This is a genomic window from Thalassotalea castellviae, assembly GCF_031846185.1.
In the GTDB taxonomy this organism is placed as follows: Bacteria; Pseudomonadota; Gammaproteobacteria; order Enterobacterales; family Alteromonadaceae; genus Thalassotalea_H; species Thalassotalea_H castellviae.
Genome location: NZ_JAVRIF010000013.1, coordinates 1 through 57,671, shown reverse-complemented (window position 1 = coordinate 57,671; position 57,671 = coordinate 1). Strand labels below are relative to the sequence as shown.

The 57,671-nt window shown below is 36.1% G+C and carries 47 protein-coding genes, 1 pseudogene and 1 riboswitch (1 of these 49 running past the window's edge); of the genes and pseudogenes, 13 read left to right on the top strand and 35 right to left on the bottom strand.

The features are described 5' to 3' along the window. From RM573_RS16995 to RM573_RS16960, 8 genes are all read right to left on the bottom strand, one after another. On the bottom strand, positions 1-247 hold the start of the coding sequence (locus tag RM573_RS16995) for a DUF3087 family protein (RefSeq protein ID WP_311584870.1). Its footprint begins 299 nt before the window's first position; only the first 247 of its 546 coding nucleotides appear in the window; it begins with the start codon at positions 245-247; the stop codon falls past the left edge of the window. An 18-nt stretch (positions 248-265) separates the two neighbouring features. Next, positions 266-2,254: an exodeoxyribonuclease V subunit alpha gene (recD, locus tag RM573_RS16990; RefSeq protein ID WP_311584867.1), complete on the bottom strand. Its 1,989-nt coding sequence runs from the start codon at positions 2,252-2,254 to the stop codon at positions 266-268. After that, positions 2,241-5,864: an exodeoxyribonuclease V subunit beta gene (gene recB / locus RM573_RS16985; RefSeq protein ID WP_311584864.1), complete on the bottom strand. Its 3,624-nt coding sequence runs from the start codon at positions 5,862-5,864 to the stop codon at positions 2,241-2,243. The genes recD and recB overlap by 14 nt, the downstream gene beginning before the upstream one ends. Continuing rightward, a complete protein-coding gene (recC, locus tag RM573_RS16980) occupies positions 5,864-9,355 on the bottom strand; it encodes an exodeoxyribonuclease V subunit gamma (RefSeq protein ID WP_311584860.1) in 3,492 nt (1,163 codons plus the stop codon). Before recC ends, recB begins: the two co-directional genes overlap by 1 nt. Positions 9,356-9,479: 124 nt before the next feature. Then, entirely contained in the window at positions 9,480-9,806 is a 327-nt protein-coding gene (locus RM573_RS16975; protein WP_311584858.1) for a DUF4870 domain-containing protein, read from the bottom strand. Positions 9,807-10,126: 320 nt separating this feature from the next. After that, positions 10,127-12,199, bottom strand: a complete 2,073-nt coding sequence (locus tag RM573_RS16970) for a transglutaminase TgpA family protein (protein ID WP_311584855.1) — start codon at positions 12,197-12,199, stop codon at positions 10,127-10,129. Between the two features lie 56 nt (positions 12,200-12,255). After that, positions 12,256-13,245 carry a DUF58 domain-containing protein gene (locus tag RM573_RS16965; RefSeq protein WP_311584851.1) on the bottom strand — a complete coding sequence of 330 codons (990 nt, stop codon included), beginning with the start codon at positions 13,243-13,245 and terminating at the stop codon, positions 12,256-12,258. 32 nt (positions 13,246-13,277) lie between these two features. Then, positions 13,278-14,201, bottom strand: a complete 924-nt coding sequence (locus RM573_RS16960) for an AAA family ATPase (RefSeq protein WP_311584848.1) — start codon at positions 14,199-14,201, stop codon at positions 13,278-13,280. Positions 14,202-14,448: 247 nt separating this feature from the next. Between RM573_RS16960 and RM573_RS16955 the strand changes: the two genes are divergently transcribed. The 4 genes from RM573_RS16955 to uspE all read left to right on the top strand — a co-directional run bounded on the left by RM573_RS16955 (position 14,449) and on the right by uspE (position 18,119). Then, entirely contained in the window at positions 14,449-15,498 is a 1,050-nt protein-coding gene (locus tag RM573_RS16955) for a M14 family metallopeptidase (protein WP_311584846.1), read from the top strand. 72 nt (positions 15,499-15,570) lie between these two features. Continuing rightward, the gene (locus RM573_RS16950) at positions 15,571-16,236 is read left to right on the top strand and encodes a sulfite exporter TauE/SafE family protein (protein ID WP_311584843.1); all 666 of its coding nucleotides are present in this window, start codon (positions 15,571-15,573) and stop codon (positions 16,234-16,236) included. Positions 16,237-16,280: 44 nt separating this feature from the next. Next, positions 16,281-17,000, top strand: coding sequence for a fumarate/nitrate reduction transcriptional regulator Fnr (gene fnr / locus RM573_RS16945; RefSeq protein ID WP_311584839.1), 720 nt, complete (start codon positions 16,281-16,283; stop codon positions 16,998-17,000). Between the two features lie 189 nt (positions 17,001-17,189). Further along, positions 17,190-18,119: a universal stress protein UspE gene (uspE, locus tag RM573_RS16940; RefSeq protein ID WP_311584836.1), complete on the top strand. Its 930-nt coding sequence runs from the start codon at positions 17,190-17,192 to the stop codon at positions 18,117-18,119. 345 nt (positions 18,120-18,464) lie between these two features. Here the strand turns inward: uspE and RM573_RS16935 are convergent, their stop codons facing one another. Together RM573_RS16935 and pdsO are read right to left on the bottom strand one after the other, a co-directional pair. Further along, positions 18,465-19,265 carry a PEP-CTERM sorting domain-containing protein gene (locus RM573_RS16935; RefSeq protein WP_311584833.1) on the bottom strand — a complete coding sequence of 267 codons (801 nt, stop codon included), beginning with the start codon at positions 19,263-19,265 and terminating at the stop codon, positions 18,465-18,467. A gap of 420 nt (positions 19,266-19,685) precedes the next feature. Beyond that, positions 19,686-20,498, bottom strand: a complete 813-nt coding sequence (gene pdsO / locus RM573_RS16930; RefSeq protein WP_311584830.1) for a sortase-associated OmpA-like protein PdsO — start codon at positions 20,496-20,498, stop codon at positions 19,686-19,688. Between the two features lie 259 nt (positions 20,499-20,757). On the opposite strand from pdsO, the gene pdsR reads away from it, so the two are divergent. Both pdsR and pdsS read left to right on the top strand, forming a co-directional pair. After that, positions 20,758-21,489 carry a proteobacterial dedicated sortase system response regulator gene (gene pdsR / locus RM573_RS16925; protein ID WP_311584827.1) on the top strand — a complete coding sequence of 244 codons (732 nt, stop codon included), beginning with the start codon at positions 20,758-20,760 and terminating at the stop codon, positions 21,487-21,489. Then, on the top strand, positions 21,486-23,675 hold the full coding sequence (gene pdsS / locus RM573_RS16920; RefSeq protein ID WP_311584824.1) for a proteobacterial dedicated sortase system histidine kinase: 2,190 nt from the start codon (positions 21,486-21,488) through the stop codon (positions 23,673-23,675). The genes pdsR and pdsS overlap by 4 nt, the downstream gene beginning before the upstream one ends. A gap of 45 nt (positions 23,676-23,720) precedes the next feature. On the opposite strand, the gene queE is transcribed toward pdsS, so the two are convergent. After that, positions 23,721-24,395, bottom strand: a complete 675-nt coding sequence (queE, locus tag RM573_RS16915) for a 7-carboxy-7-deazaguanine synthase QueE (protein ID WP_311584821.1) — start codon at positions 24,393-24,395, stop codon at positions 23,721-23,723. An 86-nt stretch (positions 24,396-24,481) separates the two neighbouring features. On the opposite strand from queE, the gene queC reads away from it, so the two are divergent. Further along, on the top strand, positions 24,482-25,165 hold the full coding sequence (gene queC / locus RM573_RS16910; protein WP_311584818.1) for a 7-cyano-7-deazaguanine synthase QueC: 684 nt from the start codon (positions 24,482-24,484) through the stop codon (positions 25,163-25,165). Between the two features lie 85 nt (positions 25,166-25,250). On the opposite strand, the gene lysC is transcribed toward queC, so the two are convergent. Next, positions 25,251-26,621 (bottom strand): lysine-sensitive aspartokinase 3, encoded by a 1,371-nt coding sequence (gene lysC / locus RM573_RS16905; protein WP_311584815.1) that lies wholly within the window; start codon positions 26,619-26,621, stop codon positions 25,251-25,253. 101 nt (positions 26,622-26,722) lie between these two features. After that, positions 26,723-26,919, bottom strand: a riboswitch (Lysine riboswitch). Between the two features lie 394 nt (positions 26,920-27,313). Here lysC and RM573_RS16900 point away from each other — a divergent pair. After that, positions 27,314-27,931, top strand: coding sequence for an ElyC/SanA/YdcF family protein (locus tag RM573_RS16900; RefSeq protein WP_311584812.1), 618 nt, complete (start codon positions 27,314-27,316; stop codon positions 27,929-27,931). A 60-nt stretch (positions 27,932-27,991) separates the two neighbouring features. Here the strand turns inward: RM573_RS16900 and RM573_RS16895 are convergent, their stop codons facing one another. Together RM573_RS16895 and RM573_RS16890 are read right to left on the bottom strand one after the other, a co-directional pair. Next, a complete protein-coding gene (locus RM573_RS16895; protein ID WP_311584809.1) occupies positions 27,992-28,750 on the bottom strand; it encodes a Nif3-like dinuclear metal center hexameric protein in 759 nt (252 codons plus the stop codon). Positions 28,751-28,814: 64 nt separating this feature from the next. Continuing rightward, positions 28,815-29,585 (bottom strand): class I SAM-dependent methyltransferase, encoded by a 771-nt coding sequence (locus RM573_RS16890; RefSeq protein WP_311584806.1) that lies wholly within the window; start codon positions 29,583-29,585, stop codon positions 28,815-28,817. Between the two features lie 132 nt (positions 29,586-29,717). On the opposite strand from RM573_RS16890, the gene gloB reads away from it, so the two are divergent. Next, positions 29,718-30,527: a hydroxyacylglutathione hydrolase gene (gene gloB / locus RM573_RS16885; protein WP_311584802.1), complete on the top strand. Its 810-nt coding sequence runs from the start codon at positions 29,718-29,720 to the stop codon at positions 30,525-30,527. 111 nt (positions 30,528-30,638) lie between these two features. After that, the gene (locus RM573_RS16880; protein WP_311584799.1) at positions 30,639-32,291 is read left to right on the top strand and encodes a LysM peptidoglycan-binding domain-containing protein; all 1,653 of its coding nucleotides are present in this window, start codon (positions 30,639-30,641) and stop codon (positions 32,289-32,291) included. A 71-nt stretch (positions 32,292-32,362) separates the two neighbouring features. Here the strand turns inward: RM573_RS16880 and RM573_RS16875 are convergent, their stop codons facing one another. Beyond that, a complete protein-coding gene (locus RM573_RS16875) occupies positions 32,363-33,016 on the bottom strand; it encodes an HAD family hydrolase (protein WP_311584796.1) in 654 nt (217 codons plus the stop codon). 12 nt (positions 33,017-33,028) lie between these two features. Then, positions 33,029-33,985 (bottom strand): 23S rRNA pseudouridine(955/2504/2580) synthase RluC, encoded by a 957-nt coding sequence (gene rluC / locus RM573_RS16870; protein ID WP_311584908.1) that lies wholly within the window; start codon positions 33,983-33,985, stop codon positions 33,029-33,031. 595 nt (positions 33,986-34,580) lie between these two features. On the opposite strand from rluC, the gene rne reads away from it, so the two are divergent. Further along, positions 34,581-37,592 carry a ribonuclease E gene (gene rne / locus RM573_RS16865; protein ID WP_311584793.1) on the top strand — a complete coding sequence of 1,004 codons (3,012 nt, stop codon included), beginning with the start codon at positions 34,581-34,583 and terminating at the stop codon, positions 37,590-37,592. Positions 37,593-37,716: 124 nt separating this feature from the next. Here rne and RM573_RS16860 read toward each other — a convergent pair whose 3' ends face one another. The 5 genes from RM573_RS16860 to RM573_RS16840 form a co-directional block, all read right to left on the bottom strand. Beyond that, on the bottom strand, positions 37,717-38,919 hold the full coding sequence (locus RM573_RS16860) for a glycosyltransferase family 2 protein (RefSeq protein ID WP_311584791.1): 1,203 nt from the start codon (positions 38,917-38,919) through the stop codon (positions 37,717-37,719). 121 nt (positions 38,920-39,040) lie between these two features. After that, positions 39,041-39,613 carry a MiaE family protein gene (locus tag RM573_RS16855; protein WP_311584788.1) on the bottom strand — a complete coding sequence of 191 codons (573 nt, stop codon included), beginning with the start codon at positions 39,611-39,613 and terminating at the stop codon, positions 39,041-39,043. An 89-nt stretch (positions 39,614-39,702) separates the two neighbouring features. Further along, positions 39,703-43,437, bottom strand: coding sequence for a choice-of-anchor U domain-containing protein (locus RM573_RS16850; protein ID WP_311584785.1), 3,735 nt, complete (start codon positions 43,435-43,437; stop codon positions 39,703-39,705). 78 nt (positions 43,438-43,515) lie between these two features. After that, positions 43,516-44,097, bottom strand: coding sequence for a hypothetical protein (locus RM573_RS16845; protein WP_311584782.1), 582 nt, complete (start codon positions 44,095-44,097; stop codon positions 43,516-43,518). A gap of 133 nt (positions 44,098-44,230) precedes the next feature. Continuing rightward, positions 44,231-45,427: a pyroglutamyl-peptidase I gene (locus tag RM573_RS16840; protein ID WP_311584779.1), complete on the bottom strand. Its 1,197-nt coding sequence runs from the start codon at positions 45,425-45,427 to the stop codon at positions 44,231-44,233. Positions 45,428-45,877: 450 nt separating this feature from the next. Here RM573_RS16840 and asnB point away from each other — a divergent pair, with 450 nt between their 5' ends. Next, a complete protein-coding gene (gene asnB / locus RM573_RS16835) occupies positions 45,878-47,542 on the top strand; it encodes an asparagine synthase B (protein ID WP_311584776.1) in 1,665 nt (554 codons plus the stop codon). A 205-nt stretch (positions 47,543-47,747) separates the two neighbouring features. Next, a complete protein-coding gene (locus RM573_RS16830) occupies positions 47,748-48,524 on the top strand; it encodes a hypothetical protein (protein WP_311584773.1) in 777 nt (258 codons plus the stop codon). A gap of 61 nt (positions 48,525-48,585) precedes the next feature. Here the strand turns inward: RM573_RS16830 and RM573_RS16825 are convergent, their stop codons facing one another. The 14 genes and pseudogenes from RM573_RS16825 to RM573_RS16760 form a co-directional block, all read right to left on the bottom strand. Further along, entirely contained in the window at positions 48,586-49,335 is a 750-nt protein-coding gene (locus RM573_RS16825) for a hydratase (protein ID WP_311584770.1), read from the bottom strand. 48 nt (positions 49,336-49,383) lie between these two features. Next, complete coding sequence (locus RM573_RS16820; RefSeq protein ID WP_311584767.1) at positions 49,384-49,752, bottom strand: hypothetical protein; 369 nt, start codon at positions 49,750-49,752, stop codon at positions 49,384-49,386. Between the two features lie 161 nt (positions 49,753-49,913). Next, complete coding sequence (locus tag RM573_RS16815) at positions 49,914-50,288, bottom strand: hypothetical protein (protein ID WP_311584764.1); 375 nt, start codon at positions 50,286-50,288, stop codon at positions 49,914-49,916. A 139-nt stretch (positions 50,289-50,427) separates the two neighbouring features. Next, positions 50,428-50,799 carry a VOC family protein gene (locus RM573_RS16810; protein WP_311584762.1) on the bottom strand — a complete coding sequence of 124 codons (372 nt, stop codon included), beginning with the start codon at positions 50,797-50,799 and terminating at the stop codon, positions 50,428-50,430. Between the two features lie 259 nt (positions 50,800-51,058). Next, entirely contained in the window at positions 51,059-51,970 is a 912-nt protein-coding gene (locus tag RM573_RS16805; RefSeq protein WP_311584759.1) for a sensor domain-containing diguanylate cyclase, read from the bottom strand. 202 nt (positions 51,971-52,172) lie between these two features. Continuing rightward, positions 52,173-52,829, bottom strand: a complete 657-nt coding sequence (locus RM573_RS16800) for a hypothetical protein (protein ID WP_311584756.1) — start codon at positions 52,827-52,829, stop codon at positions 52,173-52,175. A 335-nt stretch (positions 52,830-53,164) separates the two neighbouring features. After that, complete coding sequence (locus RM573_RS16795) at positions 53,165-54,574, bottom strand: serine hydrolase (protein ID WP_311584753.1); 1,410 nt, start codon at positions 54,572-54,574, stop codon at positions 53,165-53,167. 120 nt (positions 54,575-54,694) lie between these two features. Next, a complete protein-coding gene (locus RM573_RS16790) occupies positions 54,695-55,153 on the bottom strand; it encodes a nuclear transport factor 2 family protein (protein WP_311584750.1) in 459 nt (152 codons plus the stop codon). Positions 55,154-55,272: 119 nt separating this feature from the next. Further along, a complete protein-coding gene (locus tag RM573_RS16785) occupies positions 55,273-55,566 on the bottom strand; it encodes a HigA family addiction module antitoxin (protein ID WP_311584747.1) in 294 nt (97 codons plus the stop codon). Next, a pseudogene (locus tag RM573_RS16780) lies at positions 55,566-55,844 on the bottom strand (type II toxin-antitoxin system RelE/ParE family toxin). The gene RM573_RS16785 and the pseudogene RM573_RS16780 overlap by 1 nt, the downstream one beginning before the upstream one ends. Before the next feature lie 150 nt (positions 55,845-55,994). Continuing rightward, positions 55,995-56,255 carry a Txe/YoeB family addiction module toxin gene (locus RM573_RS16775; protein WP_311584744.1) on the bottom strand — a complete coding sequence of 87 codons (261 nt, stop codon included), beginning with the start codon at positions 56,253-56,255 and terminating at the stop codon, positions 55,995-55,997. Next, positions 56,248-56,502 carry a type II toxin-antitoxin system Phd/YefM family antitoxin gene (locus tag RM573_RS16770; RefSeq protein WP_311584741.1) on the bottom strand — a complete coding sequence of 85 codons (255 nt, stop codon included), beginning with the start codon at positions 56,500-56,502 and terminating at the stop codon, positions 56,248-56,250. Before RM573_RS16770 ends, RM573_RS16775 begins: the two co-directional genes overlap by 8 nt. Positions 56,503-56,704: 202 nt before the next feature. After that, entirely contained in the window at positions 56,705-57,064 is a 360-nt protein-coding gene (locus RM573_RS16765; protein WP_311584738.1) for a hypothetical protein, read from the bottom strand. An 85-nt stretch (positions 57,065-57,149) separates the two neighbouring features. Beyond that, positions 57,150-57,671 (bottom strand): hypothetical protein (locus RM573_RS16760; RefSeq protein WP_311584735.1); only part of this gene is annotated, 522 nt, incomplete at its 5' end.

Here is a 57,671-nt window from a genome sequence, read left to right as displayed (position 1 = left end):
TTAAAAAATTAAGCAAGGCCGCACAACTTAATAAGGCTAAAATAACACCGGCTAAATTGTATTTAAAATTACTGGTAGCATTAGTCATACCTTCATTCATTTCAGGTTGTGACAAGATTTCCGTAAAAATTATTATTAAGGCAGCGCCATAAGCAACGGACAATATTGTTAAGGTAACGATAAAGCCAATAATAATTCGATTAAGTCGTTGTCTGTACGTGTTTTTATCTATCGATTCTAATTTCATTTTTATACTAATTTACCGTTAATTATTTACGTGAAGTTGAATACCGGAATAACGAGAAACTTGACTTTCAACACCTTGATACCAAACAGCTTTATTACTCTGTATGGTGATTTTAGCTTTCGCTCGTGTAATGCCAGTATATAAAAGTTCGCGGGTTAATAATTGATTATCTGTATTAGTGGGTAATAATAAAGCAACATGTTCAAATTCGCTGCCTTGAGTTTTGTGAATTGTCATGGCATAAACCGTCTCAAATTGAGGTAAACGACTAGGTAATATTTGTTTATATTGGCCATTTTGTTGTTCAAAATAAGCCATCAAGTGGCCTTTTTCGTTTTTCCATATCATGCCAATATCGCCATTGTACAAACCCAAGCTATAATCATTTTCATTGATCATAATGGGTTTAGCATGATAAAGGGTATTTTGGGGTTTAACGTAATGTCTCGTATTGCTACGACTCACAGACGAAAATGAAAATAATGACGGAAATAATGTTGACTCAATCAACAAGTTTATCGTTTCAACACCCGTATCACCTTGACGCGTGGCGGCTAAAAAACGAAATGTTGATAAAAGATGAAATGCTTGTTCAATTGATGTGGCTTGGCTTAAGGGGCGGTAGTATTGCTCTACCATGTCATTAAACCAGTTATCTTTTAATGTCGAAAAATTACATTCATCAACAAACATAAGCTGAGATTGACTGCCTTTTTTCGCTGCTTGTAACAATTGCCAACTTTGTTCACTATCACCAGAGATTACTAATTGAGCTAACACGCCGATACCACCTTTACCATCAAAACGTCGACTATGTGTTAAATAGGTTAAATGATCAGCTGGATACCTTTTACTTACCGGTAAATTTGCAATGCCGGTAACTTTTTCTAAGTATTGGCGATTACTTGCACTAAATTGCGCCTGTTTATTTGGTGTTAGATCGGATAAAACGCTACCAGCAGCAACCGATGGTAACTGTTGAGCATCACCTAATAAAATAACCTGACAGTGTTTGGGCAGTGCTCTAAAAATTCTCGCCATTAGTGGCAAATCGACCATAGAAACTTCATCGATTAATAGCACATCTATATTTAATAGATTGTCTTGGTGATGTCTAAAATTTGGGCTGTTGGGAATTACACCTAATAAACGGTGGATAGTTTTTGTTTCCGTTGGAATACTCGCTAAAACATGTTCGGGTAATAAAGCGCTGAAGCCAGCTTTTGCTTGATTAATAGATTCACTTAATCGTTGTGCCGCTTTTCCCGTTGGCGCGACCAGCGATATATTGAGCGATTGCGGTGTTTTTAAAAGTATTATCGCCGCTAATAATTTTGTTACCGTATAGGTTTTACCTGTACCTGGACCACCTGCAATGATTGAAAATGATTTATTTAAGGCATTCGCGACGGCAACTTTTTGCCAATCTATCTGATTGGCTGGCTCGTTATTTTCATCCGGAAAAAGTAAATCTAAACACGCGATTATATCGGTTGATTGTGGTAAATGCTCTTGATCAGATAATGATTGATGCTGAGCTAAAAAGGCAATAATTTGTTGTTCAAAAAGAAAATAACGGCGTAAGTAAAGGTTGTTATGATGAAAAACTATACCTTGTTCTTGTTGTTCACCTATGTTTAAACCTACCAGGAGTTCATTAAGGTAAGCAAGCTCAGGAAACTGGAAACCTTGATGACTCACGACACCTGTATTATCACAATGATAACCTAAACGTTGCTGTGCTATTTTATTTATAGGCAAGCAACTGTGCCCTTGTCTAAGGCTAACACTTAAAGCGAGCAATAAGTGAAATAACACATCACAACACTGCTTGTCCGTTTTATTCTCTACAGCAGTCTGAGTTTTAACCAATCGGTTGATCAGGAGTTCGGTAAATTGTTTGGCTAAAAAGTAATCTATGGCTTCAACATCATAAATTTGCTTTTGTAATTCGATAAAGCGGCAATAAGGAAGGTACACTGTTGTCTCGGGATTATTCATTTTCATGGAGTTGCTCGTTTTTTTCTAAAGACAAATCAGGTTTATTGACTAATGGCTCATGCGTTGATTGAACGCCGGCAAATAAGTTATCTAAACTTTCTAATTCCTGCGCTGAAATTTGACGGTAATAAACTCCGCAGTTTTTATGTTGTTCTTCATTAGTCATGCCTCGTAAATACAAATAATAAACACCACCAAAATCACGTTTCGGCTGGTAATCTGTCAGGGTGACACGTAAATAACGATGTAAGGCCAGCGAATAGATTAAATACTGTAAATCATAATGATGTTTGACAATATCATTTTGTAGAGCTTCATTTTGATAATCTAGGTAGTTATCCCCTAAGTAATTTGATTTGTAATCACCTAGATAATATTTGCCTTGGTGCTCAAAAATCAAATCGATAAAACCATGCATCATGCCTTTTAGCTGAGTAAAGTTTGGCAAATTTATCAAGGTGTTTTCTAAGACACCATACGGTGAAGTTTGGCGATGATTCTTTAAAATTTGCGCTAATTGTCTTGTTGATGATTGTTTTAATGGAAAATAAAACTCAACCTCTTTTAAACAATGATCATTAGAAACATCTGATAAAGTTAAACTTTCACTTAACGGCGTATGTAAGGTTTGTTGTAACCAAAAAGTCAGATCGTCTGTGGAAAAACCGGATGGTAAATCGCCATATTTAACCATTGGCCATTTGATACTTTTAGACCAATCAGGGTGTGAAAAAGATAAATGTTCAAAGATATCATGCAATAAATTACCCGTTTGAGCGCCTTTAGCTAAAGTAAATCTAAGTAAATCTTGATAAGGTGAGCTCTCTAACGGCTGATCAGTTGTTAAACTATCATTGTCTCTGTCGGGGAGTGAAACTCCTATATCTCGGATGTTACGACTTAACCCGGTAAATGAACTTAACCACCAATCTCGTTCGATTCGTCCTTTGAACTGACTGACTTGACCTAATGTATCAGAACTTTGTTTTGCTTGATAAACCAAAGTTTCAATATCAGTATCGACCAAAGTCAAACCAATACTTTGCGAAGGCTCTTGTGATAATGTTTTTAATGCTTGTGGAATATTGGTTTCTTTTTGCCATTTACAACATAAACCTAATGGCGAAAGATGACTATTTTCAAATGGTGTAGACAATACATAACAACGTTTCCCTGCGCGAGTGATCGCCACGTATAATAAACGAATGCTTTCTGCATAAGCTTCATCTGCCATCGATTTTTTAGCTTGGGCAGAGCCAGACAAACTGACAGATAAGTTGCCATTTTCGTCATGGGATTCAATCAATTGTACCGCTTGTTTCCCAAAGGTTAATGGGTTGTTGTGTCGAGTTGCAAATGGAATAAACACTATAGGGTATTCTAACCCTTTAGAACTATGTTGAGTCATGATACGAATGAGGTTCTCTTCACTTTCTAATCGTAATTCACTCTCACCTTCTGGAAATTCTGCAATACTTTGTTGTTCAAACCAATACAGTAATTCTTGTGGTTGTTTATGCCGTTGGCTGGCACTTTGAATTATCTCAAAAAGATGTAATAAATTCGTTATGCTACGTTCACTATCTTCACCAGAAAAATCCATCAAATCGTGCATCATTTTTAATGCCATAGTGATAAAGCTCTTCTTGAGCCATTCTTCACGTAATTGACTAAAAGTCACTTTCATCTCTTGCCAAGCAAGATCATCTTGTTGTAATTGATAAAATTCATAAGGGCCATAAGGTAATAATGGACAAGTTAAAGCCGCCGCAAAGTAACGTTCATTCTCTAAAAATAACACTCCCTTAAAAATTTGTAATAGCTGCTTTGTTTGTACGCTATGAAATAAATTAGTCCGATTACTTAAATAAACTGACGGTAAACCCGCATTAAATAATGCCAATTTAATATCTTTTGCTTCAGCTGCATCACGCACTAATAAGGCGATATCTTTTGCCACAACTGATTGTTTTTCATCCGTTAATAAATGAATGATTTCATTCGCGCACCATTTTGCCATTTCAGCTCTAAACACCTGTGTTGTTGGACGTTTTTGATCAGGCTTTTCAAAATGTACTAGTTGCAAGGCTGCATTTGCATTAGAGTCAGAGATAGTGAAATTGGCTTCATTTGCTTTTGCTTGTTTTAAAGCCATAGGAGAAGGCTTTACCGGATGATAAGGAATATTAAAACCAAAAACGTCTTGACCTTTAGTCGATAACTCATCGCCATAAAATAATCGATTGTAACCCGTGATCATTTGACAACTTGATCGCCAATTGGTATCCATAATCCATTGATAATCACAATCTTGTCGTGCTGACATATAAGCAAATACATCGCCTCCTCTAAATCCATAAATTGCTTGTTTTGGATCCCCGATCATCATTAATCCACTGGTCAAATTGTCAGTTTGTCGGTGATAATATAATGATTTTAAAATAGACAATTGTTCAGGATCGGTATCTTGAAATTCATCGACAAGGGCAAATGGATATTGTTTTAGTAAAGTATCTGCGAGTTCATTGTTAATGTGACTACTCTGTTTCAACCTTTGTGCTAATGAAGTGATCAAATCATCAAAACTGAGCACATTCAGATGTTGTTTCTGCTCTTTGACCGACTGCCTAATACGATAAATACCTTCTCGTACAATAGATAATGCTTTTAATCTAGCGATATCATCTAACAGCGTTTTACTTTGTTCTTTTACAAGGTTAAGGCGAGAAAATATTTCAACAAGTTGCGCTTTTACTTTTGAACGAGAAAATCGACGACCGTCAAAGAAAGCCACAGGCATGGCCTGTTCAATGTTTTGATGATCGGCTATCACATTTTCTAACCAGGTGATTAACTGGTGATATTCATCAATACGTATAGTTTGAACTTCTGGTTTTTTATCATCAACAAGATATTGAAAAAGATATGCTTTGTGTGTTTGCAAATCAGTTAAAGCATCTTTAACTTTTAAAGAAAATTCATCTATTAACCATTCACTATCAATTAACTCAAGTTCACAGTTTTTATTGATGGCTTTTGAAAAGTGACGAACCAAACTTTCTGGAACGGGCCAAAAAGCAATGACTTGATTAAAAGCTGTTTCATCTTCACTGGCTAACTGACGATACCAGTCTTGTACCGCTTGAAGTACAACGGTTTGTTGTTCCACTTCCATGGTGGCATTAAATGAAATTTGGCTCGCAAATGCATGCTCGGTCAATACCCGTTTACAAAATCCATGAATGGTAAAAATTGATGCTTCATCTAAAAACAATAACGCTTCTTTTAATATGTGTGTTGCTTCTTGAAAAGAAACTTTTTCAGCAATGTTTATAAAGAACTCTTCTTTTAAACAGAGTGATTGCCAATGTTGTAAAGTAGAACGAATTAATTGGTCAATACGACCACGAAGCTCTTCAGTTGCGTCTTTTGAAAAAGTCATAACGAGAATTTGCTTGACGGTCAATTTTTTTTCAAGGAGCAATCGCAAATATATTCGCGTGATATTATGAGTTTTGCCAGTACCCGCACTTGCTTCAATTAAGTGGATGCCAGTTAAAGGAATTTCATGGGCGACGAGATTTTTTGTCTCAGGTACTTTCGTTAATGTGCTCATTATTTCACCTGCTGCAATTGATTTATTATTACGTCATATACCATCATTAATTGTGCTTGGATTTCAGAAAAATCTGGGCATTGAGGCCAAAAAAATTCAATATATGGGTCTTGACCAAATGCTTGTTTGTTGTAATCGTCATTCCAAAATTGTTCAAATTGTTGCTGGTTAAAATCGTTTGTTTTATAAAATAAATGCGCTATATCACTATTTAGTAACAGGGCTTGTGACTGACCTTGAATAAAGATCAATAATAATTGACTGAGTTGTTGTCGAGGGTTATCAATTACCGGGTAATAATATTGGAGAGTTTTTTTATCGTTACTTTTAAAATAAAAACCATGACTAGATTTTATATTTCTGAGTAAACGGTTTAATGCTTGTGTTTCTTCATCAACCGCTTGATCAATTTCATTATTTTCCAGCCACACCTCAACAATCAATAAATTAAAATATAAACCTAAAAAGTCTTTCATTTTTGGTGAACTACTACGAAACTGCACAAGTTTATCGTCACATATCTGTATTTTTGTCTCAATCTCAACAATCTTTTCTTGAGTGCCCTGTTCATTATTAACAAGAATAGGTAGAGTCAAAGTAAGATTCATTGTGGTGATATCAGCTAAACAATGCGCTTTAACATAATCAACAAAATAAATGCTATCACCAATTAACTTTTCTAGCTGAACATCTTGATGTGGTAATTGTGGAAACTTACCCGATAAACTCGCCTCCTGCTTAATATTTTCTAAAAAGTTGATGCTAGTTTGCCCATCTTCACTTAACGCTATGTCTTGTAAGTGGGAATCTTCAGTCGTAGGACTGATTAAACCATTTAATATTTTCTCTTTAAACAGGTATCGGGATAAATGATCACTATCAAAAGGCTCTGTATCTTGCAGTGTTTCTGTTTGGTTATCGAGATAAAGCGATAACTTACTTTGAGCAAAAAATCGAGAAGGATGAATAAAAAACCGTGTAAGCTCATGAACGCTAACCGTTAGGTTCAATCCATTAACAGCCAAACTGTCTTCTTTATCAGACACATCTTTTATCAGCAAACTATCTGATGTCGCTTGCTTATTTAACTGTCGCAGGGGTGATAACGTTAACCACTTTTCATCAAATCCTGCGTATTTACCGAGATAGTTTTTTTCACTATAAGGCTGCATGGCTAATTGACGGAGATTGTCTGTATTATCGGTTAATAATGACCAGCCGAAAGCATGTTCAAGATAATCCATTAATTCTTTTAGCACGAGCGAAGGTTGTTTCGGGTTGTTATTTTTAATGCTACGACCTTGATAACTAAGATATAACGCTTGTCTTGCCGATATAATAGCTTCAAGAAATAAATAACGATCATCGCCCCGTCGGGAACGGTCACCAACTCGGCTTGAAGAGAGTGACATAAGGTCAAAGCCCAATGGTGGTCTTTGACGAGGGTATTCACCATCATTTAGCCCTAAAATAGCTACAACTTTAAAAGGGATACTTCTCATGGGTAACATTGAGCAGAACGTCACCTGCCCAACCATAAACTGTCGGCCTGGCTCTGGTTGGCTAAAATGAGCATCTAAAAATTCTCGTAAAATCGTTAATTCAATTTTTTGATCAAAATTAGCGTGTTGACAATATTCAACAAATAATTCAATTGCGGAAAAAATAGTATTAAAGTTATCGTCTTGGTTGGTTTCAAAAATCTGTTCAATGAAAGTGAGTAAAAATTGATGCCAATCTTGTGGGGTTCTAGGAGTATTTAACGTATGTGTAAAGTATTGTAATTGTTCAATAATGAGCATTAATTTACCCAATGCTATTGCATCACTTCCTTCAACGTCTGCTAAAACCAATTGATTTTCATAGATCGTGTCTTGATCTGAAAAAGCAAAACCAGTTAATAAACGCCGTAAACCATATTGCCAAGTAAATTGTTCCCCGATAGATTCAACACCTAAAATACTCTGCTTATGTGCAACGTTTAATCCCCAATGGATACAAGCATGTTCAATCCATAAACTATATTTTTCAATTTCTTCAACTTGTATACCAAACTTAGTTTGCATAGCCGGTAGTCTTAACCAAGCAAGTATTTGACTTACTTGAAAACGACTGTCAGGTAACGTTAACAGCTCTGAAAAGGCAGCTACCAGTGGCTCAGAATCTTTTGCCGTTCGATCTGAAATAGAACATGGCAATGGTGGAATATCATTGTCTAATTCTTGCCATCCCCTAGCAAACACGGCATTGACATATGGCGCGTATGTTTCTACTTGCGGACACATAACTAATACGTCTTTTGGGGTTAACTCATCGTCCTCATTAAATTGATGTAATAACCAATCATGTAACCCTTGCACTTCACGTAAGGCACTATGGGCACTGGTGATGACTATAGAATCATCTTGTAAATGAGTAGGAGATGACCGTCTATCAAAAAGTGTTAAAATATCGTCTTGAATATGGGCAAGTACCGATGGTGGTGTTGAATTTCGTTGTTGAGCTGTTTTTTCAAACGCATCAATATTTACTGTAGAATATTGTTGTAATAGCACAAGAAATTCACGGCCTTGTTGACCAAGGTTCGCTAATAATGGATTACCAACTGAGTCATTATTTAATTGATGGTCAGCGGTCCATCGTTCACTATTTTTTATGGCTTGTTTTTCACTTAAAATATCCCCCCAATAATCGACACAAGGATTCAAATGAAAAAAATGAACCTCTGTCACATCGCTTAAAGCATTAATAAAAGATAACCACATAGGAGCCATGGCGTTAATGCCAAATAAACAAATACGCTTTGGAATTAAATGAGCATGATTTGCTAAGTTATCTTGAGCTTTTTCTAGTAAGTTAAGTGGGTTGTAATCTTGCTCTGCGACCAAAAATTGCCATAATTTAGCTTGCCATTTTTCTAATGTGTGAAAATTATCTTTAAAACAAGATTCATTTAATTCGGCCAAAACTGATTGAGAAAATTTACCTGCTTGCCAAGCATCAATCCAATCAGGTCGAAACACAAGGTATTGCTCAAATAAATCGGCGAGTTGACAGGCTAATTGATAACGCTTTAAATTTTCTTGCTTAGTAAAATTTTTATTTAAATGATGTGACGAAGCTTGATCATGCTTTAACCAATAACCCGTTACGGCTGAAAATTCTTCATCTTCAAGTACAATATTTTCGCCTAAAAGTACATAGATACGCCATGACATAGCTTCTCGAGAAAATGGTGACTGTTCAACCCCATCGCCTTTATCGACAAGGGCTCTCACCAATCCCCATAAGAATTGTGCTGGTAACGCGTAATCAATATTAAAGCTGATCCCTCGCTTATTAGCTAAAGACATATTGAGCCAGTGTTGCATGCCCGCATTTTGGACAATAAAGACTTCTTTGGAGAAAACAGGTAAAGGAGAAATTTGTTGAATTTTTTCAACAAGCGCTAATAAATTTTCCATTTTATTGGCGGGATAAAGGTAGATCAACAGACAACCTAATTATCAAATAAGTATTAAATGAATTTAATCATATTGAGGCACAGATCACTAGTAGAATTGGCGTTAAACTCAAACTTTCAAATAACAGTAGTCGTTAAGAAAGTAGTTGGATTTATTGAATAAAATCAAAATGAGTTTGATAAAACTTGCCCACAATAGGTAGATACCTGCGCTGACCGTTAATCGCATGAAATAAACCTAAAAACCAGGCCATTATGACACCAAGACAAAGCAACCAACCAATTAATGGGATAAAAGCCAACATAGCGCCTGTAAGAATTAAACCAAGCGATTGTCGAAGGTGAAAACGCGCAAAAGAGGATTTATGATCGCCATATAAACATAACGCGATTAACCATCCGATGACGGTCAGATAAGAAAGAACAGAGACGATTTTCACCATGTCATATTGTAAACGACTATCAGAATGAGAAAACATAAACTCAACCTTCATTAATTCCATTAACTATAAATCTAGCTGCGATCAGATATCTAAGCAAGACCACAAATGTGATGGTTTTGTGAAAAGTAAGTGAGGTTATTTATAAGGTATTTATTTTAAAGAAGAATATCCTATTAATATTTATTTGTTATAAAAACAATAAATTACCAACAATTCAATCTATAAAATTGATTGAAAATTAAAATCTGAAGTAGAAACAGGTTGTTTAGCACAATGGTCATGTTTTCCATTTACAATGACATTTTGGACATTATTAATAACACCATTTATCAAATATATTGAGTTTAACCTTTTAACTATTTTCTTTTATTTTTAATCATGGATGAGTGAATGCGTTTATTGAATCGCTGAAATTGTGTTTTCATTTGTGTGATTAATCTTGCTTGTTTCTCAGGAGAATTTCTTTGATATGCAATTGACTGAAAGCTTGACATAAGTTGTTGATAATCTTTTGCAAGATGAACGTCAAAATCAGCAATTTGTTTAACAAAGTTATTTTCTATTTGTTCATGACCTTTCTTTAATCCAATATGAGTTAATTTTTTGTGAATTTGTTGATAATAGTAAATCCAACGTGGTGCCCGTGTGTTGACTCTACCCCACCACTGCCTGAGCCAAAAAGTTATAGCAACCATGAATAATGTAGCTGTTATAACCAAGACAGTAGCAAGGTCAAAATTTTCACCAAACCAACGAGTGAATAACTGACTTTGTTTTTCTTGCGTAAAGTTTATAACCAGTTTGGTCCATAGGTAATCAAGCGCTTCAAATTGTAGTAATAATTGACTCAACCAAAAACCTGAAAAGTAGTTATAAACGTCAAAATTATTTGATAATGATTGTTTTTCTAAAAGAAGTTGCTGTGAAAACCCTTGTTCTACACGACTTGGCTCAACCGAAGCCGTAGGATCTACCCTAACCCAACCTTCGTTTTCTAACCAAACCTCACTCCACGCATGCGCATCCCTTTGTAAAACACTAAAATAATTACCTTGGCTATTATATTGGCCGCCTAAATACCCCAATACCATTCTTGATGGAATGCCGGCGGCTCGCATCAGAAAGGTAAAACTACTGGCATAATGTTCACAAAAACCTGCTTTTGTATCGAAATAAAACTCATCCAAACTATTATTGGTTAATATTGGCGGGTTAAGTGTATAGCGATAATTTTCTTGTCGAAATGTCGTTAACACCTGTTCTATTAGCTGTTTGTTATCAGCGTATTTACTTTTAAGCTGCTTGCCAAACCCAACGAGTAATGGATTCGTATCTGGATTAATCGCTAAATATTTATTGTGAATTTCTTCGGTCGATAATAATGCTGGCGGATTACCAATCAAACTCGTCACTGAGTATGATAAAGGCTGGGCAATTTTTTCACGGCTTAAAATTGTACGATCTTTCAATTGGAAGACGACTTTGTTCTGTTTAACGTCTTCTAATTTTGCTACATCTAACGCATACAACCAACGTTGGAAACTAGGCTCAGCTATCACTTGATAGGATAATTGAGGTGTACTTATATCGATATTTTGAACCGACTGTTCAGGTTCAATCAGATCTTGTTTACTTTTTTTACTCCTTCGCCACGTCGTACCGTCAAATTGATCTAAGACAATGGCCCGCCAATACATTTGTCGATAACTTGGCGTGGTCTCGGTAAATTCTACTCGAAATGCTAATTCATTTGATAAAGCTAAACGAGAAATATCACCTATGGTGACTTCGTCACTTAAGCCGGTTTTGGCAGAATTGGCCAGCGGAACATGCCATAAAGGAGAGAGCTTTGGCATAAATATAAATAATACGATGGCAAGAGGTAAACTTTGCAATAACAATTTTGCTGTTTGCTTGATGTGAGTAGTTAAATGATTATCTTTAGAAAAATAATTCAATAACCATGCTAGGTTTAATATTAGTAAACAAAATATTACCACGGTAAAGTAAATTGATTGTGTAAATATAAACGCCGTCGCTAGTATAAAAAGGCCTTGGACAACGAGCTGATAAAAATCCTTTCGGTAGCGTAGTTCAAATGGTTTAAGTAAATAAGCCAAACACAATAAATGGACCATTCCTAATAAAAGCCCTAAATGTTTAGCAGAGATAACTAATAAAAGACAGCCAACAATTGAGACTAAAATTTTTACCCAATTTGCAGGTTTTGCCATATATTGCAAAGATATAGCAAGTTGCCAGAGCAAACATAATAAACTCAATGAAATAAACCATAAAGCCAGCTCGGTCATTAATGCCGATAAATTAAGTAGTTGAATAAAAATCAATTGCAACTTCAGGGCATTAGATAAAGTAATTTCAGCATGGTTGCTAGCTTTAGCTTTTTTATTGCTTCGAAAAGAAAACATGCTAAGCATCCTTTTGATCAAACATACTTTTTATCATTTTAAAGTCGTAAAATATATTAAGCATGATAGATTGCCAGCGCTTTTAAACATTGATTAACATGCGCTTGTCCACTACCCGCTTCAATAAATGCTTCTTGACTTTGACCAGGTAACGATAAACCGAATTCAACCCCACTTTGATGATATTGAAGCACTAAATAGCACAGATTACTGAGTTTATTTTCTACTGTTGAACTTGGCATATCATTAAAATCTAAAATCAAAGCATGACTATGAGGATCACTATGTTGCTTGGTATGCCAAATATTCCTTTTGGCCACTTGTTTCCAAGCAACTTGACTTAAAGGCTCTCCGCGTTGATAACGCTTTAAATCATAAAAGTCGTCACCTTTTGTTAATACACTACTTTCAACCGCTAAATTATCTTCAAGCGGAGCGCTGATATTGTTGTTAGAATAGGATTGGCACTCAAGCGCTTTGGGAAAGCAGATCACGCTAATATCAAACTTTAATTTTGTCCAACATTTGAATAGACCTAAAGGATATTCACTAACAATAATTAAACGACCAAGGTGTTTTTCCCCTCGAGTTTTATATTTTACAGGGATGGTTACGTTTTTTTTATCTTTGATTGAAGCCACTGAGATAGGTTTTTGTTCTGAAAAGGAGAAAGTAAAAGATTGTTTATATTGCTGAGCTGAAATATTAATAGGAATGATAATTTTTTCATCAACAAACCCAAAATAAATACCATTACCGTCCACCTGTAAACCCGCCATATTAAAAAAACTATAAAACATGGTTGTGATAAATAAACTCGTAAATAAATAACTCAAAAGAATGATGAGGTTATTTTGATAATTGGTTCCTAAAATAAAAAGCAAAACGATAAAAAAGATGAAAGCAAGACCAAATCGGCTAGGCAAAATAAAGATATTTCTTTGTGCAAGCTTATGATTAGGCTGACTTGGCATACGTTGATTCAACCAAGTATCAAACTTTTTAGTGAAAAATTGTTTAATTAATCGACTTAACTTACGTAACATAGCTTATGAGCATCCATGATGAGTTAAACGTTTTAATCACTGAAAAATGATGCGCTATCAACTGTACTCAGTATTTGTGTTGAGAATGATTCGTGACCGGTCATTTGACGCCCAACCATTCTATGTTCACAGACGGCACTAAACACTGATTTAATATCGTCAGGAAGGACATGATCTCGATTATCAATAAATGCCCAAGCCTTCGCTGCAGCGATCAGCGCTTTGCCTGCTCTAGGTGATAACGGATTTACGGCTAATTGGCCACTGCGAGAATGTTCAAATAACGCAATAACATAATCGATAACCGGATCTGAAACATAAAGATTACTGATTTGTTTTTGTATTGTTTGTAATTTTTCTAGGGAAATAATCGAATGTATTTCCTCATAATTTAACGAAATATTGGCAGATTTTAATATTTGTTGTTCCGCCTTTTTATCTGGGAAGCCTAATGAAATTCTCATCATAAAACGATCTAGTTGAGATTCTGGCAAGGGATAAGTTCCTGCATGAAATAATGGGTTTTGTGTTGCAATGACAAAAAAAGGTCTGGGTAAAGAATGCGTGCAGCCATCAAGACTAACACTATTTTCTTCCATCGCTTCTAATAACGCACTTTGTGTCTTAGGGCTGGCTCGATTGATTTCATCGGCTAAAACGACTTGGTTAAAAATAGGCCCTTTGTGCAAGGTAAACGTATGTTTTTCTGTATCGAAAATTGACACGCCTATAACATCAGCAGGCAACAAATCGCTGGTAAATTGAACTCGTTGATAATTTAACCCTACTGAAGACGCTAATACATGGGCTAAAGTCGTTTTTCCCATACCGGGTAAATCTTCAATCAATAAATGCCCTTTTGCTAGTAAACAGGCTAGTGCTAATTTGACTTGTTCAGGTTTACCGATCACAAATCGTTCAATCTGTGATAACGCTTGAATGACGAGTTCTTGCATGAATATCCTTTTACTAAAATGGTTTAATAAAAATTTATTGACCTTAATCAACAAGTTCCACCTTTGAGTATGACATGCTATCTGCTCGTTAACAAAGCAGATAATAGAAACTTAAATAGTGCCTGTTATTTCTACATAATAATGAATTGTTTTTACACGTCAAAGTGTCCGTTGATAACTATAATATTAACTTTTAATCAATAAAAACAATCCGTTAATGATATTACTTAGTGATAATAAAAAACATATGAATATAGATTTTTATGACATTGAATATTTAAATAACCCAGAGCCAATTACGCTTAAAGCTGACTTTAAACAGTTTTTATTATCATTAGATGTACCAACCGTGATTGATGTAGCCGGTAAACATGTTGATAAATGTCGTGTTATTGTCACTTTATTACATGGTAATGAACCATCAGGATTAATTGCCATTCACCGTTGGTTGACTTCCTTAGGGGAATTACCGACACCGCAAACGAATATTAGGTTTATTATTTGTTCAGTAGAGGCCGCGAATGCCAGCCCGTTACTAAGTCAACGTTTTTTACCGCATGGAATTGATCTAAATCGCTGTTTTGGTATTTCACGAAATGATGGTTACTATGCTCGAGCTCGACTCATTGAAGAAGCCATTAGAGAAGTAACCCCTGAATTCGTCGTTGACTTACATAACTGTTCGGGTTCAAGTCCTGCTTTTGCTGTATCGCCGACGTTATCAATGAAAGAAATCGCGTTAACTTCATTTTTTTGCGATGCGGTAATTTTATCAGGCTTACAAATAGGCGCATTAACTGAACAAGCTTTTAGTTGTCCAACCATAACAATTGAGTGTGGAGGCAGTAATGACGAACAAGCGCATGAAGTCGCTTTTGAAGGAATACAAAACATCGCTGAATGTCCGCCAAACGTTAATTACCCACAAAAAAAATCCGTTGAGATAATTTGTAAACCCTTACGGTTAACGTTAAAAAACAATGTAGAACTAACCTATAGCCATCACTATGAAGGTGAATGTGGTGTGACGTTATTAGATAATATTGAGCAATTTAATTATGGTGGCGCTCATCAAGGTCAAATGCTAGGTTGGTTAGATTCAAAAGGGTTAAAAAATTTGCAATTATTAAATGAAGATCAAGAAAACGTTATCGACGAATTTTTCACTTTACGAGACAATCAATTAGTCTGTGCAACTCATTTGAGAATATTTAAAGCAACAACAAACAAGTTTATCGCCAAAAATGATTGTTTATTTTATGTCGTTAAACATTCTTTAGGAACCTTTGAAACGTGATAAATAGTTTTTACCTGTGATGAATAATGTTAACCTCCAGCCAAGATTGTCAGTGAAAGATATTGTCTTTGTATGGAATTAGATTTTCTATCAGCCTTCGTCATCGGTTTATTAGGTGGTGGTCATTGTATTGCGATGTGTGGAGGCATTACCACCATGCTTACGTCTGCATTACCGCAACAAATAAACAAAACCCCCTTTATATTAAGCTATAACGTAGGGCGAATATTTTCGTATTCTTTGATAGGTGCTATCGCAGGTTTAACCGGCTCACTCGCAATTAAACACTTAGGATTTCCTATTGTCACTTTAAAAATTATTGCCGGTATTTTTTTAATCTTGCTCGGATTATACATTGGTCAATGGTTATTATGGATATCAAAAGTTGAAGTAATTGGTAAACACCTTTGGCAACACTTATCGCCTTTAAGTAAAAAGATAATTCCGATAAAGAGTGTAAAGAAATCTTTCCTTTTAGGTACCTTATGGGGTTGGTTACCATGTGGTTTAGTTTATTCAACATTAACCTGGTCTTTAGCCAGCGGCAACGCAATAAAAGGAGGTTTGATCATGATGTTTTTTGGGCTTGGTACTTTACCTGCGTTATTGACGGTTTCATTTGGTTTTACTTTTATAAAGCTATTAATGCAAAATAATTATTTTAGAAAAACTATGGCGTTATTACTAATAAGTTATGGTATCTTGACGCTAAAATTTGCATATACACAAATGTTCTAATACCATACTCGAAGTGGATAATTAACTTAGATGTTAAGGAAAATATGTACAAGAATCAAAGCGCATCACAACAACATATTCATTGCCAAAATTGTAGCATCAGTGAACTTTGTCTACCGTATTCTCTTGATGAAAAAGAGTTAGAAACCCTTGATGAAATCATTGACCGGAAACGCCCTATCCATAAAGGTGAGCAGCTTTTTCAAGATGGTCAAACTATGCAGTCCTTATACGCTATACGCTCTGGCACTTTCAAAACGTTTACGGTAAACGAAAGTGGTGAAGAACAAATTACCGGCTTCCATTTAGCAGGAGATTTATTAGGGTTTGATGCCATAGCAGAGTCTGAACATCCGAGCTTTGCAAAAGCATTAGAAACTTCAATGGTTTGTGAAATCCCCTATAATACCTTAGATAATTTATCTAATCATATGCCAAAGCTTAAAAAGCAAATCCTTCGTATGATGAGCTCTGAAATTAAAAATGATCAAGAAATGTTAACTTTATTGAACCGTAAGAATGCTGAGCAGCGTCTTGCTACATTTTTATGTGCCTTAAGCGCCCGTTATCACGCTAGGGGATTATCAGCCACTGAGTTCAGGTTGACGATGACTCGCAGTGATATTGGCAATTATATCGGCTTAACGGTTGAAACAATTAGTCGCTTATTGAATCGATTCAATAAAAATGACTTAATTAAAGTTGATGGCAAGCTTATTACGATTTTAGACAGCGATAAGCTTGAAGATTGTGCTGCGCTATAGCAGCAGATCACTCTCCCACATACTTTTCCTTGCGTAAATATTTCTCAAACATCTGTAAAGTATTTGCTTGCTTAACTTTTCCTTCAATACGACCAATTTATTGATTTAAAACAATCTTCAACTATGTGTTATATAAGAATATAACTATACTGATAGTAAATCATTAACATGAGTTATTCTGGAGCGAATATGGAAAAGTATCATCAAATATTAGCAATCATAGATCCAACCACTGAAGATCAAAAAGCCTTAAAAAGAGCGATTGAATTAGCCAAACAAACTCAGGCCACCATCACAGCTTTCCTTTCGATATATGATTTTTCTTATGAGATGACTACCATGCTGTCAAACGATGAGCGTGAAGCTATGCGCAACTCGTTAATTAATGATCGTATTCAATGGTTGAATGAGTTAATTAACGTTTTACCACACGATAATATTGCAATAGATACTAAAGTAATTTGGCACAATAGACCTTTTGAACCCATTATTGAAGAAGTATTAAATAATGGCTATGACATAGTCATTAAAGGGACACATCAGCACGATAAATTAAAATCAGTCATATTCACGCCAACTGATTGGCATATCTTAAGAAAATGTCCCTGTCCTGTTTTATTAGTGAAAGATCATTTATGGCCGATGAATGGCAATATTGTCGCGGCACTCAATGTAGGCAGTGCTGAAGCAGAGCATCAATCTTTAAATGTAAAAATAACAGAAGAAGCGATCAATCTATCAAAATTGATCAAGGCAAATGTTCATTTGGTCAACTCTTTCCCTGGCACTCCCGTTAATATCGCAATTGAGATCCCTGAATTTAATGCAAACGAATACAACGAATCCATGTTAAGTCATCATATAGAAGCGATGGATGAGCATGCTCAACAGTTTGCAATCAGTAAAGAGCACACCCATGTGGAAGAAGGTTTACCAGAAGATATCATTGTCAGGCTGGCAGACGAATTAGATGCAGAATTAGTGATCTTAGGTACTATTGGCCGAACAGGATTATCCGCTGCCCTGATCGGGAATACTGCTGAACATTTAATTGATAATTTAAACTGTGATGTTTTAGCCTTAAAACCGGATGGATATGTTTCACCACTTGCCAATTAACGCTTATGTTAAAGACCATTTTATCAATGTATTAAATAATAAGTTTAATACGCAAACAAGGTAACACATTGCTTGTTTTATTTACTAGGGCCGTTTTGCTGAAATAGCAAAGCGGCTTATTTTTTCAGTAAAAATATTTATTTTTATTTTTATATTTATCAAGAAAATTAATTAACAAAAGTGATGAAAGAACTTTAACAGACTAATGTTGATTGATTCTGATGGAGACAATTTAAAATAACAGCCCAAAACGGCTCAACATCAACGTTAGATATGGTGTTGTTTGTCTTTAAAAATAAAAACACTGATCTAATTGATCAGTGTTTTACATTACCACGTAAATATTTAACCTTTTTGGTTAAATTTACGGAAAGCCAACCCTATTAAGCCCAAAGCAAAAATAGCTAGTGTTGAGGGTTCAGGAACGTCTGTTTGAGGAGAGTATGCGCCATATACAGCAGAGCCAAAATGTGCACTTCCCCCTAGAAATGTATGATTTTGATTGACGAGATCTAAAAGGTAATAACCATTAGTATAGTCATTAGCATATAAATTCCCATTGGCATCAAAAGCGATCGTTTCACTTGCTGGTGCAGACATTAAAAAAGTAGAAACTAGTGTATTAGGATCAATAACATACAATTGACCAGAGTCAACAGCAAAGATGGTACCCGCAAGAAAGGTTCCTAAAATAGTTTCTACATTGGTTGTTGCAACTGATATTCCATCGTATGAGCTATGCCCTACAAATGCTCCTAAATAAGTTGTCGCCGCATTAGAGGTATTGATACTATATAAACCAGTACTGGTAGCGCTTAACAAGTTGTTATTTAAATCAAAGGTTGCTGACTCTGAACTCCCTTGCCAAAGTCCACTGCCGATAAGTGAGGTTGAGCCATTATTAATGTCAACTGAATAGACAGTAGTACCATTTATCCCAAAAAGTGAGTTACTATTATCAAAGGCTAAGCCTAAATTCCAAAGACTCGAACCTAAAACGGTAGTTGTGCCTGTATTAGTATCAAACACGGTTAATGGTGTACCTGCACTTATGGGATCTGAACCATAAATTAATGCTGCATTTGATGTACAACTAATGGCCAATGCAAAGCTAGTAACTAAGCCTTTCAGAAATTTGTATTTCATTTGAGTTATCCTTCTAATCCCTTTTCATCAAAAATGAAAGGTATTTATGTATGGCTAAAAGTACGTTAAAAATATTAAAGTGCATAAAAGATGCCATCTCAGTAATCCACTAAGAATCATAAAGTTACAGAAGACGGAATTATTATGCTTTTACTTATGTAAAATTTCCCGACAGCACGTCCGTTCAATTTTCAGAAATGATTTATAGCGTTAATGGCTTTTTTATACACGTTAATAATGATGTTATGACTGTCAAAATGAAAAAGAATTTGTCGAATACAAGATAATTTATTTACCATAGAAAAAGAGCCACTATTGAAAAATAGTCGCTCTATATTGACGTAATAGGCTATTAAAATAACGTCTTGGTTTTCTTTGTGACTTCACCGCTATCTAGTACTATGATTCTTCGAATTAGCGTTAATAATTTCCCACCATTTGTTGCTGCTTTAAAGACTCTTCTGTTGAATCATGACTAGTTTTAAGTTTGATGACAACGCGTCGATCATAAAAACTAACTTCTTGCTGATTATTAGCGACAACCGGAGATTCTTCTCCATAAGCAAATAAGTTGATGCGTTCAGCTGTTATTCCTTTATCTATTAAAGCATGTTTAACCGCATTGACTCGAGCAATTGATAAGGCATGGTTAAGCGCTTCGTTACCTTGTAAATCGGTATAACCTGATAAATCAATCATCAATTCAGGCGCTTGCTTGAGTAAACTCACTAACGAGTCAATTTGACCTTGATAATGCGGTTGAATATCACTTGACCCTGTTGAAAATTGTAAACTCATTAATAAGTTTTCAGCTTGTAATTGTGTTGTATTGTGTTGACTGTTTTGTAATGCGAGTAATTCATTTTGGTATTCTTGTTCAATCTGCTCCATTTTTCGCTGATAATTTGCTAGGGCAAGTTGATGGTTATTCTGTTCTTTTGAAAGTTGCACTACTAACTCATCTTTATCATTACTGACATTGATATGTTTTGCTGTAAACACACCTAGGATCCCTGAAACAAAAGCCCCTACTGGCCCTGCTACTACAGCCCCTAATACAAGACCACTTCCAAAGCCAATATTTTCGTTTTGTTTATGTTGCTCTGCTTTAGTCAATTCACTAGTTTTTACATCATCATTTGCCATTAAGGGTGTTGAAATTAATGAGGTTGCTACAAAGCATGCTAAGCAAGTTTTTTTTATCGTCACCTGATTTAAAGTTGAATTTTTCATAATGCCACCGTTATTGATTAGTTAGTTAAAGTTAAAATTTAAGCGTTGTCTTCGCTTCTTTGTGATGACTGTATTAAACCAAGTAAAAATGCCATTAAAAGGTCACAATAATGGCAATGCAATAAACAAATGTGGCAACAATATGGCAATGTGACGAAATTCAGGAATTTATTGATAAATTTTTATATAGTGACGTTGTCAATAAAACAGATACGTCTCAAATAACTTGAGTCAAGTCGATTTAGGTAAAGATATATAAATGTCAAAAAGAATTGCTATCGTCGAAGATGAAGCCGCGATTAGAGAAAACTATGCTGACGTACTTAGAGCACAAGGTTATCAAGTTCAAACTTATGCCAATAGAGCTTCAGCGACACAAGCCTTTAGTATTAAGTTACCTCATTTAGTTATTTTAGATATTGGCCTAGAACAAGAATATGATGGCGGCTTCACTTTATGCCAATGGTTAAGAAATTTATCGGTGACTTTACCGATTATTTTTTTAACCGCCCGTGACAATGATGTCGATACTGTGTCGGGTTTGCGCATTGGCGCAGATGACTACTTAACCAAAGATATTAGCTTACCTCATTTAACCGCAAGAATTTCAGCGTTATTTAGACGTGAAGACGCTTTAAATAAACCCACTGAACAAGATCATTTACTCACCGTCAATGATTTAACCATCGATAGTCAAAGAATGACGGTAAAATGGCAAGATAAGCTAATTGATTTAACAATAACAGAATTTTGGATGGTTTATGCCTTAGCCAAAACTCCTGGTCATGTTAAAAACCGCCAACAACTGATGCAAGATTCTAAAATTTATGTTGATGACAGTACAATCACCTCACATATTAAACGGATCAGGAAAAAATTTAATCTTCGTGACAAAGATTTTGACTGTATTGAAACGGTTTATGGCATGGGTTATCGATGGGAGCAAGGAAACACAACAAGTGTCAATAACAAGGTAACTTCTCAAGTATGAAGTTTAGGTTTGGTTTACGCAGTAAGTTATTATTACTTTCATCCTTTTTAGTCGTTATTCCTTGGTTTGGCTATCAATATGTGTGGGAGATGGAAAAATATTTAAGGTTTGGTCAAGAGCAAACCATTATTGGCACTGCACGCGCCCTTGCCACGGCATTGCATGAGCGCCCCAATCTGTTTAATAACCAAGCGAGCTTTTTACCAAGTGTCGAAAAAGGGAAAGATTTATATGGTTATCAACTGAACCATCCAATAAATTTAGATGGCAGTCACCAAGATTGGCCAAACTATCTCGCTAAATCGCATTATTACGGTGTTAATAACCAAGTGACCAATAGCGATTCCAAAGCAACTTTACCGCTTGAAAAGCTCTCAAATAATTACACAGCAGCCGTTGGCAAATATGATAAGTATTTGTATTTTTTCGTCAGCGTTGTCGATGATAAAGTCATTTACCGTGATAAAAACGCCCGCAGTATTAATCTGAATGACCGTTTAGAGCTGGCTTTCACAACTCCTGAAGGTAAATTTCAACGCTATCTTGTCGCAAATAAGCAAGCTGGATGGTTAGATATCTTTCAAATACAAAATGACGATCTTACTCCTCCAACCCCGGCTCTGTTTATCCAAGGAAAATGGCTTGAAACGACCCAAGGTTATAATATTGAGTTTCGGATCCCGTTAAAAAATATTAGTGATAATTTAGCCTTTGCTATTCACGATGTTGATGAGAGGTTTGGACAAACAAACAGTATTATAGCCAGCGCGAATACAGCCAATAAAGATTCGTTAGGCACAATACTCGTGCCCTCTCCAGAAATAGAACGTATTGTTAAAGGCATGAGTTACACCAATTCAAGTGTATGGGTTGTCGACCAACATCATCGCGTACTCGCCAAAGCAGGCGATATTCAACAGGCCAATGGCCTTTGGCAAAAAAATAAAATTAATCAAAATCAAGAAGATTGGCGTACCGAGTTACAATCTTTATTGAAACCATTATTTAACCGATTATTAACCCAACCACCGAAAGCATTTATTGATCAACTTTATGATGCCCAAAACCTGACAGGTAAACATATTGAATCCGCCTTACAAGGTATTCCGCAGTCTCAATGGCGACTTTCCAGCGATAATAAAGCCGTTATTTTAACCGCAGCGTATCCAATTTATTTTGGTAATAAAGTCCATGGTGCTGTTATTGTTGAAGAAACCAATAATGGTATTCGCACGGTCAGAAACCAAGCACTGGAAAAATTATTTACCAGCATATTAGCCATCATGCTTTTTGGTATTATGGCATTCTTTTTTTTCGCAACTAGGATCTCGAATAGGATCAGAGCTTTACGTAATCAAGCTGAGCAAGCCATTGATGAACACGGCAGAATTAATGAAGTGATGATCGCATCAACGAATAACGATGAAATTGGTGATCTATCACGAAGTTTTGCCACCGCGGTAAGTCGATTAAGTCAATATAACCATTATCTGGAGAACATGTCTTCTCGGCTTTCTCATGAGTTAAGAACACCGATTGCTGTGGTTAGAACATCATTAGAAAATTTAACCTTGCAAAAACAACAATCTTCTCATTCAAATGCTTATATTGAGCGAGCACAACAAGGACTAAATCGACTCAATTTAATTTTAACCAATATGAGTGAAGCAACCCGATTAGAACAAATGTTAAAAAATACCGACAAAACTAAGTTTAATTTTTATCAGGTTTTGAACGGCTGTTTACAAGGTTATCGTCAAATTTATGAAAACTATCAATTTCTAGCTAACTTCCCCGATAAAAACGTTATGATGGTGGGCTCTCCAGAGCACATTGCTCAGCTTCTTGATAAAGTAATTGGTAATGCCGTTGAATTTAGTGAAGATAAAAAAATAACCTTAGCGGTAGAAGATAAATCGAATGTTTTAATTTTACATATTAGTAATAATGGCCGTTACTTGCCTGAAGAAATGACAGAAAGGTTATTTGACTCGATGATATCAATCAGGGACAACCATCAAGATCTTGATGAATTAAGTGAAGAAAATAAAAGACCACACTTAGGTTTAGGACTTTATATCGCAAGGTTGATTTGTCAGTTTCACCAAGGTGAAATAAAGGCTAATAATCATCACAACCCAAAAGGTGTCACGATAACGATCACTTTACCATTAGTGAAAACTTAAACCATTAATCCGATTCAATAACCATTATTGTGATCGTTAAAAAATTTACTCAATACCAATGTATTTATGTACTTGAATAGATAAGCGCCAATTATTTTCAATGCAAGTTTTAATAGCTAATTGTGTTGCTCGTTCTTTTTGACTAATAGGTTGTAAATATATTGGCTTTGCGGTCACCGCATGATCAACTAATAATGCTTTTAAATCATCAATATGCTGCTCGGTAGCGACAGGATGTTTGATCTCATTGGCTCTTTGCATCGCCGAAGTCAATATTTTATAACCGCCTTTCATATTGACTTTTGGCGACACCGTCACCCAACAATTTTCTGTGGTTTGTATTTCAAAGGTACCTGAGGTTTCAATCTGGCAACTGTAACCTTGCGCTTCAAAGACAGTGCACAGTGGTGTTAAATCCACCATACATGGCTCACCGCCGGTAATGACAATATGTTTTGCTTGAAAACCTTGACGATTAAAAATTGCCAAGATATCTTCGCTTGTTAATGCCGCCCAATGATCAGACTCCGCCGTTTTATTGATCATCACTTGTTGATCTACTTCATCTGATAAATTAATTTCCCAAGTATGTTTGGTATCACACCAAGAGCAGCCAACAGGACAACCTTGTAAACGTAAGAAAATAGAGGGTTGACCAGTAAAAGCCCCCTCACCTTGAATTGTTTCAAATAATTCGTTTATTTTGTATTTTGTCGTCATAATAGCGTTCTTTATTGCCTATTTATTGCCGAAGAAATTTCAAGTAAAATGCGCAAGTTTTCTATTATACCCCAGAGAGTCCAAACATGAGCAGCAAAATCAATCGTAATATTAATAAAAAAGTCATTGTTATTTATTCTGGGGGCATGGATTCATTCACCGTGCTTAATCGTGCGATAAAAGACGATAAAGAGGTGTATGCATTATCGTTTGATTATGGACAACGACACGTTAAAGAATTGCAATGTGCGAGTGACGTGTGTGAAAAGTTAAATATTCCACATAAAGTCATTGATATTACGACGATTAATCAGTTATTAGCTGGTTCTTCTTTAACCGATGAAATTGATATTCCAGAAGGTCATTACGAAGCTGAAACGATGAAATCAACGGTTGTTCCTAATCGAAACATGATTTTACTTTCATTAGCTGTTGGTTATGCTGTCTCTGTTGGTGCAGCACAAGTTTATTACGGAGCGCATTCTGGTGATCATGCAATCTATCCAGATTGTCGTCCTGAATTCGTCGAAAAAATGAATGATGTTTGTCAAATTGCTAATTATGAGGCTGTGGAAATTTTCAGTCCGTATTTAACCGTTACAAAATCTGATATTTTAACGGATGGATTAAAAATGGCATTAGATTATAGCCAAACATGGACATGCTACAATGGCCGTGAAAAAGCTTGTGGTAAATGCGGTGCTTGCCAAGAAAGGCTAGAAGCTTTTCACGATAACAACGTTGAAGATCCACTAGCGTATGAAAGTTAAATTGCCATAAAAAATATAAAAGGTGTTGTAATATCAACACCTTTTATCAGAAACTAACTAAATTAGCCTAACCCGCTTAAACGAATTACGCAAACAAAGTGTTATGCAGTTTTTCCACAGTTTCATTCGCTTGCGCTTCATTCACCAAGAAACATAAATTATGTTCACTGGCACCTTGGCAAATCATTCGAACATTAATACCCGATAACGCATCAAAAATACTCGTACCAACCCCGTTTGTTTTATGAATACTATTACCGACAACAGCAACTAACGACAAGCCATTTTCAACAGACACTTCACAAAGTTGTTCTAATTCGTCAACAACAGTAGAATTTAATAACGCTTGTGTTGAGCCCGTTGGGTTATCAAATGTCATCGCCACACTAATTTCTGAGGTTGTGATCAAGTCGACACTTAATTCATGCTTAGCAAGTACCGCAAAAACTTTGGCAAGAAAACCACTAGCATGGAGCATTGCAGGACTTTTTACCGTCACCAAAGTTTGTTCTTTACGCAATGATATAGAACGATAAGTGGGTTTTGATTCCACTGTTTTCTGAATACGAGTTCCACCTTTTTCTGGCTCTTTACTGGAGCCAACAAACACAGGGATATTTTTACGCATGGCCGGAATTAAAGTGGCAGGATGTAAAATTTTCGCCCCAAAAGTAGCCATTTCAGCAGCTTCACCAAAACTAATTTCTTTGATCGCACGTGCTTGATCGGTAATTCGCGGGTCTGTTGTAAAGATTCCAACCACATCAGTCCAAATCGCTAAACTTGAAGCATTGAGAGCTTCAGCAATTAACGCAGCACTATAATCTGAGCCACCACGACCTAGCGTGGTTGTATAACCAGCTTCGTTTTGTCCGATAAAACCTTGCGTGACGATCACCTGATCCGTTAATTTTTTCTTTAGAATTTTTTCAGCACAGTCTGCCAATTGTTCAATATCAACAACCGCTTGACCATATAAACTATTAGTTTTCATAATTTGGCGAACATCAAACGCATGTCCATTAACACCAATAGATTGTAAAACTTGCGCAAAAATTACTGAACTCATTTGCTCACCAAAAGATAAAATGGCGTCTGCAATGCGTGCACTATGGTTAAGCGATTGAGCTTGAGCGTACGCGGTTAGTTCATCAATAAGCGTTAATATTTTCGTTTCTAACGCTTTACTATCTTTTAGTTCTTGAAGAATTTTAAATTGAATTTCTTTTATATTATCAATTAATTGCTTTTGCTCATCTACTGAAACATTGGCTTGACTCAATCGTACAAGATAGTTAGTGACGCCTGAGCTAGCTGAAACAACCACAACACGGTTTGTCGGATCATTTTTTATAATATGCGCACAACGAAGCATGGCTTGATGATCAGCAACACTAGTGCCACCAAACTTTGATACGGTGATCAGATTATCATCATTGTTAGAAATGACTGACATGATAAGGTCTCCCTATTTTGCTAAATCAATTTAGCTAAATTTACATCAAGGAAGAGCATGACTGAATGAAGAGATGTATTAAAAGTACAAAGCTTAACTTTTCAGCCAGAAGCTCTCCACCCTATTCTACTTGGCAATATTGCCAAACAGAGGTGACAATCCTAAGGATTCAACCTTAGTGACCGAGCAACAGACCCCACGTTTCTGTATACCCTCGGCAATAGTCTCCCTCAATAACAGTCATAGGAATGTGGTTTCCTCGTGTTATCTACCTAGCTATTGCTCCTCTTCTGGAGTGTTAAATCAAATTTAAATACCTTTAATTGAGTGAATACTTTTCAAAGCTATTCAATATTTGAGTATTTAGTCTAATTTAACAGCGGTGCAATTAAACCCCATCTGATACGATTAATCAATAACTTAATTGCCTAATTTATATTCGTAAGATAAAAAAATCGATAAAAAATATCTTGAAAATTAATTGACCTACTGAATTTATACAAAAAGCTTGATACCATTATTTTTTGCAATTTATTTACTGAATAAAAATGGATTTGTTTTTACTGAAAAAGATCATAAGTTTTTTGATCATGCCCTTAAGCCTAATATCATTATTATTAATACTAGCTTTGATTTTGTTTTATAAAAAACCGTCACTGAGTTTTAAATGTTTATTAAGCGCCAGCTGCTTATTGATATTATTATCTACGGGCTATGTTTCTGATCGGGTGATGCACCCTATAGAAAACAATTTTAAAAGTTATCAATACAGTGATAAACCTGTCGATTACATTGTTATTTTGGGCTGTGGTAACACCACTAATCCTGAGCTCCCCGCTACCTCGCAATTATTTCCTTGTTCATTGCAACGTTTAGTCGAAGCATTACGAATTTTAAAATTGCACCCTGAAGCTCAATTAATAACCTCAGGCGCTGCTTTTGACAATAATAAATCAAATGCAGTAAATGTTAAGCAAGCGGCCATGTTACTTGGGGTACCAGAGAGAAAAATTATTGTTGAAAGCTTTCCAAAAGATACTGAGGAAGAAGCTGAATTAATCGCGCCAAGGGTGAAAGGAAAACATGTTGTCTTAGTGACAAATGCTGATCATATGCTGCGAGCCTTGAATTATTTTAAACAACAAGGCGTTGCAGTAACACCTGCGCCCGCCAGTCAATGGGTTAAAAATATCGATAGTGAAAAAAATTGGTCTTACTATTTACCGAAAAGCCATAATTTAACCCAGTCAACAAATGCATGGTATGAAAGTGTCGGACTATTTGTGCAATGGTTAAAATCTGATGATTAAATTTTTTATTTCATAGAAAACAAGCATGAAGTTTAATCATCAACTTAGTTAACGTCACATTTATACAGGATTATCAATATCAATAAACTGCACGTCTAGCGATAATTCTTTTTGTAAGTAATCTCCTAAAGCCTTTGCACCATATCGTTCAGTGGCATGATGGCCTGCAGCAAAGAAATGGATATCCATTTCGCGCGCTACATGCGTGGTTTGTTCAGAGACTTCTCCGGATAAAAAGGCATCTATTCCTTGCTCAGCGGCAAGTTCGATATAGTTTTGGCCACCACCACTGCACCAAGCAATAGTTTTTATGGGTTTATTCGATGGCGGAGCAATATGCAAACACTCTCTGCCTAATTGCATATTAATACGCTCGGTTAAATTTAAGGCTGAAATCGCTTGTGAAAATTCCCCCTGCACTGCAACACTTAGTGGATTGCCAAGTTCAAGAGGGCCAGTGGTGTTTATTGCTAATAATTTTGCAAGTTGTGCGTTATTCCCTAGTACAGGATGAATATCTAACGGCAGATGGTAGGCAAAAAGATTAATATCATGTGTTAATAATGCTTTGATTCTTTGATGCTTCATACCCCGGATCACATACGACTCATTTTTCCAAAAGTAGCCATGATGGACAACAATTGCATCGGCATTCTCTTCAATGGCGCGAACAATCAACGCTTGCGTGGCCGTGACACCGGTAATAACTTTATTAATGGTTTCACTACCCTGTACTTGTAAACCGTTTGGGCAAAAGTCTTTGATTTGTTCTGGCTTTAATAAGTTATTTAAATAACGTTCAAATTCGTTTCTTGTCATTGGTAGGCACTTTATAAAAATTTCATGGTGACAATGTTAGCTAATTTGCATCAATAAAAGCATCTTATTTACACTTTTTTTGCTGCCGGGACGAATTTAATGTTGAAACATTCACCGGATTGAGTTGGGTACGTAATTTCCATTTAGGTTTAATAGGCGTTAATGGTAACACTCGTTTTTTTGCAACGATCACATAAACAGAGCCAAAATTGGGAAAAAATCGTTGAGCGAATTTTCGCCAATGCCTTGAAATAAACCCTTGGCTAATATTATTAGCTAAGGTTGAATGTAAACATTTTTCATCCATTAAAATTTCATAACCCATTAAATGTAACCAATCTTTAACTCGCATAGCCGAAAAAAAACGTTCGCTCCACGGAGAATGTTGCCGTCTAAAGGGAATAAAGCTATTAAGTCCCGCTAAACTAAATGGATTATATCCGGAAATGACCAAATAGCCGTTGGGTATTAAAGCACGGTTAGCTTCTCGAATAACATGATGAGGATCTAAGGAAAATTCTAACGCATGGCTTAATAAACAAACATCCACACTATGTTCTAAAAATGGCAGATCATCTATCTCTGCAAAAACGGCAACATTATTATCGTTAACGGTTTTTTGATGTTCTAATAAAGCAACATGGTGTTTGATAGGACACGTTTGACTATCAACGAAGCTACTCAAGGCGCCTAATTTTAATAAGTGATAACCAAAAAATTTCGGCCACCATGGCGCTAAAAGCTGATTAATTTCAGCTAAAATTAAATCCCCGTTCGGTAATTCAGACCAAGATGCCGGTGAATGAGGTTGTCTAAAAGCTAGCGCTGGTTTCATGTTTTATTCAATCAATAAGTATCAGTTAACTATAAAACTATTGAATAATGAGCACAATTATTAACGGTAAATAAAATCGTTACAATTAAAGTACTGACAGTATAATAACCATAAAGTTGTAAGGGGGCTGTTATGAATAATCAATTACCTAAAGCTAAACATATTATTTCACCAATAAAAGCATTCAAAGATAATTATATTTGGACTATTACTTCAAAGAGTAGTGAACATTTGGTGTTAGTTGATCCCGGTGATGCCAAAGTTTGTATCGAATATATAGAAAAACATAACAAAACACTCACCGCAATTTTAATTACCCATCATCATGCAGATCATATAGGCGGCATTGAAGAACTTCATCAATATTGCCAAAATAAACAGTGGCCGTTAGCAATTTATACCCCATTACAAGAAAATATCCCATTTGCGACGCAAAAATTGCAACAAGGAGATACCGTTGAATTGCCAAATATTGATTTAATATTTAACGTGATTGATTTGCCTGGTCACACCTTAGGCCATATTGCGTATTATGCAGATGATATTTTATTTTGTGGTGACACCCTATTCTCTGGTGGTTGTGGACGAATTTTTGAAGGGACACCACAACAAATGCACACTTCATTAAATCGTTTATCAGAACTCCCCGAACGAACTCGCGTTTATTGCACTCACGAATACACGTTAGCCAATCTGACTTTTGCTTTAACGGTAGATCCAACAAATATCGAATTAATTCATTATTATAACCAAGTACAAGCACTTAGAGCCGAAGACAAAATAACCTTACCCTCATCAATTTTACGGGAAAAACAAATTAACCCTTTTTTACGCTGTCATGATGAAAAAATACGAGAAAGCGTTGAAGAATATTTTGAGAGGACAATGCACTCAACACTAGAAACATTCACTAACTTACGTGGTTGGAAAGATAACTTTTAAATAATGGTAAAGTATTTAACACCTTAATCGTTACATATAATTGCTTTACCTTGTTGATCCTCATCGCCAAATAAGTGACACTAAACATCAAGAAAAAATAACTAAATTTTTATGAAATATATATCTTTTACACTTTCCGCCGCATTTACTTTAGTGGGTTGCCAATCAACAACTTACAATGATGAACAACAAACGACTAACCGTTCTGCTAACTCTATTGAAATTTTCGATAATATCGCAACTCCTGTAGATATCAGTCATGCCTTACTTGCCGATGAAACAGCAGATGTTATACACCCCGTCAATGATGTTGAGATTTCTTTAACCGACGATATCAATACCAGTGACGATATTTGGCAGCGCATTAGAGAGCAACTCACTTTCCCTGTTGAACAAAACCGTCGTGTTGTTGTGCAAAGAAATTGGTACGCGAAAAACCAAAATTATTTAGATCGAGTAGCAAAACGTGCAAAACCTTACATGCACTTTATTGTTGAAGAACTTGAAGCAGCCAATATGCCCCTTGAAATGGCATTATTACCTATCGTAGAAAGTGCATTTGATCCCTTTGCATATTCACATGGACGAGCTTCAGGAATGTGGCAATTTGTTCCAGGTACAGGTACTCGTTTTGGCATGAAGCAAAACTGGTGGTATGACGGTCGACGTGATGTTATTGCATCAACCAAAGGGGCCATCAAGTACCTGCAATACTTACATAAGTTTTTTGACGGTGATTGGTTATTAGCACTCGCCGCTTATAATTCTGGTGAAGGACGAGTGAGACGAGCCGTGAAAAATAATGCTCGCCGTAATATGCCAACTGATTTTTGGTCACTCGATTTACCAAAAGAAACAAGGGCATACGTACCAAAATTGCTAGCGTTAGCAGATTTAGTAAAGCGTCCAGCAGATTTCAACATTAAACTTTTTGAAATCGAAAATAAAAGTGTGATCACACCCGTTAATATTGGCTCACAAATTGACTTAGCGAAAGCAGCTGAACTTGCTGAACTGTCGTTGAAAGAATTACAACATTTAAATCCTGGTTATAATCGATGGGCTACCGATCCAAAAGGTCCACATTATTTAGTCATCCCTAATCATAAAGTAGAAAAATTTAAAGCGGGGTTAAAAACGCTTAGTAAAAAAGATCGCTTAGCTTGGCAACGTTATCGTATTAAAAATGGTGATAGTTTAGGAAAAATCGCGCAAAAATTTAATACCGATATTGGAGTGATTAAACAAGTAAATAACCTTAAGGGCAATAATATTCGTGCTGGTAAACATTTATTAATTCCTGTTGCAGCAAAATCATTAAATGCTTACATATTAAGTCAAGATCAACGACTTGCGAAAAAACAAAATACCCCACGAGGCAGTGAAAAAATCATTCATACTGTTGTTTCCGGTGATAACTTTTGGGATATTAGTCGAAGCTATGGCGTAAATTACCGTGAATTAGCAAAATGGAATGGAATGGCACCAAGAGATACTTTAAGGCTTGGCCAAAAACTTGTTATTTGGAAAAAGGCGAAAGTAACGAGTAACACTTTATCAAATACACAAGTATCTCCTAATGAACAAGCAATCATGCGAAACATTACCTATAAAGTTCGACGTGGTGACTCTTTTGCAAGAATTGCAGACAAATTTAAAGTCTCAATTAAAGATATTGAACGTTGGAACCAATTAAATCGCAAAAAATATCTACAGCCGGGCCAAATGCTAAAATTATCCGTTGATGTAACCAATGCGATATAAGATCAGATAGATTAGCAATGACAAAAAAGGCACGTCATCGCGTGCCTTTTCTTCATCAAAAATCAGTTAATTTATGATTTAACTAGCAAATTTGATAGTGCTAATAAAGAGTCAACAATTGCCTTAGGTTGATATTCACTTAACGCCTGATGATCATGAACACCAAAGGTTACGCCAATTCGATCGACATTGGCATTTTTCGCCATCAACATATCATGTGTAGTATCACCGATCATTACAGCTTCACTAGCATCAATGTTTAATTCGGTTAGAATTTGATTGAGCATATCCGGATCGGGTTTTGATTTACACTCTTTTGCACACCTAGAAGTATGAAAATAATGCTTTGTATTAGATAGTTCAAAAACTCTTTCTAAACCATCTCTCCCTTTACCTGTCGCAACAGCAAGATATTTCCCTTGAGCTAATAAGTCTGTAAATAACTGCTCTGCATGGGAAAATAACGGTGTAGGCGTTTTATCTATTTCAACATAATGCTTTTTATAACTTAATCGCAAAGCTTCAGCTTGTTCTGGAGTACTTTGTGGAAATAATTGTTTCGTGGCTTCAGGTATGCTTAAACCGATAATTTGTTTAATTTGATCTACCGTTGGGACAGTTAACGCCACGTCTTTTGCCGCGGAAAGCATGGAAGAAACAATACGTTCAACGGAGTCCATTACCGTACCGTCCCAATCAAATATAATAACTTTATAATGATGCATCGAACTTAAAACCTATTGCTCTTGCTTTAATTGTTTTAATAATTTTTCTAAAGAAGGTTCTAGTGGTGCTTCAATTTTCAAGCGTTGCTCAGTCAATGGATGAGTAAACTCAATACTTGCTGCATGAAGAAACAAACGTTTTAAGCCTTTTGCTTTCATATCCGCATCAAAATCAGGATGACCATATTTAGCGTCACTCGCTATCGGATGTCCTTTACATTGGCAGTGAACACGAATTTGATGGGTACGACCGGTGACCGGAAACGCTCTCACTAAAGTAGCACCTTGAAAATGTTGTAATACTTTATAGCGCGTTTCAGATTCTTTACCATTGATGTTATCAACAATAACCACCCGCTCACCTGATTTTAAATCGTTTTTCTTTAAAGATTCAGTCACTTTAGTTAATTTAGCCGACCAACGGCCTTTCACTAACGCATGATAGAACTTCTGAACCTTTTTATTCCTTAATTGCTCATGAAGATTTCGTAACGCTGAACGTTTTTTTGCCACAACTAAACAACCAGAAGTATCTCGATCGAGGCGATGTACCAATTCTAACATTCTCGCTTCTGGTCTTAATGCCCTTAAAGCTTCAATTAGACCAAAACTAAGTCCACTACCACCGTGAACAGCCATACCCGAAGGTTTATTGATAACTATTAGTCTGTCATCTTCAAATAATATTTGTTTTTCTAAGTTAGCAACCACATTCAACTGCGTAGAAACAGTGTTAGTATTTTCAGAAACCCGAATAGGCGCAATACGAAGAATATCTTCATTCACCAACTTGTATTCCGGTTTACAACGTTTTTTATTGACACGGATCTCCCCTTTACGCAAAAGTTTATAGATCATGCTTTTCGGCACACCTTTAAGCGTTTTTAAGAGAAAATTGTCGATTCTTTGGCCAGCATCTTCACTGTCAACAGTGATAAATCTGACTTGGGGTTTATTACTTTCAGTCATAGGCGGGAGTTTATCACACTTTTTTATGGTTTTAGCTAAATAAACTAACGATTTTATTGCGTTTTTCATAAAAAGAATGGGATAATAGTAAAGTTGCATTATAATTAACCTTGCAACACAGTAATGGAAGCTTTTAGCGAAACGTAAGAGGCAAATTGCGGCCACATTAATAGGCATTACGACAAAAATGACTTATTAACAGAACGGCCAATTGCGAAAATGACTTAAATATCATGTCAATTAGAACGCATAAACAATTTAGTCCAGCGAGAATAAAGCACTTTTTAAATAAGAATTGATAACTTTTACCTTTTTCAAATGATAGCGACACTTAAGAAAAGTCTTAAGCGGATTATCACTAAGTAAACGGTTATCAAAAGAGCACAGCACGCTTGCTGAGCACATAAAGAATACAGTAACAATAAGGTAAACCTTGTTGTAAGAGTGACAATCAGAAATTTTTAACAGCTTATTGCGTAATATGGCGCAATAAAGATGACACCCGAGAGGTTGACAAATCGCTGTTACCTTAGCGACAGATTGCTTTGTGCACTAAGCAAATAGTGTGTTGTGACATAAATGAGTCACAAAAACTATGAAACGTATGTTAATCAATGCTACACAATCAGAAGAATTGCGTGTAGCGCTTGTTGATGGTCAACAACTTTATGATCTAGATATTGAAAGTCCAGGTCACGAACAAAAAAAAGCCAATATCTATAAAGCAAAAATCACTCGTATCGAGCCGTCATTAGAAGCGGCTTTTGTTGATTACGGTGCTGAGCGTCACGGTTTCTTACCTATGAAAGAAATCGCCCGTGAATACTTCCCCAAAGGTTATACATTTCAAGGCCGCCCTAACATTAAAGACGTGTTAAAAGAAGGCCAAGAAGTTATTGTGCAAATTGATAAAGAAGAACGCGGTCAAAAAGGCGCAGCCTTAACCACCTTTATCAGTCTAGCCGGTAGCTATTTAGTATTGATGCCAAACAACCCTCGAGCAGGTGGCATATCTCGTCGCATTGAAGGTGATGAGCGAACGGATTTAAAAGCATCGTTAAACAAATTATCACTCCCCAAAGGCATGGGTTTAATTGTTCGGACCGCTGGTGTTGGTAAAGATTATGATGAATTAGAATGGGATCTAAATCTTTTATTAGATTACTGGCAGCGTATCGAAACGGCTTCTCAGAGTCGCCCTGCTCCTTTTTTAATTCACCAAGAAAGTAATGTAATTGTTCGTGCTATTCGTGATTATTTACGCCGTGATATAGGTGAAGTACTTATAGATCGTCCAAAAACGTATGAAAGTGTTAAACAACGTATCGAAGTGATGCGTCCTGACTTTTTAAGTAAAATAAAACTTTATGATAATGACGTACCTTTATTCACGCATTATCAGATCGAATCGCAAATAGAATCGGCATTCCAACGTGAAGTACGTTTACCTTCTGGTGGTTCAATTGTCATTGATCCTACTGAAGCCATGACTTCAATAGATATTAACTCTGCCCGTGCAACAAAAGGTAGTGATATCGAAGAAACCGCGTTTAATACCAACTTAGAAGCAGCTGATGAAATTGCCCGCCAATTACGTTTGCGTGACTTAGGTGGTTTAGTGGTCATCGACTTTATCGATATGACACCAGTGCGTCATCAACGTGAAGTTGAAAACCGTATGCGTGATGCTGTTAAACCTGATCGTGCTCGTATCCAATTAGGTCGGATCTCACGATTCGGGCTTTTAGAAATGTCTCGTCAACGACTTCGCCCTTCTATTGGTGAAACAAGCCAAGGTGTTTGTCCTCGTTGTAACGGTACGGGCCATGTCCGTGGTGTAGAGTCTCTTGCGTTATCCGTACTTCGTTTAATGGAAGAAGAAGCAATTAAAGACAACACCCAACAAGTTCAAGCACAAGTACCTGTACCTGTAGCTACTTACTTATTAAATGAAAAACGTCGTTCTGTTTTTCATGTTGAAAAACATCATGGGGTGCGTGTCTTAATCATTCCTAATCCGAACATGGATACACCACAATATGAAGTGGTGCGTGTTCGTAAAGATGAATCGGTAGAAGAAGCAAGCTATCTTGTTAAAATACAAGAAGCCACCGCTGAAGAAGCGGTGATGCCGAAGTTTGATCACACGGCAGTTAAAAAAGATGAACCACTTCTACAAGGCATGTCTGCACCAAAACAAGCACCTTCAACGCCAAAAGTTGAAGTTAAAAAAGAAGCGGTGCAATCTGAAGGTCTATTTGCGGGTGTCACTAAATGGTTAAAATCATTATTTACCGAAGAAGTTAAAGAAGAAAAACCAAAAGCGAATAAGTCTAACAGTCAGAATAAAGGCCGTAATCAAGAACGTCGTCCGCAGCGGAACCGTAATAGTCAACGTCGCAATAATCGACACGACAATAAAAACGATAAACGCAATGACAAACGTACAGCGAAAGAGCAACAAGAAACGAGTGAAGGTCAAAACAAGCCTAATCGTAAACCTCAAGCAGCACGTAATCAAAAGCCTAAAGAAGAGAAAGTAGCGGAACGTCGTCAACGTCGCAATAATCGTAAAAAAGTACGCGTAACTGAAGATAAAGCTCCGGTAAAAGCTAACGAAAGTAATGCGCCAAAAGCGAAAGATGTTGAAAAAGACGTAGCAGTTCAAGCAAACGAGCAACAAGATGCTGGAAACTTAGCAAAAACTGACAAGCCGGCTCGTGATGAACAACGTCCTAGAAATAGACGTTCTCCTCGTCATCTACGCTCACATGGTCAACGTCGTCGTCAAAACAATGATGTTAAAGAAGCAACAGAGACTAATAGCTTTGATAATAACGTTGATCCAATTGAAACACGTTACCCTGAAAGCGAATCAACAGCTGTTCAAGCGACTAACTCAACTGAAATTCAGCAAGATCTACCGTTTGAGCCAGCAATTGAAAAAGCTGAAGCTAAGCCAGAGCAAACCACTTCTGTCAACAAAGCCGATGAAACAAATGCCGATCAAACAAATGGCAAATCAAGTGTTCAAGGCGAACTGTTAACAGAGCAAGCAGAAACGACTTCATCAGAAGCTAAGTCTTTTGAAGCTGCTGTTGTACAAAGCAAAGAGCAAACTAAAGAAGACAAGGCTGTCACTGAAGTCAATGAAGAATCAACTTCAGAAAAAGAAGCTATTGTTGAAACCAACGAAACAGCAGTTGTAGAAGCAAAGGCAGATACTGAAGACGCAAAATCGGATGCAGAAAAACCAGCGCCAGTCAATGTTGAAACAACTACCGTTGAACCTGTTGAAATTGCCAAGACCGAAAAAGTTGAGGTTAACACTGACGAAGCTGTAAAAGTTGAAAAAGTTGAAACGAAAGTAAAAAGTAAAGAAGCGACGGCAAAAGTACCGGCTAAGTTAAAGAAAATAACCAAGAAAGTGAGAACTCAACATCGCGCTTCTTCGGCTATGGCTAAGCCTGAAACTATTAATACCGTAAATGAAATTCCACGTGAATTTTATAGTAATGAAGATCGCAAAGCGGCACTTATTTCAGGTCGTATGGCGATGGTTTCACATGTCGTAAATAGAAGCGCTGCAGGACCTACTAAACCTTAAGTCTTCGACAATATATAAGTAAAATAAAAGCGGAACAGGATTAAACTTGTTCCGCTTTTTTATTTACATAAGTAGTTTTAATATTTTAAGCTTTGATAACGTTAGCCCAGCAAAAAATAAAAGCCTAGATGACGAAATTAGCTTGGCTTATCGCTTCTTCTATCGGGATGTTAGGATAATAATTATCTTTTAAAGCGTGGATAAATTTTAAAGTTTTAAAAGCATCAAACCACACTAACAATTGTTTATTAAATTGTTTTTCGTTTATCCCCTTTTGTTTATCGACAAACGCGTCAAAACCAATGGTTTTTAAAGCAAACTCAATATCATTGCTCCCTGTTTTATACCAAACTGATAAATTATCAAGATTTTGATGCAAGCTAGAGAAGTGATGCAAAAGACTTTTTAAGCGCTCAAAAACGACAGGATGATAATAGTGATAACTTTGACCTTTTTCCGATAATTCGACAATTTGCTTAACAGCAGGCCCAGTGCCAAAAGGCACACGATCCGACATTCTAGCTTCTAGTCTAAGAACAGAGTTTTTTAACCAAAGTATGTCGCCAAGCTTTGCAATTTTATTTAGTAAATAAAAATCTTCACCTGCACTGCGTTTAGGGAAACCGCGAACAGTAACATACGCTTGCGCTCGGAACACTAACACACTGCCAATGGTAAAATAATTATATGGAGATTTTGCGTAACTTAATCCAGCTACATAATAGCGTAACGCCTGCTCATAAATAGCATTAGCAGATTCAATGACTTTATCGTCACAGCTATGGATAAAATTATAACAAGCCGCGACACTGGTGTGGCTTTGATTATCCATTAAACTTGTAAAATAATTGTCAGGCAATTGAGCATCTGCATCACTAGAATGTAACCACATTGACTTAATAACTTTTTGTTCAATCAAAGCACAGGCAACATCAGCACCAATTTTTCTAGCCAATCCAACGCCTTGTTTATTAGGTATAGGCTGAGTAAAGCGATCAATAACTAAGATAGCCGAATTACTATTATCCATGTCGACTAACGTTAAATTGTCGCTCTGCCAAGTAACTTTCCCTGTACTTAAGCCATGTTGAGCAAGCGCCGATTGCGGGTATGAGTCGGTTTCATATTCAGGTTGGTTGATCACGATTATAAGCAATACGTTTTGATCAACTAAAGATGAACGTATAAATGAATCAATAAAACTTGGGCTTTCTTTATAAGCTGGGATAATCAGCGTATGAGAGAAACTTTTGTGCTGAGGAAACGTGGCAAGTAAGCTCACTTCATCCTCAGCGTATTTTGTTAAGTACTTAGCAAAGTTATTCATCTAAGTCGCTTTAAAATATATGGTTTAATTGATTTTTATCACTAATATATGGCATTTAATATCCTATAACGTGAAGTATTAAGCCAAATACAAAGTCGATAATTTTTAACACCTTTAACGATTAATGTAAGGCGGCACGAAACGGTAATTTTGCGCAAATTTCCCCTTCTGCTACTAAAATTTCTTCCAAACGAAGATCAACTTCTGTTTTATCAAAATATTCATAAGCTAATTCCACAAAAAGGTTTTTATGTTTTTCTTCTGATTTTGCTATCGCCACATAAAAGTCTTTTTCTTTTCCTGCTGGTAAAGCTTGGGCCACCAATGAGAAACGTTCATGCCCTCGCGCTTCTATCACGCCAGCAACAAGCAAACGGTCCATGAAAAACACTTCTTTGCCATGACGAAACAGTGATCTAATTTCTTTGATGTACTGGTCTTTTGAATCGTTAGCCAGTTGAATGTCTTTCGCTTGCATAAGTTTGAGTACTTGCTTGAAATGGATTAACTCTTCAATCGCTAAATCTGCCATGGCTCTCACTAGCGTTTTACGATCTGGATAATGTGACAACATGGTAATTGCCATACCTGACGCCTTCTTTTCAGCAGCGGCATGATCTTTTAAAAATTCATCAAAATCTGCCATTACTGCTTCTGTCCACTCAAATGGCGTATTGTACTTCAATTCAAACATTATTTAATAAAACCTACACTTTGATCATATAAGCCGGCATTTTATCAATGAAAGCTTTTATGACAAAGTGTTAGTTAATATTTCTTTGATTAAATTCGGATGATACTGCAAAGCAAGTGTTTAGCTCTATGCACGAACGCAGTTAATAATAAAAGCACCAACACATAAACCACCCCGCCACTACTTGATTTCTCGGGATCAACAGTTTTAGCAACTTCACTATTTGGAATTAAAGCAACGACACCTGGATCGTCAATAACACCGTTAGCGACACCATCGGCATCATTAACACCACCGTCTTCAATGGTTAAACGAATACAGACATCACCTTCATTTAACCCTGATTGATAACTACTGTTATCAGCAAAAGGACACACGCCATTGACTAAGGGGCTTGATGAAATAGAGTTTTCACTATCTTCAACAAAGTTTTGCCAACCATTTTCAATCGAATATTTACGGTACACGGCATTGCTAGGAATTTCTTCAGTTAAAGGAATCGTTACCGATACTGAACGACCAAAAGGCACGATTTTATCAATGATAAAATCAAAATAGCCACCGATATGCGTCAAGTCATCAGCTGAGATCAGTTGAGTATTTTCAACTTCTAAGGCTGATAATTGTACCCCATCCGAAAACTGTAACTTGGCAAATTTTCCAAGCCCTAAACGCAAGCCTGGCTCGGTTTCGATAATTTTAGTTTGAGCAGCATTAACATGTAACGGTTGCATGTAAGCAATAGTAGAATTATCCATAAAAGCTGGAATACCATCACCGTCAAGGTCGGTAAATCCTTCAATGTTATCAGGGATGCCATCTAAATCCGTGTCAGTAGAATCTAATCTTGCTCTTTGTTCAAATAAAGCTAAATCAATAAACTGTTGTTGACTAAGTTCACCAGTTCCACTGTCGGTAATAGTGACAGAAAACGAGATTAATTGGTGAGCATCTTCAGGTAAAACAACCGCTTCTGGGTCAATATAAACACTTAATTGATTAGCACTTATTTCAGCATTGACAAAATCGGGGATATCCCAACTCACAATATGTTTATCGGTAGTATTGGCATCATCAATGGAAAGTAGTATGTGCGCCTCACCTAAATCTTTAACAATAGAAGAAACTTGTTCTCCTTGTTGGAAGACACTAATGGTAGAAAGAGGGGCGATATTATCTTCAGAAATGAAAATAGTATGTTGCTTATTGTTAGCACTATTAACACTTGCACTAAAAGTCACGATTAATTCTTCTTGCCCTTCTTGTTGATTATCTTGTCTCAGGTAAAGCTCAACATAACCACTGACACCAGATTCAATCACGACTTTTTGTTCATCAACTTGATAATCAAAGCTATCAACATCACCACTAATACTAAAAGGGATTTCTAATGGATATTTTGGCGATTCACCGGATAGTTCGACTTGAATTTTTACAAAACTCCCTTCGGCAGAAAATTGCTGCTTAGCAAAACTCACTAAAGGAGCAAAATTCACCGCTTGCTCAACGGTAGCTATATTGCCAGCGAGATCTTCAGTACGCCAAGTGATCAAGTTTTCACCCGATTGAAAGTTGGCTACACCGTTTTCAAAACCAAGTGGCAGAATTTCACAGCAATTAGGGCCGTCTTTTCCGTCATAAGCCGTAATTTGCGTAAGAGATAATAATTTATCTAAAGTCAATTGCGTATAGGTATGCTCAGCATTAATATTTATGGCCACAGGTGTCGTCAATTCTGGCGGATAATCATCAACTAATGGGTTAGTATGATTGATCTGTTCCTCATGATTTAACACACCATCACCATCAGAGTCTAACGTCGCATCTGTTGCATTTCGAGGGTTTAGTCCGTATAAAATTTCAAATTCATCACTCATGCCATCGTTATCATCATCGGGATCGGCATTGTCACCTAAACCATCATCATCAGCATCAAAGGCTTCATTTGGATTTAATGGTAATTCATCAATAAAGTCTAAATAGCCATCGTTATCATCATCGATATCATTAACATTGCCGATACCATCACCATCAGTATCTAAATATTCAGTGGCATCAAACGGAAACGCATCTTCGTCATCTAAAACGCCATCATTATCGTCATCACTATCGGCATTATTACCAATCCCATCAATATCATTATCATGCCATTCAAGATTATTTAGCGGGAATAAATCTTCACTATCTAGGTAACTGTCATTATCATCATCGATATCAATATTGTTTCCTTGGCCATCGCTATCAGTGTCAACCCATTCACTGTTATCAAAGGGAAAAACATCAGATGAATCTAACACACCATCATTATCATCGTCGGCATCGGCATTATCTCCAACACCATCGCCATCAAAGTCGTACCATTCGAGATTATTTAATGGAAAGATATCATCTGAATCGATATAACCATCGTTGTCATCATCATTGTCAGCATTATTACCTAAACCATCGTTATCGGTATCTAACCACTCGCTACTATCAAAAACAAAATCATCATTTGAATCGATAACTCCGTCATTATCATCGTCTGCGTCGGCGTTATTTCCTAAACCATCGCGATCAAAATCGTCGGTTTCATTGGGATCAAGCGGAAATAGATCATTGGCATCATTAACACCATCGCCGTCATCATCTAAATCGTCTATATTAGCGATACCATCACCGTCAGTATCGGTAGTTCTTAACATATCCAATGGCTCAGGATCATTAACATCTAAAATGCCATCACCGTCATCATCTTCATCTTCGTTATTACCACGACCATCACCGTCGGTATCAATATATTCAGATGCTCTTAAAGGAAAAGCATCATCACCATCAAGGTATCCATCCCCGTCATCGTCGGTGTCGGCATTATTGCCAATACCATCACCATCGGTATCTAGATATTCATTCGCATCTAACGGGAAGGCATCGTTACCATCTGCAATACCGTCATTATCATCATCATTGTCGGCATTATTACCAATACTATCGCCGTCTGTATCAACAGACTCATTAGGGTCTAACGGAAAAGCATCATCAGCATCTAAAACGGTATCGTTATCATCATCAAAATCAGCATTATTCCCGACACCATCACTGTCACTGTCTAACCATTCATCGGGGTTATCCCGAAATACATCTATGGCATCGGCAAAACCATCACCGTCATTATCACTATCTGCGTTATCGCCTAAACCATCGCCGTCAAGATCAACGCTTTCTAAATTATCGAGTGGAAATGCATCATTTGCATCTAAAACGCCGTCGTTATCATCATCAGGATCGGCATTATTACCAATTCCATCACTGTCAGTATCCACTTGTTCAAGAGGATCTTTTGGTAAATCATCATAAATATCGATAACACCATCATCATCGTCATCATTATCAGCAATATCACCAATCCCGTCACTGTCAGTATCTTCAAATTCAGAAGCATTCAGCGGAAAAGCATCAAAGATATCTAACGTTCCGTCATTGTCATCGTCCGTGTCTTCATTGTCATCAAGGCAATCTCCATCAAAATCTAACCAACGCGTGGCATCCTCAGGAAAAGGATCATGAAAATCGACAACAGGATCACCGTCATTGTTATCATCAATGTTATCGGCTATACCATCACCATCATCATCAGTATCAGCATTATTGCCGATACCGTCTAAATCAGTGTCATACCATTCGGTAATATCGTTGGGAAAAATATCAAAACTATCGTCATAACCATCACCATCGGCATCGTTTACAGGTGCAGGAACAGGACAAGCAACCGCAAGAGCAGAATGGCTATGAAAACAAATAGCGTTGATTAAGATAAAAGCAGCAATTTTGGATTTAGACGGCATAAACTTTCCTACAGTTGCATCACTGACGATATAGTTGAAATAACTTTCTTCATTATAGTTTAGAATTTTCAGGCTAAATTAATAACCAAATTGATTACCAAATTTATAGGTAAAACCAAAATAGAGGCTGGTGATATCTTCAAACTCACTAAAACTTGGATGATATCTAAAACCAACATTTACTGAGGTGTTTTTACTCATATCATAATGAACATTAAAACCAAGCATGGCATTGATATCATTTGTTTCACTAAAGTATTTTTCTTCATTTAGCTCAGGCCAAACAAATTTATTTTCAGTGAGTGCCATAGTGGCACCAAATTGATATTCAAAAGTAAAATTTTTCATCGTTTGGTTGTACGATCTAGGTTTGTAGCGATAACTAATGATGGCATCGACAGTGTCTACTTTGAAAAACAAATCACTTTGGTTCCACTCAACTTTAACGTCGTCTAAATAACTGTATCCGACATTCCAATAAAAATTACTGCCTCTACTAATACTGTCAGAAATCGTTAATGAAATACCTTGAGTGTTAGATTCACTGCCCTGATGTAATGAAAAATTTGTTTCTATCGCTTGGCTCGGTAAAGCCATCAAGGTAGAAAGCGTTAATACTTGTAGAGGTTTTACTATTAAACACTGTTTTTTTAAGGTCATATTTTTCACTCATCTGTCAATTTTATAACGAGGTTTATTAATCGAAGACAAATGCAATTATTACACCATAATTTTATCAGTGTGATAACAACAAGAGTTGTTATCACATTAAGCTACTTACTTCCTCTTTGGACTATATAGCGCTTATCGCATGATTTAACATTTGTTTAATTTGTTTAACAATATCAGCAGACATTTTAGGTTGGTAAGCTTTGATCCTAGGCGTATGAATATGACCAACCGGCAAGACCGGGTTGAGTTTATTTCGTAAAACAATACTACGGTAAGAAACTTCATTAGATAAATAGCCACCGCCACTACCTTGAACGGACACAGAGCCTTTTAAATCATTTAATGACATTGCCATTATTGGTTGCTGTAAGGTGGTTTGGCGTAAAGTTGTGACTTTTCTATTATCATTAATTTTAAATTTGCCTGTTGCTTTTTGCATAGCTTTTACCGGTAAGCTAAATTCAACGAATTCATCCAACGGCAAATTATTGCCTTTAAAAATAGGAAGCAAAGGTTGTTGGGCAGTGGCACCCGTATATACATTTAAATTATCTGGCGCTTTAGCACTTCTGCGTAAACCTGGAAAGCGTTCTAAATCAAAGTTATCACGTCCCATACTGATCGTGATGATCATATCAACTTGACGATAATAAGGAGCAAGTAAGGTTTCAATCATACCTTGATCAAAATCGGCAAAACGCACAGGGACAATTAAAGTTTCAATTTCCGCACTTTTACCGTCACGACTGATCACCAAGTCGTCTAACGCCAACGCGGCAACCCCTGAAGGATTACTTTGATTAATGTTTCTATCAAGAAAGAATGGATCAAAGCCTGTAATAAGTATCTTTTTATCTGTCCCTTTATCAAATTTGACATCATTCTTACCACGAGAAAGCAATTCTAACTGCCACAATAAACGTTGTTGTTGCATCGGTAATAATTGTTGATATGCAGCACTTAACTGCAGGGATTTTCGCATTTGTAAACGAGCCCAATATAAAGATCGGTCATCATATCGCCCTACTTCATCAAACGACTTGACCGCTTCTTGCCACAGTTTTTCACTATGACGAATAGTGATTTGGGTCAATGCGGTTAAATTTCTGGCTTGATTGATTTGTTTACGGTATTGCTCAACTCTGTTTACCAATGGTATAAATACTTGAGGCATTTGTTTTTTGGCTACATCAATTCTTAATTCTTCAACATTAAGTAAACGTTCATCAACTTCAGTGGCCAGCACAGCAGTTGCCATAGTGATTGGCGTTAAAATTAGCGTAGCAATAATAAAGCTGGTTTTTAAACAAAGTTTCATTAGGGTTATTCTCAGTAAATATGATGGTGAAATAAAAGATTTTACGTTTATTCAATTACTTGGTGTTTAACAATGATAGTAGACTCGGTTAAAAGTTAACACCCTTATAATAACAATCGACTAAAAATATTAAATCAATCTATATCCTGTTATTTAGATTAAAATTAGAGCAATAACTCTCTAGCCGCTTATTTTAAAGGGTTTTCCTCATAGCCCTTTAAAAATGTGACATCAAGAAATGTAATTAAATTACAAAAAGTTCAAATTAGCGCTTGATTTTTATTTAGATGCTGTCAAAGTGTTTGCAACAGTTAAGTTCCACTTACTGTTGTTTTTGTCGTTATTATTTCCACCTTTTGAAAATAGCACGCACTTAACAACCCTTTAGCTGTCCACAATCAATTTATTATAATTGTATAAATCAAAACTATATTAAGGAGTAGCGCTTCAATGTGTTCGATATTTGGTATATTAGATATAAAATCAGGGGCTGAAATATTACGCCCAAAAGCTTTAGAATATTCTCGTTTATTACGTCACCGTGGTCCAGATTGGTCTGGCATTTATCACAATGAGAATGCGATCTTAGTGCATGAACGACTTTCTATTGTTGACACAGAACATGGTGCTCAACCTTTATATAACGCAAACAAATCCCATGTTTTAGCCGTTAATGGCGAAATTTATAACCATAAAACGCTCGCTAAAACATTAAATGTTGATTATCAATTTCAAACAGGCTCTGATTGCGAAGTGATTTTACCTTTGTATGAAGAATTTGGCGCAGAATTTGTTGACAAACTGCAAGGCATGTTTGCTTTTTGTCTTTATAACGCTGACGACAATAGCTATTTAATTGCTCGTGATCATATCGGTATTATTCCTCTTTATACTGGCTATGACGCAGATGGTAATTTTTATGTTGCTTCAGAAATGAAAGCCTTAATGCCTATTTGTAAAACCGTTGAAGAATTCCCTCCGGGACATATTCTTGATAGTAAAGTTGGTAAAGTTCAAAAGTATTACAAACGTAACTGGCATAAGTACGATGCCATTAAAGATAACACCACTAGCACAACAAAAATTCGTGAAGCATTAGAAGAGTCAGTAAAAAGTCATTTAATGACAGATGTTCCATATGGTGTATTACTTTCTGGCGGGCTAGATTCATCTTTAATTTCAGCAATCACGCAAAAGTTTGCTTCACGCCGTATAGAAGACAACGACTTAGCCGAAGCTTGGTGGCCAAAAGTTCACTCTTTCGCTTGTGGTTTAGCAGGCTCACCAGATTTAATTGCAGCCCAAACTGTTGCAGATAGTATTGGAACAATTCATCACAGCGTTATTTTTACTGAGCAAGAAGGTATCGACGCACTCAAAGAAGTCATTTATCACCTTGAAACCTACGATGTCACAACAATACGTGCCTCTACCCCTATGTATCTTATGGCCCGAAAAATTAAAGCGATGGGCATAAAAATGGTGCTTTCCGGTGAAGGGGCCGACGAAATTTTTGGTGGTTACTTATACTTCCACAAAGCACCGAATGCACAAGAATTTCATGAAGAATTAAACCGTAAACTTGATCGCTTACATAAGTTTGATTGTTTGCGTGCGAACAAATCTATGTCGGCTTGGGGAATTGAAGCTCGGGTACCCTTCTTAGATAAAAACTTTATGGATGTTGCTATGCGCATTAATCCACAAGATAAAATGTGTGGCAACGGTAAAATGGAAAAAGCAATTTTACGTGAATCATTTGAAGGTTATTTACCAAAAGAAATATTATGGCGCCAAAAAGAACAATTTTCTGATGGCGTTGGTTATAACTGGATTGATGGTTTAAAAGCCTTTATCGACACACAAGTCACTGATCAACAACTTGAAAGCGCTGCGTATAAATTTCCAGTAAATACACCAGACAGTAAAGAAGCATACTTTTACCGTTGTGTTTTTGAAGAGAAGTATCCATTACCAAGTGCTGCCGATTGCGTTATTGGTGGAAAATCTGTTGCTTGTAGTACTCAAGAAGCATTGGCATGGGATGAAAGCTTTAAAAACAATGCGGACCCTTCTGGTCGAGCTGTATTAAGTGTTCATAACGAAAGTTATTAAGCTACTTTAAATAAAGAGAGAGATTAGGTAATTCTTCCGTGTCACTTTGACTTTAAGCCTATAACTTTACAAAAAACCGATGAATATACTTATTCATCGGTTTTTTTTATAAAATATACGTTTTTTTCTGAATAACTTGTTAAATATTTCATCATTTTGTTTTAAAGTTACCTATTAGCTGTTTAATTTTCATATAGGTATTATTTTGTCTAATCGTGTCGAACCTGAAATCCCATCTATTACTTTAGATCATGATCAAGTCAAAGCCGTGAATGCTTCGCGCTCGGCTCAAACAAAAAACAGTAAACAACTAGATAAAACCACTAGCTCTGACACGAAATCATCTCCGGTAAATGTTGTTCTCACCTTGATAATTTATCTCGCCTTAGCGGGTGCATCATGGTTTTTTTATCAAGAAAACTTAAAACTTCAACAATTAATTGGCGAATCTGAAAACAGGATCCAACAATTAGAAAATCAACTTTCCGCCACGGGTGAAGAAATGGGTGAATCCACCATAGCGTTAAAGGTTAAACTTGAAGCGATTAGCGAAAAAACCGAAAAGCTTTGGAGTGAAATGGATAAACTGTGGGCGTCTGCATGGCGTAAAAATCAAAGTGAAATTAAAGCTTTGCACTCAACAAGTATCAAACAAGACACCTTAAATAAAAACCAAAGCCAACAAATCAGCCAGGCCAATTCCGCCATTAATAACGTCAGTGATAAACTTACTTCGGCAGAATTTAATATTACCGCATTAGCTGATCAACTATCGGCAGCTAATAATTTACAACCAAAAATTGCCGAATTAAACACGCTAATTTCAACGCTTGAAGAAAAGTCTTCAGGCAGAGATAACCAACAAATGGAAATTGCGACAAGTGTTAATCAACTTGAAATGTCGATAACGTTATTAATCGAACGGTTAGAAAAAATAGAAAGAGAAAACCAAGCTCAGAAAACGGTGCTTCCTAGTTTATAGTGACTTTAAAATGGAGAAGTTTAGCAATGAACTTCTCCCTGTTTAATTAAACTCTCCCCTATCAAGCTCGTTTAAACGTCACTGAATAATCGGCGATGCCTTCATAAGATATAGTCGTTTCAATATCAAATGCCATTTCAACAATACCTTTAAAAGATCCTGTAATAATAGCTGCTCCTGCTTTTAACCCTATTCCTCGTTGATTCATAAAATTTACTAACCAAATTAAACCATCAACGGCGCGACTATTAGGGTGTTTACCTTCAAGTGTTCTGATGTTTTCACCTTGGGCCACTTTTATTGTTATCGTATGTAAATTAATTGCAGTGGTTTTATCTATTTCAGGACCAAGGTAAACGCCTTGATTTAACATACAATCGGCTAAACTTTCATAAAAGCTTTGCCCTGCATCATCGGCAAAACGACTTTGCATGAGTTCAAGGGCCATATGGGCACTACCAATAGCTGCTGTTATTTCTGTTTCAGTATAGTTTGAAGGTTTAGCAGGTAAGTCTTTACCAAGCACGAAACAAATTTCAGGTTCAACACGAGCAACGAGGTTATCTTCCAATAAAGTGACTGTGGAAGAGTGTTGTTGCATATTAAAAATGGGGGCGGCAATAATTTTATCTTCGGCAGGCGGTAATAAACATTTCCAGCCTCTCACAGGCTCAATAGTCGCCATTTCATCATGTATTGCTAACGCATCATCAATGGAATTAGGACGAATGGATTCATCTAATCGAGGGGCTTTTACACCAAATTGACGACGATTAAGCAGTGTTTGAGCCGCTTGAGTGAAAGCTGTCATAAAGACTCCATAAAATGGGTAAAATCAGAGGTTAAATAACACCTCTGATTATTTCGAATTTAACCAGATCAAGGCTTCACTTTCAGTATGAAATAGTTTTATTTCATGGCCTAGTTCTGATGATTTTTGAATCGCTTGTGAATGAACAATTTGACTAGCTACAACCAGCACAGCGACAGATGCATTTTTTAATTCTTCTCTAGAAGCGGCATATGTGCCAAGAATCACCTGTTCACTTTGAGTTAATTCTTTACTGACTTGCCTTGCATCAATCAGGATTTTTAATTTAGCTTGAACTTTATAATGCTCTGTACATACTTGATGAATTGCTTGAATTCGTTCATCAAAAGTAACCGCACCAACCAAATCAATCCTAACAATGTTAGTACCTTCAATCATGCCTGTTTTAAAACCCATAAACCTTCCAAAATAGACGGATAACAACCATCAGAATTCATCATTATTCAATTGAAATAGAACATTTAAAATATAGAGTAATTTCAATCAATTAACATAAGCTAATCAGATTGAAATCACAAGAAATTTATCCGTTGTTCACCAGAATAATTAACACTAAGTTAATGATTAATAGATATATAAAATATATACAGACCAAAAGCAAATGACAGGAAGCCAGCAGGTCTAAATATTTTTCTAAATTTATGTGCTGACCAAAGGGCAAATCTTTGATGGTTATTTTCACCAACAATCAATAAGCCAATACTGACGGCGATCAATAGATAACCAAGAAAGTTAAATAATAGTGGACTTTGTGTACTTTGATGATAATAAAGAAAAACACACCCGAAAATAAACCGACTTAACACCTCAAACCAATGGAAATAAGTCATTTTACTAAATTTTATTATCGCGTCAGACCAATAATCGGGCTTAATTATCATGAACACGCTTAAACACATCATCAATAAACCAAATGCTGCAATAATCGTCATATCAAACCTTTAACTAAAATGCATTACTAAATAAATTGATGTATTCAAACATGCTTAGTGAGAAATCCGTTTGATTGTAAAATATTTCAACGGGCAAAAAGCGTCAAGAATGCAATATTTATAATAGACAATGCAAGCATTAGACATGTTGGTCTATTAGTATCGAATTTCCATCGGGATCTTTAAGTGCAAAACTTGCAGGGCCAGTCTCACCATTGATAGTTTTATGAGCAATATTTAGCCCTTGCTGCTCAAATTCTTTTAATAACACTCTCACGTCAGTAAATGATTCTAAGGGGTTACAGTTTTTATCCCAACCGGGGTTGAACGTCATAATATTACCTTCGAACATCCCCTGAAATAATCCAATCGTGTGATCTCCATTTTTTAGAATTAACCAATGTTGAGTTTGATCACCGCCTACAACTTCAAAGCCAATTTTCTGATAGAAAAGTTTTGATTCTTCAATATTTTTCACTGACAAACTGACTGAAAATGCCCCTAAATTCATAATAAACTATCCTTATAGCATGATTATGTTTAATTAAAATTGTCACGTAACTTTTTCAACTTAGTAAATAGCTTTGAATTTACAATCATTGCCATAACATACTCCTGAGCCACTTAAATATTTTCACAACAATAATCAATCGTATGGCGAATCAGACTTTAACCTTAAATAATCTAACCGTTACTTTAAGATGTTGCTATGACAATCCAGAGCAATTAATACAAAAAATTTTATTTAAACACAGTTCGACTTTTTAATATTAACTTTCAAATCTATTCCTTCCTGCTCGTTTTGCTTTATAAAGCATCTTATCTGCATTATTGGTTAGTAAAAATTCATCGTTTTCTATATTTGGTAACATTACAGCTAAACCAATGCTGGCCGTCAAATATTGGTTAACCGGTGAGTTTTTATTGCTTATTTTTAAGTCTTGTATTTTTTTTAACAATTTTTGTAATAATCGACTTGCTTGTTCAATCGATAGATTCCCCCAGACAAGTACAAACTCTTCACCACCATATCTTGCACAAATATCACTAGGTCTTTTGGTGAATTCTTTCAACAATTCAGCTACCTTTATCAAACATTGATCGCCGTATTGATGGCCATAATCATCATTAAGTAATTTAAAGTGATCTAAATCTAAGATGGCTAAACAGATTGTCTTCTTTAATCGGAAACATCTTAGCCATTCTTCTTTTAGAAAATCATCAAAAGCTCTACGATTAGCTATTTGAGTGAGGCCATCTAAACTAGCCAACTTCTCTACTTCTTCTTCAGCAAGTTTTCTCTCGGTAATATTCTGATGTGATATAACAAAATAATTTCGACCATGTGTCCTAAAAGGACTAACGCGCATCATAAACCAGCGTTTTTCATCTGGACTATGGCAAGGATATTCAAGATAAAAACTGTTCTTTCGTTTGTGAATAACACTAAGGATTCCAGTGACTGCATGTGAGGCAAACTCATCACCCAAAGCCGACGCTTTCTCACACTCAGTAATATAATTTACACCACTCCAGTTTTCACCGATAAGACAGGCATTCTTATTACCAAATGCTAGCCAACTTTTATTGACAAATTGAATGTCACCTGTCTCGTCAATAGCAACAATGTGTTCTGTGATAGAATCAAGAACTAAGCTAAGAAATTCATACGAATTTTCCATATCCCCTCTTACTATCTAACAAACATCTAGAAAACATTACATACCTCTTTGCTATCCTGAATCTAAAATTTAAAAGATCGTTCATTTCAATAAACAAATTTATAGACTCGTAAATTTTAATAATTATTAACAATCAATGCTTGGGTAATTAATGACTCAAAATGATAACTACTATTGATCTCATCAGAGCAAAAACTTTCCTTTATTGTTTGTGAAAACTTTCTCGTTTTAATAGCATAGTTATCCCTACCCCAAAAAACCATAGAATTTGTGCAATTCCAAATAATTCAGTAAAAATTTCAGCAGGATAAACAGTAAGAATACCAACAACCCCAACAAAAACCCCGAGAATATTTAATGTTTTATGAAATACTTTACCTTTGAGTGCAGCAATACTTAATATTAACACCCATAAGCCACCGACAATTTCATTGCCTCCTCCGATTCCTTCAACAACATAAGAAATGGTACGCCAAATAATTAAAGCTTGTTCGGGATCATTCTCTGATAGTTTTAAGACGGCAGATAAACCTATATTTGCAATCATCCCGCTAGCTATCACTAAACCCACCCAAATAATGCCAAATATCGCTGAAACTTTTGAAAGCGTCGGGCTACTCAATTTTAACCGTTCATAAACAGCTAACACTACAACAGCCAAAAATATGCCAAACAGTACATACATAATAAAATTAACTACTGAAAAGATGATTTGATTTTCTGCAAGAAATGTAAATTGCTGCCCAGCATCCGCACCTGTAGGAAAACTCCAAAAGACACCAAAAAAAACGAAAGCCGATATGTAAATACAAGCTTCAAGAAGCGCCGTGACTCCACCTGCTTTTTGTAATTTATTCATTATTACCCTGTTAACTTTATTGACTATAGAAACAAAAAATTATCATATTAATTAAATATTTACGACCTTAACTTATTACGTAACTTGTAACAGAAATTAACATTCCACTATAAAAAAAAAGTTATCCATGAAAGTCATTCTATTAAATCAGTTAGTTATGATTATGTCTGCCATTTATAAAAATTCAATTTAACCGCTGAAGGGCTAAATAAACCATGGGTTGATGAATTTCGCTGAAGTAGCGCTTTGAGCTAAATAAGAGTTTTGCTGAACACCCCTGAATAGACAAAAAAACAATAAGAAAAAAGCTAAAAATGGATAAATAAAGCGTATATTTATTCGATCTTATTTTTATGACCATAATTATCACTTACATAATCACTGTTGAAATTGGCATCAATTTGTAACGATTTACTAAACGTTTTGCTCGCTAACTCACTATCCCCTTTCGATAAATAGGCAAACGCAAGGCTGTCGTAAACTTGAGAGGCATTAGGAAATAAAGAAATCAAATAATCAAACATATCAAACGCCTCTGCCCATGATTCTGTACTAAGTAATTCCATCCCTAATTCATTGATTGTACGACCGATAAACTGCGTATACCCGTTATCAATATAGGCCTTTTTGAAATGCTCAGTGAATTGTAGTTTTCCTTCATCTTGGTAATACTTGTAAGCAAAGTTTTTTTCTAAAGGCTTAATCGGTTCATACTTTCCCGTTTTAAGAAACGATAGAATTCGACCAGAAATAAGTTCGGCGACTAGTTTATCAGTGTTTGCCAGTACAACAATTTCATAGCCATTATCTAAATTGGCTTCCACTGCTGCGCTGACACCAAGTCCTCCGCCATATGCGCGCCAATGTGATTTATCCATTGCAAATACTTTGCGATTAACAGCAGATGAGTTACTCAATAACTTATCAGAATAAAAAAGCGCTCGATAAAACCGTTGCACATCGTCAACCGTTGATTCAATCCCTCCATCTGGACTTGGATGCTCTGTAATGCCAACTTTCCTCAACACGTTATCATATTGGTAGGTATATCGTATCGACTGATGTTTGAAAGAATTACGAGGCTTAAAGGTCGTTGATTTCATACCAACTTTATTGAAGATGTTGTTTGTTAAAAGATATTCGAAGGATTTTCCCGTTAATTTTTCTATAATAGCTCCCAGCACCACATAACCGTAGTTCGAATATTGATGATCAGTGCCAGGTTTGAATAAAAGGGGTTTATCTAATAACAGCGTTAACTTCTTGTCTATCGTATCAAATGCAAGTTGATCCTGACGATATTCGGCGACAAAAATATCAGCAAAGCCAGCGCTGTGGTTTAATAAGTGCTCAATAGTGATTTTATCAGCATGAACTTGTTGAAATCCTAATTGAAAAGAAACGAGTGTGTCGTTTAACTTTAACTTACCAGTTTCAACCTGCTGTAATATCAGAACTTTAGTAAAGTCTTTCATGATTGAACCAAGATTATAACGGCTTTGTGCATTATTCTTAATTTTGTTTTCAATATCTTGAAAGCCATAAGATGAAGAAAACACCTCTTCATCATGCTGAGTAATTCGAAGGCTACCCGAAAACCAACCCATCTGATGGTATTGCAATGCAATGTCGTTTGCTACACTGGCAAGTTTACTGTGCGTAGCATCTTCTTTCCCCTTATTACTAGAAGCTAACGAACAACTAGCAAAAAATAGCAGAAAAACTATCACTAAACTTCGAGCCATTGGTTTAACTCCTTTTAGAAAAAACGCCGCATTAACCGGATGAAAATCGTAGGCTAAAATTGCGCGGAACAAACGAAAGCCAACTGTTTTTTCCTTGTTTATTAGCTTGTTATGTGAATTCTACTCGTGGTATTTGCGAATAATAGCAACTTTACCGTTTTCCATTTCTAACACTTCCATCATAGTTTGAGTATAAGCCAGAGGCTGCTTACTTTCAGGGTGAATACCTTTAGCGCTGTTCTTATACCTGATTGCAATAGCTGAGTTATTAAAAATGAATACATCAAGTAACTCGGCATTATATTCAGTATGAGCACCTAAATAAAATAGCATTCCTTTTCGCATTGCTTCCTTTCCATCAGGCAACCTTGAGTCATCTGTTACCCATGGTAAATGAGAATGCCCAACATCATCAGTAAGTAAGGAAAAATAGTTTTCTAGATCATCTTTCGTAGCATTTGGTGCTTGAGTTGCGACCATAGCTTTAAAGTAGGTTTGAGCAAATTCATCTAGGTCAATTTCGCTTGCTGAAACAGATAAACTAAAAGTAAAAGTAAATATTAAAAGTAATCCTTTCATTGATACTCCTTAGTGGATAATTCACATAACGTTTTGTTAAGCGGAAAATAATGGTTCGCTAAAATTAGCGAAGCAATGGCCAACTGTTATTTTTCCGTTTAAGGAACTTATTACATTTTTTATACCGCTGTAAAGTTTACAGCGTGGACATTGGTTAAATTTATTTGTTGTTTCGCGTGCCAAAGATCGTAGTTATCTTGCATTGCTAACCAACTCTCGGAAGTTCTACCTATTGCTTTTGACAAGCGAAGTGCCATTTCTGGTGAGATAGCACTTTGCCCTTTAAGAACTCGGTTTAAAGTAGATGATGCAACATCTAATTGTTTAGCTAAATAACGACAGCTAAAACCTGCAGGCTCTAGATATACATCGTAGATGAACTCGCCTGGGTGCGGTGGGTTATGTATAGTCATTAGTGATAGTCCTCATCATTGAGAATGTATGCATTACCATCGATGAACTCAAAAGTAATGCGCCAGTTTCCATTTACAGTAATAGACTAAATCCCGTCATGCTCCCCTTTGACAGGGTGCAATTTACGACCGGGTAAATTGATATCTTCAATTTCTTGTGCGGTATCTATTGCACTAAGTTGCATGCGCAGTTTGCGTTGATGCTTGGCCTGAATTCCAGATACACTTCCTGTTTGGAAGTATTTTTTAAGGCCTTTATGTTTGAAAGATTTAATCATGACACAAGTATAGCGCGATGCGCATCACTCATCGATAAAAATATAACGCCTTACTAATGGGCGCATAAATACTTGGATAAAATTTGCATCGCAGGAGCAAAAGCCAAGTGTTTTGCGTCCTTTTAAGTAACTTATTAGCTGCCGCTTGGACTAGTAGTGATATCGACATGATATTATTGTTAAATATGAATCTGATACTGTATACACTAGACGGTTGGTTTCATCTATTCGCCTAGACCAAAAGCCTGACAAGTTCTCTTTTAATGGCTCTGGCTTACCAATGCCTTCAAATGGTGAACGCTGACAATCACTAATTAACTTATTAACACGTTTTAACGTCTTTTTATTTTGTCCTTGCCAATAAACATAATCATTCCAAGCTTCATCTGTCCATGCAAGTTGCCTAGTCATCTACGAGATCTCGGCATTGAAATTTACCTGAATTATATTGTTCTATGGATTTTGACAAATGCGCAGCGTTAGCTGGTGATTTTAATAAATGAACCGTTTCCATTAAACTATTGTAATGCTCCATCGACATTACTACTGCATCTTCTGCGTCTCTTCGTGTGATAACGGTATAATCCACGTCATTTACGACATGATCTAAAACAGATTTAAGCCCATTTCGAGCTTCAGTGAACGATACTATACGCATAAAACACCTCATTAGTTGTACATTTAATAAGACAAGTCTAACCAACTAATTATACATGTGCAATATTAAGGACAACTCCTGAGCTTAAAAGGCAGCTAACGCCCATTTAAGGGGCTGATAATAGTTTGCTAGAATAGTGAAGCAAAGCGGAACCGAGCAAGCTATTAGCAGTCCCGTTACTGTAATGGCTTATTATATGCAACTACTTATATGTCACTATATAAGCACTGCCTCTACATAATGTGTGAGTATTACAACTAGCATTCCTACTCACAATGCATGAATCAAAAACTAATCCATTACCGCCAAGTTTTTGAGTTTTAACCTTCAAAGAAGAAATAAATGATTTCTTACTTGGAATATTTTCTCGAAAGTCTACTTGGCAATACTGTGCTTCGACATAACCCAATTGTTTAGCTCTTAATTCCCAAACTTCATTATTCGTATAACTTTTTACAACGCTTTTCCTAATTGAGTTTTCGATTCCTTTCCCTCCAGCATAATATGTTGAGGAAGAACAACCAAATAGAATAAATAAGATAATAAAATAGATGAACTTCATGCGATCTCCATATTGCATATAACGCCCAAATAAGGGGCTGATTAATAGTTGGCTAAAATAGTGAGGAACGAACGAAAGCCAACTGTTACGTGTCCTTATTTATTAGCTTGTTATATATATTTTTCACCAATATGTTCGATTTAATATACGAGACAATAATATTGCAACTTAAAGAGATAAAACCAGATAAGCATATAAAAATGACACCTACACCAAAAAATTGTGAAGGTGGATAAGGTAAAAAATAATTTAAAAATAATATCTGGCTTAATACAACTGCCAAATATACCAACGAAATGCACCCAAAATATACCAATGAAAAATATTTTGTGCTTAACAAACCAGTAACTACACCAATTAATATTAGGGAAATTAAATAATACAAACTTCCAGAATCCCAAGGTTCAATTTTACCTGTAATTTCAGGCGAAAAAAACCAGATCATAAAACCCAAGAAAAATGGCAATATAAAACTTATGAGCAAATCCTTTTTAATATGCAGAACATCCGAATGTATATAACGCCGTTTTAAGCGGCAATAAAACAGTTTGGCTAAAATTAGCGAAGAATGAGCAAAAAGCCAACTGTTATTTGTCCTTTTGAGTCT

What these genes read in the sequence shown, in the direction of transcription:
- recD (WP_311584867.1), bottom strand. Translation starts at nt 2,254, where the DNA reads ATGAAAATGAATAATCCCGAGACAACAGTGTACCTTCCTTATTGCCGC.
- recB (WP_311584864.1), bottom strand. Translation starts at nt 5,864, where the DNA reads ATGAGCACATTAACGAAAGTACCTGAGACAAAAAATCTCGTCGCCCAT.
- RM573_RS16975 (WP_311584858.1), bottom strand. Translation starts at nt 9,806, where the DNA reads ATGTTTTCTCATTCTGATAGTCGTTTACAATATGACATGGTGAAAATC.
- RM573_RS16970 (WP_311584855.1), bottom strand. Translation starts at nt 12,199, where the DNA reads ATGTTTTCTTTTCGAAGCAATAAAAAAGCTAAAGCTAGCAACCATGCT.
- RM573_RS16965 (WP_311584851.1), bottom strand. Translation starts at nt 13,245, where the DNA reads ATGTTACGTAAGTTAAGTCGATTAATTAAACAATTTTTCACTAAAAAG.
- RM573_RS16960 (WP_311584848.1), bottom strand. Translation starts at nt 14,201, where the DNA reads ATGCAAGAACTCGTCATTCAAGCGTTATCACAGATTGAACGATTTGTG.
- RM573_RS16955 (WP_311584846.1), top strand. Translation starts at nt 14,449, where the DNA reads ATGAATATAGATTTTTATGACATTGAATATTTAAATAACCCAGAGCCA.
- RM573_RS16950 (WP_311584843.1), top strand. Translation starts at nt 15,571, where the DNA reads ATGGAATTAGATTTTCTATCAGCCTTCGTCATCGGTTTATTAGGTGGT.
- fnr (WP_311584839.1), top strand. Translation starts at nt 16,281, where the DNA reads ATGTACAAGAATCAAAGCGCATCACAACAACATATTCATTGCCAAAAT.
- uspE (WP_311584836.1), top strand. Translation starts at nt 17,190, where the DNA reads ATGGAAAAGTATCATCAAATATTAGCAATCATAGATCCAACCACTGAA.
- RM573_RS16935 (WP_311584833.1), bottom strand. Translation starts at nt 19,265, where the DNA reads ATGAAATACAAATTTCTGAAAGGCTTAGTTACTAGCTTTGCATTGGCC.
- pdsO (WP_311584830.1), bottom strand. Translation starts at nt 20,498, where the DNA reads ATGAAAAATTCAACTTTAAATCAGGTGACGATAAAAAAAACTTGCTTA.
- pdsR (WP_311584827.1), top strand. Translation starts at nt 20,758, where the DNA reads ATGTCAAAAAGAATTGCTATCGTCGAAGATGAAGCCGCGATTAGAGAA.
- pdsS (WP_311584824.1), top strand. Translation starts at nt 21,486, where the DNA reads ATGAAGTTTAGGTTTGGTTTACGCAGTAAGTTATTATTACTTTCATCC.
- queE (WP_311584821.1), bottom strand. Translation starts at nt 24,395, where the DNA reads ATGACGACAAAATACAAAATAAACGAATTATTTGAAACAATTCAAGGT.
- queC (WP_311584818.1), top strand. Translation starts at nt 24,482, where the DNA reads ATGAGCAGCAAAATCAATCGTAATATTAATAAAAAAGTCATTGTTATT.
- lysC (WP_311584815.1), bottom strand. Translation starts at nt 26,621, where the DNA reads ATGTCAGTCATTTCTAACAATGATGATAATCTGATCACCGTATCAAAG.
- RM573_RS16895 (WP_311584809.1), bottom strand. Translation starts at nt 28,750, where the DNA reads ATGACAAGAAACGAATTTGAACGTTATTTAAATAACTTATTAAAGCCA.
- RM573_RS16890 (WP_311584806.1), bottom strand. Translation starts at nt 29,585, where the DNA reads ATGAAACCAGCGCTAGCTTTTAGACAACCTCATTCACCGGCATCTTGG.
- gloB (WP_311584802.1), top strand. Translation starts at nt 29,718, where the DNA reads ATGAATAATCAATTACCTAAAGCTAAACATATTATTTCACCAATAAAA.
- RM573_RS16880 (WP_311584799.1), top strand. Translation starts at nt 30,639, where the DNA reads ATGAAATATATATCTTTTACACTTTCCGCCGCATTTACTTTAGTGGGT.
- RM573_RS16875 (WP_311584796.1), bottom strand. Translation starts at nt 33,016, where the DNA reads ATGCATCATTATAAAGTTATTATATTTGATTGGGACGGTACGGTAATG.
- rluC (WP_311584908.1), bottom strand. Translation starts at nt 33,985, where the DNA reads ATGACTGAAAGTAATAAACCCCAAGTCAGATTTATCACTGTTGACAGT.
- rne (WP_311584793.1), top strand. Translation starts at nt 34,581, where the DNA reads ATGAAACGTATGTTAATCAATGCTACACAATCAGAAGAATTGCGTGTA.
- RM573_RS16860 (WP_311584791.1), bottom strand. Translation starts at nt 38,919, where the DNA reads ATGAATAACTTTGCTAAGTACTTAACAAAATACGCTGAGGATGAAGTG.
- RM573_RS16855 (WP_311584788.1), bottom strand. Translation starts at nt 39,613, where the DNA reads ATGTTTGAATTGAAGTACAATACGCCATTTGAGTGGACAGAAGCAGTA.
- RM573_RS16850 (WP_311584785.1), bottom strand. Translation starts at nt 43,437, where the DNA reads ATGCCGTCTAAATCCAAAATTGCTGCTTTTATCTTAATCAACGCTATT.
- RM573_RS16845 (WP_311584782.1), bottom strand. Translation starts at nt 44,097, where the DNA reads ATGACCTTAAAAAAACAGTGTTTAATAGTAAAACCTCTACAAGTATTA.
- RM573_RS16840 (WP_311584779.1), bottom strand. Translation starts at nt 45,427, where the DNA reads ATGAAACTTTGTTTAAAAACCAGCTTTATTATTGCTACGCTAATTTTA.
- asnB (WP_311584776.1), top strand. Translation starts at nt 45,878, where the DNA reads ATGTGTTCGATATTTGGTATATTAGATATAAAATCAGGGGCTGAAATA.
- RM573_RS16825 (WP_311584770.1), bottom strand. Translation starts at nt 49,335, where the DNA reads ATGACAGCTTTCACTCAAGCGGCTCAAACACTGCTTAATCGTCGTCAA.
- RM573_RS16820 (WP_311584767.1), bottom strand. Translation starts at nt 49,752, where the DNA reads ATGGGTTTTAAAACAGGCATGATTGAAGGTACTAACATTGTTAGGATT.
- RM573_RS16815 (WP_311584764.1), bottom strand. Translation starts at nt 50,288, where the DNA reads ATGACGATTATTGCAGCATTTGGTTTATTGATGATGTGTTTAAGCGTG.
- RM573_RS16810 (WP_311584762.1), bottom strand. Translation starts at nt 50,799, where the DNA reads ATGAATTTAGGGGCATTTTCAGTCAGTTTGTCAGTGAAAAATATTGAA.
- RM573_RS16805 (WP_311584759.1), bottom strand. Translation starts at nt 51,970, where the DNA reads ATGGAAAATTCGTATGAATTTCTTAGCTTAGTTCTTGATTCTATCACA.
- RM573_RS16800 (WP_311584756.1), bottom strand. Translation starts at nt 52,829, where the DNA reads ATGAATAAATTACAAAAAGCAGGTGGAGTCACGGCGCTTCTTGAAGCT.
- RM573_RS16795 (WP_311584753.1), bottom strand. Translation starts at nt 54,574, where the DNA reads ATGGCTCGAAGTTTAGTGATAGTTTTTCTGCTATTTTTTGCTAGTTGT.
- RM573_RS16790 (WP_311584750.1), bottom strand. Translation starts at nt 55,153, where the DNA reads ATGAAAGGATTACTTTTAATATTTACTTTTACTTTTAGTTTATCTGTT.
- RM573_RS16785 (WP_311584747.1), bottom strand. Translation starts at nt 55,566, where the DNA reads ATGACTATACATAACCCACCGCACCCAGGCGAGTTCATCTACGATGTA.
- RM573_RS16775 (WP_311584744.1), bottom strand. Translation starts at nt 56,255, where the DNA reads ATGACTAGGCAACTTGCATGGACAGATGAAGCTTGGAATGATTATGTT.
- RM573_RS16770 (WP_311584741.1), bottom strand. Translation starts at nt 56,502, where the DNA reads ATGCGTATAGTATCGTTCACTGAAGCTCGAAATGGGCTTAAATCTGTT.
- RM573_RS16765 (WP_311584738.1), bottom strand. Translation starts at nt 57,064, where the DNA reads ATGAAGTTCATCTATTTTATTATCTTATTTATTCTATTTGGTTGTTCT.